Source organism: Kribbella orskensis (assembly GCF_004342085.1).
Lineage (GTDB): Bacteria > Actinomycetota > Actinomycetes > Propionibacteriales > Kribbellaceae > Kribbella > Kribbella orskensis.
The window spans coordinates 1-41,814 of sequence record NZ_SLWM01000039.1 but is presented as its reverse complement, the minus strand read 5'-3'; the positions used below and the strand labels follow the sequence as shown (position 1 = coordinate 41,814).

Here is a 41,814-nt window from a genome sequence, read left to right as displayed (position 1 = left end):
CGCCGAAGCCGAAGCTGACTACTATGCACGAACCCGTGACGACCAACCGGTCGCTCACACATAACCGAGGGGTGCATCAAACCCAGGACGGTTCAGGTGTGAGTCTCAATGGGGCGAACCTTGACGGTGCTTTGCTGACAGGGGCGAAACTCGTAGATGCCAACTTGAAGGAGGCGTCCCTCGCTGGTGCGCAACTCGAGAACGTGAACCTCAGTAGCGCACAGCTAAGCGGAGCCCAGTTCCCAGACGCCGCATTGAAGGCCGCAATCTTCACCAGGGCGGACGCCGCTAGCGCGGTGTTCACAGACGCCGACCTTGAAGACGCAGATCTGAGCTATGCGGAACTCAAAGACGCAAGTCTTGAGCGAGCCAGACTCGCGGCGGCGAAGCTCATCAGGGCGGATCTGACGGGAGCGCGTCTGAACGGTGCACACCTGAACCGCCCCAGGTTTGATGCCGCATCTTTCTGAGTTGGAAGGATGTGCACCATGCCGAAGAAGATCGATCCTGGGGTCCGTGCCCGTGCGGTGCGGTTGGTCAATGACCATCTGTCGGAGTACGCGTCGTTGACGGCTGCGGCGGAGGCGGTGGCCAGGCAGGTCGGTGTGAGCAAGGAGAGCGTGCGCCGCTGGGTGCTGCAGGACCAGGTCGACGCCGGGGCGCGGGAGGGCCTGACGAGCCAGGAGCTGGCGGAGATCAAGGCGTTGAAGGCGAGGGTTCGCCGTCTGGAGGAGGACAACGCGATCCTCAAGGCTGCAACGGTTTTCTTCGCCGGGGAACTCGACCCCCGCAACCACTGATCATGGGTTTCATCGACACCATGAGAGCTGAGGGTCGCGCGGTCGAGTCGATCTGCCGGGTTCTGCGCGAGCAGGGCTGTCAGGTCGCTGCGCGGACCTACCGGTTCTGGAGCCAGCCCGGCCGCCGGGTCGCGGCCCGGACCGTCACCGACGCGGCGGTGGTCGACGCCGTCCGCGATGCTGCCTGGCAGCCCGACGCGAAGACCTGCGCGCCGAGGCTGTCTGCGGAGGGCCTGTACGGCCGGCGCAAGATGACCGCCCTGCTGCGCCGCACGAGCATGCCTCAGGCGTCCTACGGCGCGGTGGATCGGGCGATGCGCACGCTGGGGCTGGCCGGGGTGCGGCGCGACAAGGGCGTCCGCACCACGATCCCGGCCAAGGACGGGATCAGGGCCGGTGACCTGCTCGACCGGGACTTCACCGCTCAGGCACCCGACCGCGTCTGGGTCACCGATTTCACCTACGTGAAGACGTGGGCCGGGTTCGTCTACGTCGCGTTCATCCTCGACTGCTTCGCCCAGCGGATCGTGGCCTGGCACGCCTCGACCAGCAAGCAGACCGACCTGGTGATGACGCCGCTGCGGATGGCGCTGTGGCAACGCGACCGCGAAGGCCACCCCGCCACCGCCGGTGAGCTCATCCACCACAGCGATGCCGGGAGTCAAGGCGGATTCAACTGGTCGTCGCAACACCTTGATTTCGAGGGAGTTGCTGGTGGCGAAGCAGAAGGTGCGACGGTCGGATCTGGCGGGGAGGGCACCGATGCGTTCGCCGGGACGGCCCACGGTCAACGGCCGTGAGGTCCAGCGGTGGTTCTGGACGCGGATCGCTGAGGGGTTATCGACCGAGGACGCCGCGGTGGCATGCGGCGTGTCGCCGCCGGTCGGTTCCCGATGGTTTCGTGAAGGTGGCGGGATGCCACCCATGCCTTTGGCCGCACCTTCAGGCCGGTACCTGTCCTTCGCCGAGCGGGAGGAGATCGCGCTACTGAAGGCCCAGCAGTTGGGCGTTTGCGAGATTGCGGAGCGGATAGGCCGCAGTCCCTCGACGATCTCTCGCGAACTGCGCCGCAATGCCGCCACCCGCAGCGGCGGTCTGGAGTACCGGGCCTCGGTCGCTCAGTGGCATGCCGAACGTCGCGCGCGCAGGCCCAAGGTCGCCAAGCTTGCCGTCAACGACCAGCTCAGGGACTACGTTCAGGAGAGGCTGAGCGGGGCAGTTACCGACGCTGAGGGCCGGCCGATTCCAGGTCCGAACGTTCCATGGAAAGGGCGTCGGCATGGCCGGCGCAAGGACCGGCAGTGGGGAACCGCATGGAGTCCTGAACAGACCAGCCACCGGCTGCGGATCGACTTCCCCGAGGACGAGTCGATGCGGATCTCGCACGAGGCCATCTATCAGGCGCTCTATATCCAAGGCCTGGGCGCACTGGACAGGGAGTTGACCGCGTGCCTGAGGACCGGCCGGGCGCTGCGGGTGCCACGGGCCCGTACCCGCGGGCGCGGGAAGAAGTTCGTCACCCCTGAGGTCTCGCTCAGCGCTCGGCCCGCCGAGGTCGCAGACCGGATCGTGCCCGGACACTGGGAAGGCGACTTGATCATCGGACTGGAGGCCTCAGCGATCGGCACGCTGGTCGAGCGCACCACCCGCTTCACGATGCTGTTGCACCTGCCGCGGATGGACAACCACGGCCTGACAGCGCCGGTCAAGAACGGTCCGCCCTTGGCCGGACATGGCGCCACCGCGGTCCGCGACGCGATCGCGATGCAGCTCGCCACCCTGCCGGAACAGCTACGGCGATCGCTGACCTGGGACCAGGGCTCGGAGATGTCGCAACACACCCGCCTGCGCGACGAGACCGGGCTCGCAATCTTCTTCTGCGACCCTCACAGCCCCTGGCAGCGAGGCACGAACGAGAACACCAACGGGCTGCTGCGTCAGTACTTCCCCAAGGGCACCGACCTAGCCAGACACAGCATCACCGACCTCGAGGCCATCGCAGCAACACTCAACAACAGACCCCGTAAGACCCTCGGATGGAAGACCCCCGCCGAAGCCCTCAACAATCACCTAGACTCAGCCCAACAAACCGGTGTTGCGACGACTCCTTGAACCTAAGCAATACACGTCTATCCGGCTCGCCGAGCACCTCGAACTCGAGGGCATCCGGCCCTCGATCGGGTCCGTCGGCGACGCCTACGACAACGCCCTGATGGAAACCGTCAACGGCCTCTACAAGGCCGAGTGCATCCGCACCACCGTCTTCCACGACGGGCCGTACAAGACCATCGCCGACGTCGAATACGCCACCGCCGGCTGGGTCGACTGGTACAACCTGACTCGGGCCACGATTTCGGCCTGACGGGGCGCGCGGGGCTGTGACCTGCGGGTTTGGGCTGTGGAGTCGGTGAATTTGCGCACTAATCGGGGTTTGTAGGCTGCGCGGGTGGTGTACGTGCGGACGGTGAAGACGGCGTCGGGAGCGACTGCGGTCCAGATCGTGTACTCGTCACGGCGCGGTTCGCGTGACATTGAGCATCTGGGCTCGGCTCATGATGGCGAAGAGTTGGAGGCGCTCAAGGCTGTTGCTCGTCAGCGGATCGCCGAGGGCCAGGCCGAGCTCGATCTCGGGTTGAGCGTGGCCGAGGCGGCGTCGTCTGGCGGGCCGTTGGAGATCGCCTCGTCGCGGATGCGGCATCTGTGGGACGCGCTGTGCGGTGCCTACGACGTGCTCGGGTTCGCTGCGGCGGCCGGTGGCGATGAGGTGTTCCGGCAGCTCGTGCTGGCGCGGATCATCGAGCCGACCAGCAAGGAAGACTCGATCCGGGTGCTGGCCGAGACCGGCATCAAGCCTGCCTCGTACCGGACGATCAAGAGACGGTTGCCGGTCTACGCCCAGGAGTCGTGGCGTCGTGGGTTGGCGGCCGCGTGCGCGAAGCATGCCGCGCTCGGTCCGGCATCGCTGGTGCTCTACGACGTGTCCACGCTGTACTTCGAGACCGATGCCGGCGACGGGTTCCGGGAGCCGGGGTTTTCCAAGGAGCGTCGTCTGGAACCGCAGATCACGCTGGGCTTGTTGACCGACGGATCGGGGTTTCCGCTAATGGTGGAGGCGTTCGAGGGCAACCGGGCCGAGACCAAGACGATGCTGCCGGTCATCGAGGCGTTCATGGCCGCCCACGATCTGCGTGATGTGACGGTGGTCGCGGACGCGGGGATGATCTCCGATGCCAATCAGAGCGCGATTGAGGACGCCGGGCTGTCGTTCATCCTCGGCACGAAGATCCCCGAAATGCCTTACGTGGTGAGGAAGTGGCGCGAAACCCACCCGGGTGAAGACATCCCTGACGGGTACGTGTTCACTCAGCGCTGGCCGGTCACGCAGGCGCAGAAGGCCAACGGCCGCCGCGACAAGGTCATCTACTACCAGTACAAGGCAGACCGGGCACGGCGCACGCTGCGCGGGATCGACGAACAGGTCGCCAAGGCTGCGAACGCCGTCGCCGGGAAGGCACCGGTCAAGCGGAACAGGTTCATCAAGCTCACCGGCACCCACAAGTCCGTGAACCGTGACCTGGAGACCAAGGCCCGCGGACTGGCCGGACTCAAGGGCTACACCACCAACATCGACAACCCCACAGCCGACTTCGTGATCGGCGCCTACCACCAACTGTGGCGCATCGAGAAGAGCTTCCGGATGTCCAAGCACGACCTGCGCGCGCGGCCGATCTACCACCACAAACGCGAATCCATCGACGCGCACCTGACCATCGTGTTCGCCGCGCTGGCCATCACCCGGTTCATCGAGGACCGCACCGGCTGGTCGATCAAGAAGTTCGTCAGGACCGCCCGCCGCTACCGCACCGTCCAGATCCGCGCCGGCCAGCAGTTGCTCACCGCCGAAGACCCACTGCCCACCGATCTACGCGACGCCCTCGCCCAGATCACCTGACCGAACGGTGCGCACTAACTTGGCCCGACTCAGGACTGGTACAACAACCGCAGACTCCACAGCTCCCTCGGCATGACACCACCCGTGGAGTTCGAACAAGCCCACTACGCTGCTCTCAACCACGAGCCGCAACCCGTATAAGAGCGGCAGAGAACCTGGGGCGCTTCAGTCCCCACCCCTCGGGTTGTCAGGCTTGTTCAGGCGGGTGCCTCCTTTGGTTCTAGCTTCGCGCATCCGGTAGGAGTCGCCCTCGGTGACGACGACGTTGGCGTAATGGAGCAGCCGGTCGAGGAGGCTGACGGCGGTGTTGTGTTCGGGGAGGAATCGTCCCCAGGACTCGAACGGCCAGTGGGAGGCGATGCCGAGGGCTTGGCGTTCGTAGGCGGCGGCGACGAAGCGGAACAGCAGCTGGGCGCCCGTGTCGTCCAGGGGTGCGAAGCCGACCTCGTCGACCATGATCAGGTCGTTGCGGAGCAGGGTGTCGAGGACCTTGCCGACGGAGTTGTCCGCCAGGCCGCGGTAGAGGGTCTCGACGAGTTCGGCGGCGGTGTAGTCGCGGACCCGGTGTCCGGCCTGGACGGCGGCGACACCAAGCGCGACGAGTAGGTGGCTCTTGCCGGTGCCGACCTGTCCGACCAGGCACAGGTTCTCCCGCGCATCGATCCATTCCAGCGAGCCGATGCAGTCGAGGTGGCTGTGGGGATCGAGGACACGGAGTGGTCGAACTCGTCGATCGTCTTCATTACCGGGAACGCCGCGGTCTTCATCCGGGTGCGCTCGTCCCCTCAGTTGTGATCGACGAATTCAAGCGGAACCGACCACGGATTGAGCAGTCGATGACCGCCAGCGTCTCCGAGCGATTCCGCCTCATCAAGAGGGATCTCGACGACTTCGGCGGCGCTGGCGTCGAACACGCGCTGCAGGTGCTCGACGAACTGGCGCACCAAGTTCCGCTGATAGGCGCGATGACCACTCGAAACTTCGACGAGAATCCTTGAGTTGCTCACCAAGGGGGAGCAGATCGAGCCGACGGATGATGAGCGCAGCCGCGTTGTCCAGGGCGGACTCGACAAGGCCGCCCCATTCCATCGATCCCGCAACAGCGTGGCCGACGCGCTGCTGATCGAGCTGTACGCGTCCGCTTCCGGCAGAGCTGATCTTTCGACAGATCCACACGGTTTCGTGACCTCAAATTCCGACGACTTCTCAACACCGCAGGGCGACAAGCGAGAGCCGCACCCCGACCTGGCCAACATCTTCGGTGCGGGATCCAGCTACGGCCTTGGTGTAGACGGACTGAGGCAGGTCCTCGCCGAGAACCTCGGAGAGGAACTTGAAGAGCTGTTCGCAGACACAGACTTCGTCGAGGAGCCTCGCCGCCTGAACGAGATCCAAGAAGCGGAGAACGAGCTATTCGACCGGATCTGGTACCAGCGCTCCATCAATCATCTGTCTCGACTTGAAGACACTGGTGATCAGCAGGCGATGGACAACCTGCTGGCCGTCGCCGGCCCACCGATGCAGAGAGTCGAAGGCCGCTACGGAGGCCCCGCCGAGCTCGGCCCGTACGACGACTTCGAATGGGGGATGCTCAACGGAAAGCTGTCAGCCCTCAGGTGGGTCCTGGGCTCCGAATGGGACTTCCTCGACACCTAGTGCGCGAGCGCTTCATCTGCTGACCTTCCTCGCGGCACTGGTGTCCGCCAGTTCGCGCAGCCGGGCCGCGCTCGTGGTATCGGCAGGAAGGAAGGTCTCGATCGCAAGACTCGCGGCGGTGACTTCGAGAGGAGCGCCGATCGTGGCGATCAAGGTGAACAGCCGGACGTTGCCCAGTCGAGTACGAAGGTCGAGGGTGACCATCGGCTGCTGAATTCCTGTCGCCGGCGCCTGATCGGGCAAATAGGACTCGACTTCATCGATCAATTCCGCGAGCGCTTTGTCCGCGCTTTCGCGGCTCTTGCGTTTCAATTGGTGGATCAGCGGAATACTGCAGGCGGCGGTCATGGAGGAGACACTCGGCAGGCCGTCGGGATGTGCGGACAGCCGCAGCATGTTTACTGGTGGTTTCAAGAGTTCGGGATCCACACCTGCCCACAGCAAGGAGGCCGCATCGTTGGCCTCGATCAGGTTCCACAGTCCGTCGACGATGAGGGCCGGGTTGGGCATGTGCGCGTCAAGCAATCGGTGCAGTGATTCGCGCAGCGGCCTCATCGCCTCGGCCTCGTAAGGCTGGTTGAGGTAGACCGGAGCGAAGCCACCCGCCAACAGCAGGCGGTTCCGTTCAGCCATGGGCAGATCGAGCTGGTGCGAGAGGTGGATCAGCAGTTGCCGGCTGGGCCGCGCACGACTCGTTTCCACGAAGCTGAGATGCTTCGTCGACATCTCGGCCTGCAGAGCCAGGTCGAGCTGACTCAGTCGCCTGCGCATGCGCCAGAAGCGAATCAGCTCACCGACGGTCTGTGGCTCTTCCAGAAGTTCAGCAGTCATGGTCACTCCAGCCTACGACGCGGCCCACCAACCAACCATTACCTGCCAGGTAACGCGTATTGCCGCACCTAAGAGGTAATTGAGATGGCTCCCTGCCCTCGCTGATCGTGGACCTCGTTCACGATCACGCCCTTCGGAGGGAACGCCATGAACCCCACCTACACAGCCATCGCCACGTCGTCCGGTCGCGACGCTCGAGCCGTCACCTCGGACCGACGCCTGGACCTCAAGCTCGCACTACCCAACGAGATGGGCGGAACGGGCGACGGCACCAACCCTGAGCAGTTGTTCGCCGCGGGCTGGGCGGCCTGCTTCTCCACCACGATGGACCTCATCGCACAGCGCATGGGACTGGACGCCAGGGACGTCGCTGTGACCGCCGAGGTCAGTCTCGTCCCCAACGGTCCGGGGTTCGCCCTGGCCGCCGTCCTCCGGGTCGAGCTGCCCGATCACCTCAGGGGGGAAGCCGGCAAGAAGTTGCTGGAGGCAACACACCGCTCCTGCCCGTACTCCCTGGCCACCCAGGGAAACGTGCCGGTCGAAATCGTCGTCGAGTAACTGTTCAGATCTTGCTGTGCCCGGCTCTGGTCTCCATTCCCGGTCCGCTTTGCTGGTTGAGCAAGGCCACGGAGAGCGGGGCGTAGCACCTCACCTTTCCCTCCGTCCGTGGATCCACCAGCGGACTGTGCACATGGAAGACCGTCCACACCCGTTTCCTGGCCCGTCGGCCGCCACGGCGCCGTGTCGGCCGGCCGGGCGAGCAGCCCGATGCAGACCGGCTCCGACCCCGGGTCCGGTGAGCGGACTCCGGGGGCAGCGAGTTCGGCAGGTGCCACTCGCTCCGCGACGAGAGCGCGGAGCGCAATTCCTCGACTGCCCGCCGGAGTTCGGCGCTCATTCGGTCACATCTCTACCGGACGGTCAGCCTGATCAGTACGAGCCAGGTGTCGTCGTCCGGCTCCACGTACGCGGACTCGACCCGGTAGCGCCCCGGCGCGAGATCAATGCGAAGGGACCCCGTCCTGTCGAGATCCTCGGCGGAGTACGCGGAATCGAAGAGGACGACAGGCCCCGGCACCTCCCAGTCGGTCGGCTCCTCCCACTCCGCCACTTCCAGCCCCTGCCCGACGGCCGCAAGCGCGGGCTCCTCGCTGTCGGCGGCCACGCGGCGTACGAAAAGCGAGTGCTCCGGGAGGAAGGCAGTCGGGGCGGGCGCGTCGCCGAGAACGAGGGCCGCCGTGCCGCCAACGTCGATCACTCCGGCGTAACCGTCCACCGCACACGCCCGCCCGTAGTCACCGGCCTCCTCGTCGAACTCGTCAGCCTCCTCATCCACGTTGTCGGCCCCCTTCCACGCTCCGAGTACTGACTCGGGCACGGCGATCAGCGGACCGCCGCCGGAATCAATCCACTCCACCGTTCTCATCTCCCTGCCGTGTGGAAAGCGCGGGCTGGCCGCGGCGCTGCTTGCGCCCGGGGCGCGCTCGTTGCCACTGTTCCAGGCAGCTCCGGCCTCGACCCACTCCGTCCCGTCACCGGGCCGGATCCGGGCCAGCCCGGCCAGGCCCAATCGGCTAAGCAGGCTCAGGACGCGATCCACCACCTCGTCCCTCGGCGCCCCGGGATCGATGTCGACGTCGAGATGTGCCCCGAACGCCCCGGACCCTGCGCCGCTCACCTCCCCGACGCCGGCCAGCGCCTCGTTCAACTCGTCCTCGACGTCGTCCCGGTCGACCGGAAGACCCAGGTCGAACCGGATCTCGATGAAGTCCATGGCCCTACTCCCACCTCAGCAGTTCGTCGATCGAACGCATCCATCATGTTGACCGCCGTTGGGCCCTACCCTCGCAGTCGGCCAACATGCCTCAGCAGCTCTGCCCACTGATCCTCGGGCCCGATGGCGGACAGCCGGATGTACTCCGGGCCCATTACCCGAAGCCCGTCACGGACTCGGGCGGGATGTGGTTGATCTCGGTGCCGACCACATCCCGCTCTCCAAGAGGGCCACTCGGGGTCCATGGGGTTCTCGCACGCGCCTCTTGAGGTACTCGCGGATCTTCCCGCGAACGTGCGGCCAGTGGTCGCCGAGGCATCGGCAGGCTGGGCACCAGCTTGTCGACCTCGGCGTTGTCCTTGAGCGGCTTGGTGAGTGTTAGGTCGGCGAAGCCGCGATCGTCGTCCTTGTTCCAGGTTTCGACGGGGTTGACACCGCGGATTCGGGTGACGACGCCGTCGACGACGAACACCATCGCTTTGAGCCGCGGCTGTCGGGCGGGGGCGACGTTCCACCACTTCCTGTCGGCCTCCATCTGCACTGTCTCGTCTGTCCGGTTTCGCCGAAGCGGCGGTTCGTGTCGGCATCGACCTTCGGTCTGCTGTTGCGGTGGACGACCAGCGCGCAGTCGCCGTGGGCCGGGGCTGAGGTAGCGGTACAAGGCTCTCCCGACGTTGAAGGCGGTCGCGATCTCGTCGACGGTCAGTTCGCCGGTGTCGTACAGGCGCTGGGCCTGATCGAACTGGTGCGGGGTGAGTTTGGCGGGGCGGGCCGCCGGTGCGGCCGCGGGCCCGCGTCATCGCGCTCTAGTAGCCGCATCGCACCACGGCCTGCTTAGGTGGCGAGCGCCCTCGGTTCGGCGATATTGCCGGGATGAGGGAAGGAGATCTTCAGGACGGCTGCAGTTTCACCCGCGCGACGCACCGGTATGGCGACGCCAACCGCCCCGTGCATCGTCGGACCCGATTCGCGCAGGCGAAGGTGGCCGCGGGCGACAAGTACGTCAACGTCCTCGGCGCCAACATCGCCAGACAGTGCCCGAAGCCGGCGCCCTGGACGAGATCCTGGTGTGCATCGCCTCGGTAATGCTCGGCGACGGTGTCCGCATGTTCGACCATGCCAGCGGCCGCCACATCAAACTAGAGCGCCTGACCCAAAGCGAAGCGCGACTCGCTACAAACCTCTGGTTCCGGCGTCAACTAGGTCGGATGAGGCGGTGTTCGTAGGCCCAGATGACGGCCTGGACGCGATCGCGCAGGCCGAGTTTCGTGAGGACCCGGCCGACGTGGGTCTTGACGGTGCCTTCGGACAGATAGAGTTCCGCCGCGATCTCCGCGTTCGACCGGCCCTGGGCCAGGTGCAGCAAGACCTCACGTTCCCGCTCGGTCAGCGGGGCGAGCGGGTCAGGTCCGTGCGCCGCGGGCAGGTCGGGTGCGACGTGGTCGAGCAGACGCCGGGTCGTCGACGGGGCGATCACGGCGTCCCCTCGGTGCACGGTGCGAAGAGCGGCGAGGAGCTCGTCGGTCGTGCCGTCTTTGAGCAGGAAGCCGGACGCGCCAGCCTTGAGCGCCGCGAAGGCGTATTCGTCCAGGTCGAAGGTGGTCAGCATGATGACGCGGCTGGTGGCGCCGGGCCGGGCCAGCAGCCGCCGGGTCGCCTCGACGCCGTCCATCCGCGGCATCCGTACGTCCATCAGCACGACATCGGCGGCCGTGACCGCCAACTGCTCCAGCGCCTGGCCCCCGTCCGCGGCCTCGCCGACGACCTCGAGGTCCGGCTGCGCGTCGATCACCATCTTCATGCCAATCCGGACCAGATCCTGATCGTCGACGATGAAGACCTTGATCATGCGCGCCCCTCCACCGGGATCTGCGCCTCGACCCGGAACCCACCCTTCGGGCCCTCACCTGTGGTCAGTTTCCCGCCGATCGCCGCCACCCGCTCCCGCATCCCGAACAACCCGTGCCCATCGCCCGGTTCCGCCGCCGGGCCGTTGCCGTCATCAACGACCGTGACCACCAGCGTCGCAGCCTCCCAGCTCAACGTCACCACGGCCTTCGCCTGACCTGCATGCTTGACCGTGTTGGTCAACGCCTCCTGAATGATCCGGTACGCCGTCAGCTCGGCGCCCCGGCCCAACATTCCAGGCGTGCCATGCTCGACCAGCTCGACGGGTAATCCCGCGGAACGTACCCGGGCAAGGAGCTCCGGCAGTTCCGCCAGCGTGGGTTGTGCCAGCTGCTCGGCGGGGCCGGTTCGCAGCACGCCGAGCAGGCCGCGCATATCCGTCAGCGCGCGGCGCCCGGTGTCCTCGATGACAGCCAGAGTCTCGGCGGCACGATCGGGCGCGTACTGGCCGCCTTTGGCCTGATTCACCATCACCGACAGGGAATGCGCCACCACATCGTGCATCTCGCGAGCGATCCGGGTCCGCTCGTCCAGGACTGCACGGGCCGCTGCTTGCTCGGCCCGGTCCTCCAGCAAGTGCGTGTAGGCGAGCTGTGTCCGCCGAAACAACCCCATGCTCCAGGCAGCGGCAACCACCGCCAGCAGCAGGGCGAACAACATCCAGGGGTTCGGGCCGAGCTCGGCCGTACGCACGCTGTCGTCGTACGTGAATCTGATGGTGACTATGCCCGCGCCTACAGTCCCAGTGATCAACCCGAGCCACCGCCAACCGTACGCAGTACAGGCGAACAGCGAGAGGGGGAACACCAGCACAGACGGCATCACCAGAAACAGGCCGGTCACTGCTGTCTGACAGGCGAAGGCGGCACACACTACGCCGTGCGAGATGAGCGGACGGGCACGGCGGAACGCGAGTGCTACATGCGCGACCAGAGCCGCCGCAACAAGCGCGACGGCTCGGGGTCCAGGCACCGACAGCGCGGCCACCACCGAGGACAGCACTACAAGCGGCACGCCGACCACGAAGACCAGCAGGGCATCGGTACGCACAAGAGCCAGTCTCACCGATCAACGGGCCCAGTGGCTCGCTGAAAGGCCAGCGTCGCTCCACCAAGTGTCAGACCGAAGACCAGCCAGGACAGATACACCGTGCCGACAGCAACCAGGCTCTGCGTGTCCCCGAAGTCGACAGGCCCGTCGGTGATGCCTAGGAGCTGGCTAGCAGTGCCGAAGACCATCAGCGCAGCCATGCTGACCAGTGCTGCGGTAGCGAACCAGGCAGGAGCCAGGACAAGCCTGCGAGGCAACCGCCGACCCCAGGACTGAGCCAGAGCCAGAGACAGCGCGGCACCAGCGACCAGGCAGACCAGCTCCATCACCGGGAATCCCTCGGTGTAGAAAGCAGGCCTCGCAATGGAACCACCGAGAGACCAGTACAGCTTCAGCATCGGATACGGGAAGCCGACTGCGAACGCGGCATAGCCGAGCCAACTGCTTCCCCACTGTCGCGGTGCCCGTCCGTCTGAGGTAGCCCGCTGGTAGCGCAGCGTCCCGGCACCGACAGCAGCCGCAGCGAGCAGGCTGACGAACCGGCGGAGCGCCCCAGGCCAATCCACCTGGGCAAAGTCACCCGCGGGGATTCCGGTCGCCCAGTAGAACGCCCGGAACGCGTCCAGTACCACTCCCCCTGCCGCCCAGAGGAACAGCACCGCGGCTGTCCAACCACAAACCAGAACCAAGCGCCTGGCCGTCAACAAGGCCGAGCAGACAGCCAACACAGCAGCCACCGCGGGCACCCACAGCGGGGCCATGCCCTTGTCGTAGTGCACCTCCTGCGGCAGCACAGCACTAACCGCCACCGCAGCAGCGCCCACCCCGGCCGGCAACACCAACCTCATCGCCGAAGACCGGCGAAACACCTCAGTAGTAGTCATGCCACGACAATCCCGCGTGAACACCCGCCCGCACGTCTCCCCCCGGTCACCACCAAGCACGACCTCAGAGGTATTGACACAAACTCAAATTCAGCGGCGGTTCACCGTCGCCGCGGCGATGGTCCCGGGCCACACGCGGTTTAGGAAACCGTTGCTCGAGGCCCGTTGCCCGAGGGTCAAGTCCCCGCGCGGACACCCATCACCGGCCCTCCCGAACAGGCGGGCCGCCGGGCGTCGAGCTACTGATGAACACGTTGGCTCTCCATCCCGATCGAGTGTCGAGAATCGATCGTTATCTGGACATCCTCTGCGCGTGACGGGTCGGCGTAGAGGGATGGACTGAAGTTGAACTCGTGCCGGGAGACGACCTTCTCATTACGAGTCGAGCGAAAGTCGACTGCGACGGTCGACTGAGGATCAGTCCCGCGCTTGCACTCGACCAGATCTCTGCTCCGCGATCCACAGTCGTCTACCGCAGTACGCCGCTCCTGTTAGCGCGGCCGCTCGCGGGATCATGCGCCCGGCAGTTACGGCGCCTGCTGCTGCAGTGCCTCGCAGAACGAGAACCCCTCAGCGGGCCGCAGCGATCCGTGGAACGTCAAGGTGCCGTCGGCGAACCGGAAGATGAGCAGTCCCGCCTGCTTGGCCAGCGTCCTTCCGTCGATCGTGCTGACTCGGAGCGGAGTCCCAGCAGCGCGGAACGACTCAGAAGAGTCGACCTCATTCACGTTGTTGTTCAGCACGAGAGTGCCGCCCGCACCGGTCACCGTGGCGTTGTAGTGAATGAGTGCTTGGAAGGTTCCGTCGTCGAAGAGAAGGTGTGTCTCGTGCGCGTCGACGGTCACAGTCACGGGAAACCCACAGTCGGCCGTAAGCTCGGCGCTTTGGTCGTCGTCTACTCCGACGAATCTGAACTGCTCGACGGTCGGACCCGCCGCCACTGCAGGTGTGGCCACAAACGCCAAACCGAGTGCCGCGAGGCCGAGGATTGAGACTCGGCGCATCCTCCTGCTCCTTTCGGGCGAACTGGGCGCGGCTGGAGGCGCGGGCGAGCCGCATGGGCCTTTTTCAGCGTGCGCCGACGGTGTCCAGCGGTCAAGGGTTTCGGCTTACACCTGCCTGCAGTGGAAGGGTGGAGCCGCTTATCTGAATCGCTAGCTGGCGTTTGAAAGGTGACGGTAGATGGTGGGCCGGGTGACGCCGAACTCTGCAGCGATCTGGGCGACCGTGTAACGCCGCTTCCCGTCATTCCCGGTCTCTTCGTACATCTGCCGCGCCAGCGCCACCTGCCGCGCGCCGAGTTTGGGTTTCTGGCCACCGGTACGGCCTCGAGCCCGCGCGGCCGCCAGCCCGTCGATCGTGCGTTCCGACATCAGGGCGTGTTCGAACTCGGCGATCGAGCCCAGGATTTGGAAGAACATTCGCCCGACCGCGGTGGAGGTGTCGATGCCTTGGTCCAGCACGACCAGGTCCACGCCCCGCGTTTGCAGGTCCTTGGACAACTCGATCAGGTGCTCGAGGGATCGGCCTAGCCGGTCCAACTTGGTGATGACCAACTGGTCGCCCTTGCGGTTGGCCGACAGCAAGGCCCGGTCCAGTTCTGGCCGGCGTGCCAGCTTCCCGGAAGCCTTGTCGATGAACACCTCATCGCAACCCGGCCCCGCGGAGCGCGTCGTGTTGGGCCTCGGGGTGCTGGTCGCGGGTAGAAACCCGCCCGTAACCGATTCGCATGGGGCGGACTGTATCGCGAACCCCCGAGGACATGACGTTGCCGCGTACACGGCATTCGTTACAACCGCCCCCGGCTGAACGTCGCCCAGCTCTCAGAGTGTCTCGTGAACGATCGTTACCGGACAATGCAGACCCTGACTTTGCAGCATCCCAGTCGAATCGATCGTTTTCTCGCCACCACACTTCTGGGTCGTCTCGGTAGCCGACATGCGGGATCTGAGTGTCGAGAAAACATGTTGCAAAGTCGGAGTGTCCAACAACCTGGCGCTGCCCGTTTCTCGTACAGGCGCGGTCATGGCGACCCCTGTGACCGTGCCCGACCTGCTCGCAGCCGAACCCGCGGTCCTCACCGGCGCCTCGGTCGGGTACGCCAGGGTGTCGACCCACGGCCGGCTCCTCGACCGGCAGTTGCTGACGCTGAACGAGGCCGGGTGTAGCAAGGTGTTCGCGGACAAGCAGTCCGGCCGCGACGCCGACCGACCGGAGCGCATCGCCTGCCTGGCCTACCTGCGCCCGGGTGACACGCTCGTCGTACCGAGCCTCGACCGGCTGGCCCGGTCGCTGCAGGACCTCCTCAATATCGTCGGGGACCTTCGGCGCAACGGTGTCGGGTTCCGATCCCTGCACGAGGCGATCGACACCACGACCCCCGGCGGCCGGCTCGTGTTCCACATCTTCGCCGCGCTCGCCGAATTCATCCGCGAGCTCATCGTGGAAGGCACACACGAAGGCCTGGCCGCGGCCAGAGCGCGGGGCACACGGCTCGGCCAGCCTCCAGCGATGACACCAGACCAGATGCGCTCGGCCCGAACGCTCCTCGCCGAGCCCGATCACTCGGTGACCTCGATCGCCAAACTGCTCGGCGTCAGCCGCTCGACGATCTACAAGTACCTGCCCGAGCTGGGAGGTTCCCCAGCGGCGCTGCCGGCCACTGAATCTGCCCCGGTGATCCAGGCCGCTCATACAGCTCGTGGGCTGCCGATGCCGAGTCCCCCCGAAGTCGTCGGCCTGCCCGACGTGCGGGCACCGGCCCACCGACGCACGCGAACTCCAGTTGCACCGCGAAGGCCTCGACGCCATCTGGCTGCTGCCCGATCCGGACCGGCCCGCCGAGCTGGTCGAGCGCTGGCATTGCGAACGCTGCCAACCGCACCAGGCCCAGATCGTGATGTGCAGCCTGTGCGGCGCAACGGTGATGCTCGGCGGAGAACTCGCGGCCGCGGACGAGGCGGACCAAGTGCCTGGCACCGCCGGCTGGTGGCTCGCGAGCCACGGCTGGACGTACAGCAGAGGTGTCTGGATCTGCGGCGACCACAGCGCCCGAACACCCGACCAGCCCTGACCTCTCCCCCGGCCTGGCAAAGCGACGGCAACGGCCTGGGAACGGCACTACCCATCGCGGTGCGGCGCGGGCCGGTCGGGCGCTGCGGTCGGCGGAGCCGAGCATCAGCCGAGGTGCTACTGAAGGGCACCCGCGCTACCCACCCAGCGTCCTGCAGCGGCACCAGACGACGGTGAGCAGCACCTCGACCTGCCGCCGAGCTGGCCGCGGTCAGCGAGGACCGCCGTCTCGGTCACACTCGCTGCTTTCCTCACACCGCTGTCCATCGGGGTGCTGCGGCGATGGCGCTGGTGCGGGTACGTCGGCGAGGATGGCGCAGGTCAGCGTCGTCAGCGACCGGGTCGCCCGCCAGCGGCCATCCGGGGTGGACCGTCGCTTGGCGCGAGGTCGATCCGTCGGGCTCTAGCCAAGATAGGGGCGCGGCCCCTATAGAAAGGAACGGCGCACTGCCGTACGACGGGCGCCCACCGATCATAGGGGAACAGCCATGCTGGAAGAGGAAGCCCGCGAGTACCACGCCGCCGGCCGGCCGGGGAAGATCACGGTCGCGATCACCAAGCCGTGCGCGACCCAGCACGACCTCGCCTTGGCCTATACACCGGGCGTGGCGGTCCCGGTTCGAGACATTCAGCAGGACCCGCTGGAGGCATTCCGCTACACCGCCCGCGGGAACCTGGTGGCCGTCGTCACCAACGGCACTGCCGTGCTCGGCTTGGGCAACGTTGGGCCGCTGGCCAGCAAGCCGGTGATGGAGGGCAAGGCGCTGCTGTTCAAGCGGTTCGCAGACGTGGACGTGTTCGACATCGAGATCGACGCCACCGATCCGAACGACGTGGTGCGGATCGTCAAGGCGCTCGAACCGACCTTCGGCGGTATCAACCTCGAAGACATCAGCGCACCGCAGTGCTTCGAGATCGAGGAACGGCTGTCCGCCGCGATGGACATCCCGGTCTTCCACGACGACCAGCACGGGACCGCGATCATCAGCGGGGCCGCGTTGCTCAACGCACTCGAGCTGGCCGGTAAGGACATCGGCGAAGTCCGGATGGCGGTCAACGGCGCTGGGGCGGCGGCGATCGCCTGCTGTGAGTTCTTCATAAGCCTCGGCATGCGGCGAGACAACATCGTGCTCGCCGACACCAGGGGTGTGGTCTACCGTGGACGCGCCGAAGGGATGAACCCGTACAAGGCACGGCTGGCGACCGACCGTGAGGTGCGCACGCTGGGCGAGGCGATCGACGGAGCCGACGTCTTTCTCGGGTTGTCGGTCGCCGGCACGGTGACGAAGGACATGGTCTCGTCGATGGCCGAAGCGCCGATAGTTTTCGCGCTGGCCAACCCCGATCCCGAGATCAGCTACCCCGACGCCCGGGAGGCCCGCGGCGACGTGCTGATGGCGACCGGGCGGTCGGACTACCCGAACCAGGTCAACAACGTGCTCGGCTTCCCGTTCATCTTCCGCGGTGCGCTCGATGTGCGAGCCCGGGCGATCGACGAAGGTATGAAGGTCGCCGCCGCGCGGGCACTCGCGGATCTGACCAAGGAAGACGTGCCTGACACGGTCTTGCGGGCCTACGGCGTCGACCGCCTGGAGTTCGGCCCGGAGTACCTGATCCCCAAACCGCTCGATCCGCGAGTGCCGCTTCGGGTTGCTCCGGCGGTGGCCGCAGCCGCCATGGCTTCGGGGGTCGCGCGGAACCCCCTCGCCCTCGACACCTACACCGAGCAGCTCGCGAACCGGCTGACGCGTGGGCGTGAGGTGATGAGCGTCGTGACCCGCAAGGCACAGACGGCGCCCAAGCGGGTGGTCTTTTCCGAGGGCGAGGAGCGCAAGATCATCTTGGCCGCAGCCAGGATCCAGCAAGAAAACATCGGGGCGCCGATCCTGCTCGGGCGCGAGGCCGTCATCCGGTCGGTGATGAACGAGCTGCGCGTCACCGTGCCCGTCGAGATCGTCGACCCCGCCATGTCCGAGCGGGTCGACGCCTACGCCGCCGCACTGCACGACAGACGGCATCGCAAGGGAATCACGCTGCGTGAGGCGTACGCGTTGCTGGGCCAGCCGAACTACTTCGGCGCCATGATGGTGCAGGCGGGCGACGCCGACGCCTTCGTCGCCGGACTGACCTACCACTATCCCGACGTCATCCGACCTGCGCTGGAAGTGATCGGGTCGGCGCCCGACGTCTCGCGGGTGGCCGGGCTGTACGTGATGATCACCGAGGACGGGCGTGCCGTCGTCCTCACCGACCCGACGGTGAACTTCGATCCCACGGTCGAGGAGCTGGCCGACATCGCGATCATGGCTGCCGACCGGGCAAGCGGGTTCGGGCTCAAGCCGCGGGTAGCGTTGCTGTCCTTCTCGAACTTCGGCTCCACCAGACACCCTCGTTCGGTGAAGATGGCCGAAGCCACGATGCTGGTGAAATCGCGGCGTCCCGGCCTGATGGTCGACGGTGAAATGATGGCCGACGTCGCGCTCTCGCCCGCCCTGCGCGACGACGACTACTCGTTCTCCGACCTGGTGGGCGAAGCCAACGTCCTGGTATTCCCGAGCCTCGAAGCGGCCAACGTGGCCTACAAGCTGTTGCAGTACCTTGGCGGAGCCGTAGCGATCGGACCGATCCTGGTCGGCATGGCCAAGCCGGTGCACGTGCTGAGTCGTGGTGCGGACGTGACCGATATCACCAACATCGCCGCGATAGCCGTCATCGACGCCCAAGACGCAGCGAAGCCGGCCGCCACCTGACAGCCTGCGTTCTGTCGGTCGACCCGCGTTCAGCTCGGCGGGTTCGGCTGACTGCCGCACTGCCAGCGTGAGTACGTCCCGCGGTACGAATCTCCGCGCCAGCGCTCTCGTCGAGCCGGACCTGCCGGACGAACGTCTCCGAGCGCGCGGAGCATTCGTGGGCGGGTCATTGGTCACCCGCCATCCGGACACCCGAGTCGCGCCTCGACGGGCACCCAGGCCGGCCGCCGCCGTTCGCGCTCGCTCCAGCACCCGGTACACCGTCGGTCGCGACACAGTGAACAGCTCGGCCAGGTCGGCGATCGTGTGATCGCCGGCCTCGTGCAGGGCGACCAGATGGGTCTGCTGGCGGGCGGACAGCTTGGGCTGTTTACCGCGGAGCCTGCCCTTCGCCCGCGCAACGGCATCCCTTCCCGGGTCCGCATCCGCAACAGGTCGACCTCGAACTCGGCGAAGGTGGCCAAGATGTTGAAGAACATCTTGCCCATCGGGTCAGCCGGGTCGTAGATGATCCCGCCCAGCGACAGCCGGATCCCACGCTCCGCGGTGTGTCGCCGATGTCGCGGGCATCCGGCACCGACCGCGCCAGCCGGTCCAGCTTCGGTACCACCAAGGTGTCCCCGGCGCGGACCGCGGCGAGAGACTGGTCCAGGCCGGGTCTGCGCCGGTTGGTGCCAGTCAAGCCTTTGTCGAGGTAGATCCGGTAGCCGCTACGCCGAGCTCGAGCAAGATGCCGAGTTGCGCGGTCAGGTCCTGTTCGTCGGTGGAGCAGCGGGCATAGACGATCAGAGTCGCGGTCACACTCCACAGCGTACGGATAACCGGCTTCGGACTTGAGCGTGGTTGAGGCGCTCGTCACGGACGGCGTGTTGGGGGCTGGATAGGGCTCGAGGCCTCCAGGGATCGGGAGCGACCAAGCATCCTCCGCGGCTCGTCCGACACCAGCCAGCGCGGGGCCGATCGCCGCGGGCCCGCTTCGATGTCGAAGCTGACGACATGTACGCCGAGCTTCATCCGTCCTCAGCCTCCTTCTGATGTGGACGGGTGCTGCCGAGGCCGACGAGATCAGGCTGACCTGCCACAGCCGGGCCGCGGCGGGCTCGTCGTACGACGCCTTGCTGGACTGCCTCGGTTTGCGGTTGGCGAAGTACCGGCCGGTGACGCCCTCCACCTCGAGCGACGACGCCAGATAGACGGAGGTGGCTGCACCCTGCTCCGGGGTCTTCATGAACAGCCGCGCCAGCGGCATCAGCACCCGGTAGAGCGGCGACGGGTCCTCCGCGGCGAACGACGTCCGCACCACGCCGGGATGCAGCACGGTCGCGGTAACCCCGGTGCCCTCCAGGCGACGGGCCTGCTCGTAGGTGAACATGACGTTGGCCAGCTTCGAGGCGTTGTAGGCCCGCTGGCCCGAGTACCGGCGCTCGCTCTGTAGGTCGCCGAAGTCGATCCGGCCCATCGCCTGGGCGCCGGACGAGACAGTGACACCCGCGCGGGCGCGCTGGCATGGAGCCGTTCCAGCAGCAGGTTGGTGAGCAGGAATGGCGCCAGGTGGTTGAGGGCGAAGGTGTGCTCCAGGCCGTCGGGCGTGACGTGCCGGTTCGCCCAGGTCCCGCCCACGTTGTTGACCAGGACGTCCAGTCGCGGGTACGCCGCCAGGACTTCGGCGGCCAGCCGGCGTACTTCGGACTGGGCCGGCAGGTCGGCGACGAACACGTCAACCGCCGGGTTACCGGTCTCGCGGGCGATCTGCGCCGCGGCCGCCTCGGCCCGGCCGCGGTCCCGGCCGGTGATTCCGACCCGGGCTCCCTGGGCGGCGAGCCCGGCGGCGGTGGCCTTGCCGATGCCCACCGGTGCCGCCGTTGTACGAGCACTTTCCGCGCAAGGACGACCTCGTGCTGGCCTACCTCGACAAGGTCGACCAGGCCTGGTTCGGCCAGCTCCGCGCCGCCGCGCGGGACGCGGGCGAGGCCCCACGCGCCCAGCTGGTCGGGATGTTCGACGCCCTGAGTTCGGCCTGCCGACGCGAGGGCTACCACGGCTGCGCGTTCATCAACACCGCGGCCGAGTCCGGGGCCGGCACCGACGTGCACGCACGCACCGTCGAGCACAAGAACGTCGTCCGTGCCTGGGTCACCGACCTGGCCCGCCGCGCCCGCGCCGCCGACCCCGACCTACTCGCCCGGCAGCTGACCTTGCTGATCGACGGCGGCCTGTCCGGCGGCGTCCTCGACGCCGACCCCGCCACCCCACACGCTGCGAAGGCAGCCGCCCAGGTTCTCGTCGACACTGCCTGCCCACCCGACACACCCTAGGACCGACACCTTGCGTCGCTTGGCGAACAGCCTCCACCAAAGTTGGGCGGGAATGGCTCTGCAATAACAACCGCACCAACGACAGGAGGGAGTGGGCGGGCCGAACACCAGCCGGTTGGTACGGAATACGCGTTCACGCCTCGGCGCCGGCAGCTGCTCGCGGACGCGGGTTCACCGAACATCGGTTGTTGCCGCCGCGTGGTCGTTGGCTATTGCTGGAGGACGCGGCGGCCGGTCAGACGGATCGGTGTGATCCGCACGAACTGGGTGCGCAGGCCGACCGCCCAGGGCTTGGGACCCTGCTCTCCCCACAGCTCCACGAGGGTGTCCGGGTCGTCGACGAGCTCTGCGTCGCCGACGGCCACGACGCTCCACCCGCTCTGCAGGAACTCGTCGATGTCGTCGATCTCGAAGGCGACCCGGCTGTGGCGCATCGCGTTGGCCAGTGCGCTGTCGGCGGCAGTCCGAAAGACGATGCTGCGCTGGTGGATGACGTAATTGACGGGGAGCACCTGTACACCGTCCGGGCCGTTGAAGCCCACCCGTCCCACGGATTTGGCGGCTAGGAGCTCTCGGCACTCCTCGGGCGGCAGGTGCTGGAAGAGCGCCGGCTCGAACCATCGGTTGCTGCTGTCGTCGCTGCTCATCTCTCAGATGTACCGCGGTCCCTCCTGTCGGCGGACCGGCCGTAGGTCCCGAAACGGTGGGCCGAACGCAGTCCCTTCTATGCAGCGAACGGCCACGCAGAATGGAGCGCGCGTGCATCCGCTACTGCCGCCGGGCGGCTGGCCATCCGACTTCGGCCGAGCGGGCCTGCCGGTGCCAGCGTGCCGCAGATCTTCGCCCCCGCAGGCCGCCTTCATGTGCGACGACGCCACCGCGGCGATCATCGGTTTGAGCCGCATCATGACCCTGTTCACCCACATCGCGACCCTTGCCCGCCGTGCGCCGGCGCGCCGCAGCCTGCTGGTCAGCCACGTGCTGTACCGCGACGTGTCGCGGCAGGGGAACACGGTTGAGGACTTCATCCTCGAGAGCCCTGCGGCGAAAGTCCCGTCGAGGCTGAGGAACGCGCACCTGCCTGAGCGCTGCCCCGAACGACAAGAGTGGCACCGCCTACGATTGCGCCGGCGGGTACGACGAGGAGGCAGTCATGATGCTGGTACGCGAAGTGATGACGTCACCGGCCATCACCGTGACTCCATACACCACGGCACGCGAAGCCCTGCGGCTGCTGGGCGAGTGCCAGATCACCGCCCTGCCGGTCGTAGACGACGACGGCATCGTGGTCGGGGTGGTGAGCGAGGCGGACCTGCTCGCCCTGGTCCCGGACGGCCTGCAGTCAGATCCGATGCTGGCCGGCGTCCCGGCGACCCGCCGGGTCCGCGAGCTAATGACCCACCCCGCGGTCACTGTGGGCGCCGACAGCGAGGTCACCGAGGCTGTCAAGCTGATGAGATCGACCGTGATGAAGAGCCTGCCGGTGGTGCTGAACGGCCGGATCGTCGGCGTGGTCAGCCGCAGCGTCCTGGTCCGCGTGCTAACGCATACCGACGACCGGATCCGCTACGAGGTCACCGGCCTAGTCCGCGCTGAGGGCGTCAACTGGCTGGTCGACGTCACGAACGGCGTGGTCACCATCAACGGGCCCGTCACCGACCGGCAGCGGCGAGACGCCGAGGCCATCGCCCGATCGGTCACCGGCGTCGTCGACGTCCGGATCCCCTGGTAATTTATCCACCGCGGTGGCAGCGGCAGCTCACAAAACCTGTCGGGAAGCGCCGAGCCGAGGACATCAAGCACGAAACACCGGACGCGCTTGTCGGCGGCCGCCTCGATCCAGTCGTAGAGCGGCGGGTCGTCGAGGGACGGCCGAGCGAGCACGTCTGCAAGGCAGCGCTCGACGCACCACTGGTCGTCCGCGGCCGCCACGGCCACGGCGTCGTGGTCCGCCGGTTACGCACATCGCCGGCGAGACGCCGTCCTACTTCCACCAGCGTGCCTGGGAGGTGCACGGCGAGGCCGCTTGAACGACGAGCCGGACCTGCTCGATCAACTCACTCACGCCGATGGTGCCCGGCCCGAGCCGGTCACAGATCGCCTGCAGGGCCTCGGGATCGGTGCAGGTGGCGAACCCGTTGGACAGCGGGGGAAACCCTCAGGTTGGGAATGTGACGAAGGCCCTTCGATCGACCTGACTTTGGTCCCTCGGATCAGGCCATTTCTCCCTGCCGTCGCGGCAGGCGTCCCCGCATGATTCCAGTAAGGCCACTATTCCTGTCGGCGCTCCACCTTGTCCCGGAGGCAATCCTATGCAACGAAGAACGCTTGATATCTTGTTCAGCGTGGGTGGGCTGGTGCTTGCCGCCCTGCTTCTCGTGATCGGCATCGTTTTCACCAACAACGCGAACTTCGCGAACGATTACGTGACCAACCAGCTGAGCCAGCAGAACATCACGTTCAAGAACGCCGACACCCTGACCGACGAGGAGAAGCAGTCCGAATGCGTCGTCGAGAACGCCGGGCAGAAGTTGACCAAGGGCAAGCAGGCTGAGTGCTATGCCAACGACTTCATCGGCCTGCACCTGAAGTCGACCGCCAACGGCGCGACCTACGCCGAGCTCGGCGGGCCGCAGGCCGAGCTCCGCACGAAGGTCGCCGACGCCGAGAAGGCCAACGATCCGAATCTCGGCAACCTGCAGAAGCAACTCGAAGAAATCACCGCCCAGCGTGACACCGTCTTCAAAGGCGAGACGCTGCGTGGCCTGCTGCTCACCTCCTACGGATTCAGCGAATTCGGCACCAAGGCGGGCCAGGCCGCCGTGGTCGCCTTCATCGGCGCCGGAGTGCTGGCGCTGCTGGCGATCGCCGGGTTCGTCCACGCCTTCGTGACCCCCAGAAGCAAGACCTTCGCAGCACCGCAGTCCGACTGAACCCCGCCACGACCGGCCACCCGGCAGGCATCGCGGTACTCCGGTACTTCGTGTCTGCCGGCACCGGGCCGTCCGCGGCCTGGGCCTGCAGTCCGGAACGCGCCGTGGCCCGCGCGAACAGGTAGCGCGACGGGCCTTCGTGCCCGGCCTGACTTGACAGCGGTGGTGGATCGAAGGCTCGGCCGCACTCGAGTACAGCACCCGGCGTCCGCACCAGGCCCTGGCATGGCCACCCCTGCCTCGCGGTTCCATCCGGTGCCCGAGGCCGAGCATGCGCTGCTGCCGCTGTGGCTGCCACCGGACCTGCGGCCCCTCGACGAGGCCGTGGCCGACGCTATGGCCGCCGATCCAGTGTGCGAGGGTCGGCCGGCTGCGGCCCCAAGCGTGGATGGGGTTGATGCGGTCGAGGTGGATCGGATGGTGCCGGTGAGCGGGAACCTGGCGGTGCGCCCGCAGCAGTTCTGGCTCGGCCCGGCCCGGCCCGGTCAGACCGTGACGCTGTGGAATCGATACAACCCCGTGCACCTGAGCATCGACGGGGTGCGGATCAAGACGCTGCCGTCGCGATTCTCGGTGGTGGACCTGGCCCGGCTGCGCCGCGGCGACGCCCGCCCGGCCGGCCCACCGCCGGCGCCACTGGCACCACCCGGTCCTGGTGTCCTGGCAGGTGGGGCGGTGGTCGAGCTGGACCGCACAGTCAACGCCTGCGGCTGGTCTCACTGGCCGGCAACTGCCCGGTCGGGTTTCTGCTGGACTGGCAGAGGGTCACCCTGCGGGTGGAGGAACACCTCGTGCACGTGGTCGCCGACGGCCGGCTGTGGCGCACCCTGGCCTCACCCATCGGACCCGAGACCCGCGGCCGCCTGCGCGGTGCGCAGGTCGCCTGGCCACCACCTGAGCTCCCCGACGGACCGATCCGGGGTGCATGCAGCCGGTGTCGTCGCGCGGCGCGCTCCAGGTCTGCGCCAACGCTTGCACGACGGTCTGCCGCACGCCGGCCAGACCGTCACCCCCGAGGTCGACGACACCCGCTTCCGCATCCTCGACCAGCACCAGAGCATGCTGGCCGCGGTGCCCCGCACCAACACCGAGGAGGTGACCCGCTACAAGGCCACACGGCCACACGGCCTAGGAAGTGTCAAGGATCATCTGAAGCCAAACCGTCAAACCCTCATCTAAACCTCACGCACGGGACGACCTACGCACGGATGCCCAACCACCACTGTCCGACACAGGTCGGTCCGTCGGGTGATGCGCGACCGCTGTCCGCACTCCGAACTCGGCGTTCAGACCGATCGGTGGTAGGAGCGGATGTTCCACACGAGCCCGGACCAGGCAGAGCATCAGGGACGGCTATGCCCAGCCCGACCACGGTTGTCGGGCTGGCCATATCGACGGCCCCGCTGCTTGACCGCCCCGCTGCTTGTCTACTCACTTCCGTTGGCGCCGGCGGCTACTGCGCGACCAGACCACCGTCGACTGGCAAGGCGTCGCCGGTCACGAAGGACGCGGCGTCGGAGCAAAGCCAGACCACGGCCTCGGCGATCTCTTCAGGCGTGCCCATCCGCCCGACCGGCTCCATCGCCACGAACTGCGCTTCGGCCTCGGCGGACCCGCCGATGAACCGCTCGATCATCGGGGTCCGGATGACTCCAGGGCAGACCGCGTTCACTCGGATGCCGTCCTCGGCGTACTCGAGCGCGGCCGTCTTGGTCAGCTGGATCACGCCGCCCTTGGACGCGTTGTAGGCGGGGATGTTCGGGAACCCCACCAGACCAGCTACCGAGGCGGTGTTGACGATCGATCCCTTGTGCTGCTTCAGCATCAGGGGGATCTCATACTTCATGCACAGCCAAACGCCCTTGAGGTTGACGGTCAGGACCCGATCCCAGTTCTCCTCGGTGCACTCGGCCGTCGGCGCCTGAGCACCCTCGATACCGGCGTTGTTGAAGGCGCAGTCGAGCCGACCGTAGTGCGCTTCGACCTCCCCGATGATCCTCTGTACGTCCGCCGCGGCGGCGACGTCGCCTCGGACGAACAAGCCTTTCCCACCGGCCTCCTCGATCAGACGCAGCGTTTCGTTGCCGCCCTCGTCGACCACGTCGGTCACGACGACGTCCGCGCCTTCCCGCGCAAGCGCCAGTGCACTGGCGCGGCCGATCCCGGATCCACCACCTGTGACCAGGACCACCTTTCCTTCCAGCGTTCCACTCATGGCTCGCCTCCTCTCCTCGCCGGCGCTCCCACGAGCGACCTTGCAGTTCCAGGTAACCACCGGAAGAACCGACGAATAGAGCCATTGTCCCCGATGCTCCCGGGACCTTCGGTCCCGACGCCCCGCCCACTCGGCGGCATCCGGGAGAAGTACAACACCCGGAGAAGTGGCCGCATCGGGAGCTAGGCAAGGCCACCCCTGTCGCCGGAGGTCCGGCCGCCCTCGCCGCGTCAGCCTGCGACGATCCTTGCCGGGGTACGGCCCATGAGGACCAACGCGCGGGAATGTCCCGCTAAGCAGGGTCCCCCACCAGGAGAGGAGCACCGCTGACACCCCCTCCTTCCACGGCGCACCCGGTCCTCGGCCAGCCAGTACCGAGACCACGACTTCGTCGGGGTTTGAGTAATACCGGGGAAATTTCCAACGGATTTGCCTGACCTGCGCTAACGCGGGCGTCCCGCCCGGAGATCACCGTCGGTCGAGATGTTCAGGGGGTATCGAGGGCGGCGCGGGCGGCTTTGCGGTCGTCGACGACGTAGATGTCCTGGCTCCATTGGCCGGGCCAGGCGACCAGGACGAGGTCCCTGCCGGTGGCCCTGTCGAGCAGGTCCCGTTTCTCCGAGACGGTCTTGGCCTGCGATACAACGCCGTCGGCGCCGACACAGATCAGGGTGACCGTGCGGGCGTGCCACGGCAGCCGGGTGGCGTGGCTCGCGCTGCGTAACCCGGCGGTGATGAAGGCGGCGAACCTCGGCATGCCGCAGCACCCTACGCCCCGCAGACCATCGCGTCACGAGCGTGTCAGTGTCGAAGGTGGCTGGGTTTCAGGTAGTACCGAGTGCCTGACCAGCGACGCGGCCCAAGGCCCAGACCGACGCAGCCCAGCGGATCCGTACGGCCGGTCCGCGGCTTGCTCGCAGCCGTCGGATCTGTCGGCAACCCTGAACTGCCCCGGAGGCCGCACGGCGGTCGTGCCAGCGGCCAGCGGGCATACGACGACAGCTCGCTCACCGCGCGCACCATCCGCTCCCTACTGCGGAGGGACCTTGTTTCGCCGCGCCTGATCGCAACTTCGCGCGGCATAGCCGATGCTGAGTGCAGCACCCCACCACCAGGAGAACCAGCAATGGTCCAGCGCACCGAGATCCGGCTCATCGACGACCTGGACGGCAAGGAGATCCCCACAGGCAAAGGTGAAACCGTCCCCTTCGGGCTCGACGGCACGTCGTACGAGATTGACCTGGGAGCAAAGAACGCGGCCGCACTCCGCAGGACGCTCGTGGCGTACGTCGCCGCGGCGCGGCCGGTGAAGCCACCGCGTGGTGCCCGCCGGCGACGGGCTACAGATCCGGATGCTCGCCAGATCAAAGCCTGGGCACGCGAGAACGGATACGAGGTCGCCGACCGTGGCCGTGTTCCCGGCCACATCCGGGACGCATACCACACCGCACACTGACCCAGGCGAAGCAGAAGCAGCAGCGGACGCTGCTGCACAACGCGTACGGCCTCTCCCTGGTTACTGGCACCCCTTGTTGGTCGAGCAGCGGGCGTACCCGATCAGGATCGCGGCCATGCCACGGATCGTAACGGATAGCCCCCGCTCACCGGACAAATCAGCGGACACCCTATGTGAGACATCCTGTGGCGCTCGTCAACCGCGTTCTTGCGCCAAGCCGAACGGTGTCCGTTGAGGGATCCCCTTACGGACGTCCACGAGGTGGGGTCGACGTCCATCTCGATCGAGAGAACGCGCACGCTCCGCGGCTGATCCGGGCAAGGCTCAGCGACGACCGGATTCCAAGGGATCCGGCGGAGTAGAGCCTGACTGAGGAGGCGGATCGTCGGCTTGTGGTGGTCACCGGGGCCTCTGCTGGGATCGACCCTGAGCTGGCTTCGTTGGTCGCACGAGACGGCTTCGAGGTGCTGCTGGTCGCTCTACGCGCGCAGCTTCTCGGGTCGTTACGCAGGGTGCACCGACCTCGAAGTGGCTGCCCGTACCGTGCCGGCAGACTGTCCACCGACGCCGGCGTCGACAAGGTCTTGATCGCGTTGTCGGGCCTGCGTGTGGACGGGCTGATCAACAACGCGGCGATCGGCGGGTTTGCATGCTTCGCTGTGGGCCGTCCGTTGGAGCAGGGCTTCGCGGTGATCCGGCTCAACGTCGCGGCCCTTACGCGGCAGGATCGCCCGCCCCTCTTTTGAGACGATCCTAGGCCCGCGCCCTCGGCTCGGGCGGGACCGAAAGCCACCTCGGCGACGCGACCCCGCACGGTGCGTCAGGGGACCTTTGGCCCTACCTGCCTGCTCGGGGCGCGCATAACTCTGGCTGTGTGGGGTGGCGTATCCGGTCGCTGCGCTCCCGCGGTGCCCGGCCGCCCTAATCGAGTCGCCTCCGAGGAGGTGAACAGAGTTGTTCACGCGGACTACTCAGAGCCAGGTTCCTCGTGCCCCGGCGACAAGTGCGCGGCACGCCACCCGCACTGTGGTCGCGGCACTCGGCCTGGTGACCGCGTTCGCGGGGCTGGAGCACGGGGTGGGGGAACTGACACAGCCCAGCACCGATCCTGGGTCGCTGTTCATCGAGTCGTGGCCACACGTGGCGGCGTTCGAGCCGCTAGGCGGTGAGCCGGCGATGACCCTGATCCCGGATCTGCGAGTCTCCGGGGTGGTCACCATCCTCTTCTCCCTGGCGTTGGGATGGTGGGCGGTGCGGGCGCGGGCGCGCCGACGAGACGGGTGGCTGCTGCTCGGCCTGTCAGTGGTTCTGCTGCTCGTCGGTGGCGGGTTCGGCCCGCCGCTGCTCGGTCTGTTGCTCGGGTACGCCATGCTGCGCGCCGTCCCCTCCCGGCCGCTGGCGCGTCCGCCAGGCACGGCGCGGAGGGCGCTCGGACGCAGATGGCGACAGTTGCTGGTGCTCACCGTGAGCAGCTTCCTTGCGCTGTTCCCCGGCATGGTCCTGCTCCGTTGGTGGACTGGGATCGACGGCTCGTGGCTCCCTGCGCTGCTCACCCCGGCCGCCTTCACCGCGCTTGTTCTCACCCTGGTGGCCGCCCTGGCCCACGACCGGACTGCGGGTACCAGCCCAGAAGTCGAAAGGTAGGACCTCATGCGCCTGCTCGTTGCTCACGCCAGCAAGCACGGTGCCACTGCCGGCATCGCCGCACGCATCGCTGAGAAGCTCACCGCCTCCGGACACGACGTCACCGTCCGCCCGGTCACCGATGCCGGGGACCCCGCCGGGTTCGGCGCGGTCATTGTCGGCAGCGCCACCTATATGGGCCACTGGCTCAAGGACGCCAAGGCCTACATACGAGAGCACCAGGAATCCCTGGCCACCCGTCCGGTGTGGCTCTTCAGCAGCGGTCCTATCGGGGAGGCGAAAGTAGACAAGGAGGGCAAGGACCTGCGAGAGGCAACCGCCCCGCAGGAACTTCCTAAGCTACTGGCGTCGGTGCATCCACGGGAGCACCGGGTCTTCTTCGGTGCCCTCGACCCAAAGCACCTCACCCTTCCCGAACGGGCTCTGCGCAAGCTGCCAGCCAGCCGGGAGCTGTTCCCCGAAGGCGACTTCCGCGACTGGGAGGACATCGACGCATGGGCCGCTCATGTCGCGGCCGAGTTGGAACAACACAACCCGCTATGAGGCCAACGCCGAGACGGGGCTTAACCAGCAACCGAACGGTGAACGGCGTTAGTGGGTCCGGTCGGGCGGAGTTATCGCCGTCCACCCGTTCCGATGTGGGCTCTTGGTCGGGTTACTCGAAGACGCGGTTGACGACGGCGGCCCGTTCGGCACTGCCTGCGCGGAAGTACCGTGCGGCGGTCTCGACGGAGGTCTGGCCGAGGAGTGCTTGGACCTGGGCGGGGTCGGCGCCGCCTTGGCGGAGACGGTGGCGTAGGTGTGGCGGAGCCGGTGTGGCCGTAGCCCGGGTATTCCGGCGTCGTCGCCGACGGCCAGGACGACCTGGGTGATGCCGGAGATGGTGAGCCGGCCGCGCTGCCCAGTCCACATCGGCCCGTCGTGGGTGCCGCGCTCGCCCAGCCAGGCGGCCAGGTGCTCGCGGGCGACTGGCGGCAGCGGGACCGTCCGCACCTCGTCGCCCTTGCCGAGCAGCCGGATATGACCGGTCCGGGCGGTCAGAGTGACGTCCTGTGCGTCCAGCCGCTCGCACTCCTCGACCCGGGCTCCGGCGTACAGCAGCACGGCGACGATCGCCCGGTCACGGACGCCACGGCGGGCGGCGGCACGCTCCAACCGGGCCCTGCTCGGCCTTGGTGAACGCGTCCGGCTCGCCGGGCTTGGGCACCCGGGCCCGCTTCACCGCGATGCGCAGCCCGGCCTGGGTGTACATCAGGGTGAACAGCAGGGTGACGGCGGCCAACGCCTGGTTGATCGAGGCGGGCGCGGCCTTGCCGATCATCAGGTCCTTGCGCCAGGCGGTCACCGCGGCCTCGGCCCCGACCACGTCCCCGAAGGCGTCGCCGTGGTCAGGGTGCCCAGCCAGGTGACGTACGCGGTGGTCTGCCGCTTGTAGGGGTGTTGGTAACGGTGCTGTCACCAGCCGCAATCGGCATTGGCGGTAAGGGCTCCGCACTCCTGGAAGTCGCGGAATGATCGGCTGTCATGGAGATGCCGGAGGACGAGCTGACGAGCTGGTCGAGTTCTGGACCCTGCTGGATGAGGACCGCGTCCTGCTGGCCGGCAAGCGCGGAGCGACGGCGCTCGGGTGCGCGCTGCTTCTGAAGTACTACAGCCGGCACAGCCGCTTCCCTCGCAGCGGGGCGGATCTGCCGGAGCAGGTGATCGGATTCGTTGCCCGGCAGGTCGGTGTCGAGGCCGCTGCGCTGGCCTCGTACGAGTGGTCGGGTCGCACAGTGGAGTATCACCGCGCCGAGATCCGGGAGCATCTCGGTTTCCGCCTGGCCTGGGTTGCCGATCAGGAACGGCTGACGTCGTGGCTGGCCACGAGTGTTGCGCGTGCTGAGCGGCGGGCGGATAGCGTCCGCGAGGAGCTGCTGACCCAATTTCGTCGGGAGCGGGTCGAGGCGCCGACGCCCGGGCGGGTGCTGCGGATGGCGCGGTCGGCGTTGCGGACCGCGGAGCAGACCTGGACCGCCCGGATCACCGAGCGGCTGCACGAGCCCACCCGCAGCCGCTTGCTTGCCCTGATCGCGGTCGCCCCCGACGAGAGCGATGACGCATCGGAGGACGGCGAGAGTGCGGCGTCTTCGACGGTGCTGGGGATGATCAAGTCCGAGCCGGGCAACATCAGCCTGGAGTCGATGATGGCCGAGATCGGCAAGCTAGAAGCGGTCCGTGCGATCGCCCTCCCGCCGGACCTGTTCGCCGACGTGGCTCCCCGGGTGATGCAGGGGTGGCGGGCCAGGGCCGCCGTGGAAGCGCCCTCGCACCTGCGACGACATCCGGAACCGTTGACAGTGACGTTGCTGGCCGCGCTGCTGCATCGGCGTGAACTGGAGATCACCGACACGTTGGTGGAGCTGCTGATCGCGACGGTGCACCGGATCGGCGCTCGTGCCGAACGACGGGTCACCAACGAGCTGATCAACGCGTTCAAAAAGGTGACGGGCAAGGAGAACATCCTCTTCCAGGTTGCCGACGCCGCCCTGCAACGACCTGATGATGCGGTCCGGGACGTGGTCTTTCCCGCTGTCGCCGGCGGTGAGGCGACGCTGCGCGAGCTGGTGCAGGAGTTCAAGACGAAGGGACCGGTGTACCGGCGCACCCTGCAGACCACGCTGCGAGCCTCCTACACCGGCCACTACCGGCGCGGGCTGGTCGCGCTGCTGGAGGTGTTGGAGTTCCGCAGCAACAACACCGCGCACCGCCCGGTGATCGAGGCGTTGGCGCTGATCCGCCGATACGCCACGGCAGGGAACCTGACCTACTACCCGCTCGGCGAGCACGTCCCAACTCACCGCGCCACCACTGGCGACTGGTCGAGCCTGATCTACCGTACGGACACCCGGGGCCGGGACCGGGTCCACTCGGATGGTGTACGAGGTCGCGACCTTCCAGGCGCTGCGCGAGCAGTGCGCTGCAAGGAGATCTGGATCGTCGGCGCCGACTCCTGGCGCAACCCCGAGCAGGACCTGCCGGCCGACTTCGACCAGCACCGGGCGGAGAACTACCGAGAGCTGCGCAAACCGTTGGACCCGACCGTGTTCATCGACGAGTTGCGCACCGAGATGGCCGCCGCATTGGAGCAGCTGGATTCGTCGTTACCGACTATGGACTGGTTGGAGGTCACCGGCCGGGCCGCCGGACCGATCACCTTGTCCAAGCACGAGGCGGCACCCGAGCCGGTGAGCCTGCGCCGCGTCAAGGCCGAGGTCGGCCGGCGCTGGGGGACCGTCGCGCTGATCGACGTGCTGAAGGAGACGGTGCTGCGCACCGGCTGCCTGAACCAGGTCAGCGCCGTCGCCGGCGGCGGCGCGCTGCCGGTCGAGGTGCTCGCCGAGCGGCTGATGCTGGCGATCTACGCCTACGGCACCAACACCGGCATCCGCGCGGTCGCGGCCGGCCGCGGGCACCAGCACAGTGAGGAGCAGCTGCGCTACGCCCGGCGCCGCTACCTGACCCGGGAGGCCGCCCAGCAGGTCGCCGTCGAGATCGCGAACGCCACCTTCGCTGCCCGCCAGCAGTCGCTGTGGGGTGCCGGGTCGACGGCGGTCGCCTCCGACTCCACCCACTTCCGCTCCTGGGACCAGAACATCTTCACCGACTGGCACTCCCGCTACGGCGGCTGCGGGATCTTGATCTACTGGCACGTCGAGCGCGGGTCGATGGTGGTGCACTCCCAACGCCTCCGGGCGTCGGCCTCCGAGGTGCACGCGATGGTCGAGGGCGCCATCCGGCACGGCACCAGCATGAGCGTGGAAGGCAACTACGTCGGCTCCCACGGCCACGAGATCGGCTTCGGCATCACCCGGCTGCTCGGGTTCGACCTGCTGCCCCGGATCAAGCAGATCAACAAGGTCCGCCTCTACCGGCCCGCGGCCGGGCAACCCGCGGCTGGGTCCGGCATTGACCCGGCCCATCCGGTGGGACCTGATCGCCCAGCAGTACGACCAGATGATCAAGTACGCCACCGCGATCCGCACCGGCACCGCCTCCACCGAAGCGATCCTGCGCCGCTTCACCCGCTCCGCGTCCCACCCGACCTACCAGGCGATGCTCGAGGTCGGCCACGCGCAACGGACCCTGTTCGTGGCCCGATACCTGCGCGACCGCGAGCTGCAACGAGAGATCACCGAGGGCCTGAACGTGGTCGAGGCGTTCAACCGGGCCAACGCGGTCCTGTACTACGGCAAGGGCGCCGAGATCGCTTCCACCGTGCCGATGATCAGGAGATGAGCGTGGCGTGCCTGCGGATCCTGCAAGCCGCGCTGGTCTACATCAACACCCTGCTGCTGCAAGACGTTCTCGGCGGAGAGCAGTGGGCCAACCTGCTGACCGACCACGATCGGCGCGGCCTGACTCCCCTGTTCTGGCAGCACATCCTGCCCTACGGCGAAGTCAAGCTCGACATGACCACCCGCCTGGACATTCGCGCCGACCCTCCGATCGGCCGCCCGTAAGGGGATCCCCCAACGGAACACCAGCCGGACGTGAAGGCGGACACTGGTCGGAGTGTTCCGTAAGAGAGTTCCGGGTTCTGTTCCGGTGATAGCCCCCCACCTTCGACGCGATGGGCGGCCCTTCGTACAACGACGGCGACAACGAGATCACTGGCATCCACGTATCCGACGGGGACCCCACGACCGCCGGGATCCTCGGAGCCAAGATCCCCCACCCCACGAGCTCGACATGGCGGACCTTCTGGACCCAGCAGCACGGTGACAACATCACCTGGGAGGTCAACTGGACCGGCGCCTCGCAGCACTGACCGGACTGGTCAGCGGTTGATACGTGTGGTGCTTACCGCGAGGCAAGCACCACACGTGTTTCCCGTCCGGTGGGAATCGCCGCTTGGCAGGCGGCATCCAAGGCGATCGGTCGATCTGTCGCCCGGAGGCATGGCGACGACGGTATGACGCTGGATCAGTTCACCTGTCCGTGGGCTCGAGGCCGAGCGCCCGAGGTCAGGGTGCGCTTGGTCGAGCGGAGTACGAAGTGCCCAGCCACCGCGATGACTACGCCGGAAGCCACGACCAGCCAGACCTGCCCGCCGACATCCAACACGACGATCACCGTGAAGGCGTCGAACAGCGCCACCAGCGTGAAACCGACGCGGTCGAGGTAGGTGCTCCCCGGCCGCGCCGAGCCCTCCGGCCGCAGCCGCCGGGCACCTACCGCTAGCCCGACCATCACCCAAGCCAGGACCACGAACGCCGCGAACAGCAGCCGCTCCTCGGCGCCGAGCTCGGCCCAGGTAACGGCGACGGCGAGCAGAAGGAAAGCCGCCATGCCGGCGAGCGAGGACAAATAGAGGTAGAACCACCGGCCTTGCCGCAGCGCAACCACGCCCGATCCGAATGCGATCAAGCCCGCCAGAGCGTGCAGGGTGATGAAAACGGCGTGTGCCATGACAACGCTCCCCTGAGCCGCGATCCTCCACTGTGGAAGGTCCGCTTCCAGCGTTGACCTGTCACAGTGGAATGTCAACGCCGAGCAGGAATGGCAGCTCGTCGAACCAGGCCAGCACGGCCTGCTCGTGACCGATCCCGTACCGCAGCGTGGCGAGCCGACGAGCTGCGCCCGGCATCTCCGCAAGAACCTTCTCGTTCGCCCGGTATTGAGCCAGCCGCTCGGCATGCCGGCCACGCTGCTCGGCGATGATCTCGCGCAGTCGCTCCGCGGGAATGTGGTCGGCGAACTGGATGAGCAGCAGCAACGGCACGCGGACCTGCTCAGGTGCCGGGTCGGCGGTCACCCACGTCGCGAACGCCGCCCGGCCCGCGTCGGTGATCGCGTACGGCTTGCGGTCGCGCGCACCCGTCACGCCAACGTCCACCAGGCCGTCCTCGGCCATCCGCGCCAACTCCCGGTAAACCTGACTCTGCGTCAACGTCCAGAACTGACCGATTCGCTGCTGTGCGGCGGCAACCAGGTCCCAGCCGCTCATCGGGCCGTCATGCAGCAAACCGAGCAGCGCCGCCTGCGTCGCATTGCGCACCACGGACATGCCCTGTCCTCTCACCGACTCCTGCCGACGCCCATCGTGTCAGGTCATTCAGCCGGCCAGCGGTTGCCGCTCTCGCCCACCAGCCATGATTTCGCTGGCGAGTCACTGCTCGAGTTCGGCGCGCTCGCGCTACAGATCTGGCACAGACCGCCTGGTCGAACAAGGCGACCACCTCATCGAGCAGGTCGACCGCGGACTGCGCCACCAGGGTCAGCAGGATCGGATGACGCCGCTCGGGCTCGGGGCGTTCCAGCGCCTGGTTGGTGGAGCGCCGCCCCACCCGGGCCAAGAACCGGCGCCGCTCGGCCGCCAGCACCGACAGGTCCAGTAGGTGCGCGTCCATCCCGCGCAGGTACAGCAGCTTCTCGATTGCCGTCTTCACCGCGTTCGCCGACGCCTCCACCGCCCGCCGCAGTAGCCACGCCACCCGGGTCATTCCCAAGTCGGCGTCGTACACCAGCAGCCGATCCAGCTCCGCGATCAACTCGGCAGTGAACGGATGCTCCAGCTTCTCAAAGGTCAGCGCGTCGGCAGCGGTCCTCGCCGAGGCGACCATCTTGGCCAGGATCGTCACGCCCGGGCGGATCGTCTTGGCCGAGATCAGATACTCCTGCGCCAGGGTGAACAACAGCGTCGGCGAATCATGCTCCATCGCCCGGTCGGTCAGGAACTGCTCCAGCTCCTTCATCGCCTCGCTACCGGCCGGGGCCGGCTTCCACCGCAGGTACTCGGCCACTAGCCGCAGATGATCCGACCGGGTCTGCACGCGGCCCACCGACAAACCCGCCGTCTTCGCCGAAGCCTTCCGGGTGCTCCGCCCTGGCGGCCGGCTCGGCATCTCCGACGTCGTCGCCGAAGACCACCTCACGCCCGCCGCCCGGGCCGCCCGCGGCAGCCACGTCGGCTGTGTCGCGGGGTGCCTGGCCATCACCGAGTACCGCGACCACCTCACCACGGCCGGCTTCACCGACATCGAACTCACACCCACCCACCAGGTCACCGACGGTGTCCATTCAGCGATCGTGCGCGCAAGCCGGCCCGCGCGGTGAGCTACCCGCGCCACACGATCAGCGTCCGCGCCGTCAACGCCATCCGAGTCAGGCTGGCGGCGACCGCGACCACCATCAGCCACACCAGAGCCGGTGCAGCCAGCACAACAACGGCCACCACGGCCGTGTCGAGCAGCAAGAGCCAGATCGCGCCGACCCTGGCCAATCCGGCCCGCCCGTAGCTGTCGCGGCTGGTCGCCGCCAGGGCGAGAACCGCGACCACGGCGAGCAGGCCGAGTCCGAGTGCGACGGCCGCGAGCGTTGGCATCGGCCAGGTCCAGGCCCGCGCGAGGATCAGCGACGGCCCCCAGCACGCCGCGAGCACCGGCCCGGTCATCAGCAGGCCGAGCGCGGCGCGGCGGCCGGGTGAGTGCCGGACGAACGCGGCGACGATCTCACCCGGGCGGCCGAACTCCTCGATGGCGGCTGCCGCGGCGGCTGACGGATCAAGGCCGTCGGCGAGGTGATGCTCAAACGTCGCGGCCAGGCCGTCGGCGAGTTCGTCGACCGCGTCGCTGGGCAACTGCCGGGCGAGCTCGGCCAGGTGCTGCTCGATCAGTGCGTGGCTGGCCATGGGTCCGGCTCCAGCAGCGAGGTGACGGCGGCGGCGAACTCGCGCCAGTTCGTGCGCTCGTCGGCCAACCTCTGGCGACCCATCGGGGTCACCTGATAGGTCCGCCGCTTGCGGCCTTCGACGACCGACCACTCACCGGCGATCAGCCCGGCGCGCTCGAGGCGGTGCAGTGCGGGATACACCGTGCCGGTCGGCAGGTCGAAGCGGCCATCGCTGCCGGCCTTCAACGCCTCCTTCACCGCATAGCCGTGCAGCGGACCGCCTGCATCGTCGCGAGCAGCAGCACATCCAGGTGGCCCTTCAGCGTCTGTGCGTCCCTCATAGGTAGTTATGCTACCTTCAATCCATAGGTAGTAATGCTAGCTATGGAGGCTGGGTTATGAACGGACCGCCGGCGGTCCTCGCGGAGGGCCTGGTCAAGCGGTTCGGTGCCGTGCAGGCACTGGCCGGTGTCGATCTGGAGGTTCCGGCCGGGGCTGTGGTCGGGTTACTCGGCCCGAACGGGGCGGGCAAGACGACCGTGGTGCGGATCCTGGCGACGCTGCTGAGGCCGGACGCCGGCACAGCGCGGGTCGCGGGCTTGGACGTGGTCCGGAAGGGCGCCGCGGTGCGGCGGGTGGTGGGCCTGTCCGGGCAGTACGCCGCGGTGGATGGCTACCTGACCGGGCGGGAGAACCTGCGCATGATCGGCCGGCTCGCCGGCCTTCGAGTTACGCCGGCCCGGCGCCGGGCCGACGAACTGCTGGAGTCGTTCGAACTGGCCGTGGCGGCCGATCGCACGGTGCGCACCTACTCGGCGGGATGCGGCGCCGACTCGATGTCGCCGCCAGCCTGGTCACCGCGCCCGCCGTGTTGTTCCTCGACGAGCCGACCACCGGACTCGATCCACGCGGCCGGATCGGGCTCTGGCGCCTGCTCGGCGAACTCAAAGACCAGGGCACCAGCCTGCTGCTCACCACCCAGTACCTCGAGGAAGCCGACCGGCTGGCCGACCGGATCGTCGTCATGGACACCGGTCGGGTCATCGCGGCCGGCACCGCGACCGAAGAGCCGCCTGGGCGGCGACCGACTCGAGCTGCAAGCCAACCCCGGTGACGATCCCACGGCCCTGGCCGCTGCCTTGCGCGGCCTCGGCTCCGGGCCACCGATCGTCGACACCGAACTCGGCCGGGTCGTGCTGACCGTCAACGACGGCTCCTCGGTGCTGCCCGAGGTCGCGGCCAGGCCCGCCACCAACAACCTGCGGATCGCCGACCTGGCGCTGCGCCGCCCGACCCTCGACGACGTGTTTTTGTCCCTCACCGGCCAGCCACCCCAGGCACCGACACTGGCGCTGGCCGGCTCCAACGCAGCCGGGAGGACGACATGACCACGGTTGACTACATGAGCCCGCGCGTGCGGCTGATCGCCAACGTGGCCACGATCAGCGGACGGAACCTGCACCGCCTCGTCCGGGTCCCCACGCTGATCGCGTTCGCCACCGTGCAGCCGATCCTGTTCGTCGTGCTGTTCAACTACACCTGGGGCGGCGCGGTCCACCCACCTGGCGTTGACCGCTACATCGACTACGTGCTGCCCGGCATCTTCGTGCTCTCGATCGCTTTCGGCGCCTCACAAACCGGCGTCGCCGTCGCCGACGACCTGGCCACCGGCATGATCGGCCGATTCCGCGCCCTGCCCATGGCCCGCTCCGCCGTCCTGGCCGGCCGTTGCGCCGCGGACGCGATCCGCAATCTGTTCGTCGTCGGCCTCATGATCGGCGTCGGCACACTCATCGGGTTCCGGTTCCACGCCGGACCCGGCGCCGCGATCGCCGCCGTCGGACTGGCCGTCGCGATCGGGCTCGCATTCTCCTGGATCTTCGCGCTACTCGGCCTGTTCGTCCGCGACCCCGAAGCAGCCGGGATCGGTGGTCTGCTCGCCGTGATCCCACTGATCTTCGTCAGCTCCACTTTCGTGCCCGTGGCAACAATGCCCGGCTGGCTCCAGACCTTCGCCGACATCAACCCCATCACCATCACCGTCGACGCACTCCGAGCCCTCTGCCTAGGCGGCCCCACCGCCACCCACGTCTGGCAAGCCCTCGCATGGATCGGTGTCCTCCTAGTCGTCACCATCCCAGCCGCAACACTTCGCTACCGCCAGACCACAGCTACCTGACAGCCGGTCCGCCCAGACCCGCCCGCAACCGTGGGCGAGTTCGGTAAAAGCCCCACCGGAAGCTCCGAAGCTGCCGGACCGGATCCTCATCGTCCGAGAACTGGCCCGGCGCGACGGGTTCCTGGAAGACGGCGGCGGCTGGTGAGGGATGGAATCTGCCACCAGAGTGCGGATCGGCCTGGTTGACGGTGTGTCGTACCGGTACTGCCACGCGTCCTTGACAACATGTGAGTTGACTCGAAAGCTGAGCGCGCCCACCGCGCGTCGTGTTCACCTGCCACCCCGGGTCGTGTCACGGTTAATCCGGTACCAGACGTGTCTCCAAAGTCGAATAGCGCTTCGAACCGCTCGCACGGGCGTGAAGTTCACCCCGCACACTCACGAAACAGGAGCGGCCCGGTAATGGCGCCGGTGACAATGGCACAACAGCTGAGCAGGGTCGTCCGCGGCGGCGCCGATGCACTGTCCGCGATGCGGCTCGCCTTGGACCCACGCTTCGCCGGTGATGTGATCACGTTCGACGCCGAACTGGCCGCAGGTACGTTCCGGCTCTGCGCGGTGACTGAGTGCCTGCGGCATGGAAGCTCGAACTCGTTGTGTCGGACCCACCTGGACCGGTGGCGTCGCAGAGGGCAGCAACAGCTCGAGCAGTTCCTCGCCGAGCCAGGGCCACCGACCAATCCCGAGCAGATCCTTCTCGACGGACTGCCTGACCAGCTGCGAATCGAGATCGCACTGGCCCTGCAACTGTCCGGCCGCTGCCGGGGCACGGCAGTTGGATCCGTACTGGGTTCGGCGACTCGTGGCCTGCTTGCGCCAGCATCAACCCGTCTCGCTGCTTGGCGCGCTGCCGAACAGCCTGCGGACCGAGCTCGAAACCTTCGCAAAACCGGCCAGAAGGTCCGCGGGACGCTGCGCTCGATCAGCACCACCCTGGAACAGTTCCTGCACCCGCCGAGCGCAGCCGACGAGTTCGAGCGCCTGCCGGTGATGGGCCTGGCCGCAGGCCCGAACGGCGTCGTGCGCTTCGACACGATCCCGCAACCGTGGCTGCGCAACCAGATCAAACGGTTCCTCCGCTGGCGGATCAGCACCGGCAAGAGCTACCACCAGATCAACCGCGACAGCGCCGCATTGCAACGCCTGGTCGACGCGTTCACCGCCCAAGCCGGGCCGGACGCCGGACCGGAACAGTTCAGCCGGGCCACGATCGAGTCCTACCTGGCCCTGCTCGTCGAGGAGGGCCTTGGACCGGCCAGCCGCGGCTACGACCTCAGCTCGGTCAAGACCTTCCTGCAGACAGTCCGGCAACAGGAGTGGCCACCGGCACTGCCACGCTCGGCCGATGTCTTCCCCGGCGACCGACCACGCCGGCCCGAGGCCGCGCCGCGGTCGCTGCCGGAGTTCGTGATGGCCCAGATCGAGGACCCTGCCGCGCAGGCCAAACTGGCCCAGCCCTACCGGCTGATCCTGCAGCTCCTGATCCGCACGGGACTGCGCATCAACGACGCTCTGAGGGTCGAGGTGGACTGCGTCGTTCGTGACGCCCAGCAGGCGCCCTACCTGCGCTACTACAACCACAAGATGCGCCGCGAGGCGTTCGTCCCGATCGACGACGAACTCGCCGCCGCGATCCGTGCACAACAAGACGCCGTCCTGGCCCAATGGCCGGACGCCACCTATCTCACGCCCGCGCCGAACTCACGCGACGGTCGCAAGGCCCGCAACACCACCGGCGGCTCTTTCGGGGCCATCACCGCCTGGCAGGAGGCCTGCGGGCTGCACGACGAACTCGGCCGGCCGTTCCGGTTCACCGCCCACCAACTGCGCCACACCTACGGCACCCGCCTCATCAACGCCGACGTCCCCCAAGAAGTCGTCCGTCGCCTCCTCGACCACGAATCACCCGAAATGACGGCCCGCTACGCACGCCTCAAAGACGACACCATCCGCTGGCACTGGGAACGCGCCCGCAAGATCAACATCCAAGGCGAAACGATCATCCTGGACGCCAACACCCCACTCAGCGACGCCGCCTGGATGAAAGAGAACCTCGGCCGAGCCACCATGGCGCTGCCCAACGGCTACCGCGGTCTCCCACTGCAACAGACCTGCCCCCACGCCAACGCCTGCCTCACCTGCCCGATGTTCATCACCACACCGGACTTCCTGGCCGAGCACCTCGCACAACTGCGCACCACCAAGGACCTGATCATCACCGCCCAAACCAAGGGCAACACCCGGCTCGCGGAGATGAACCAGCGCGTCGCCACGAACCTCGAAAACATCATCGACACCATCCAAGCCCCCGACAGCGCGGAGGCCGACGATGCGAGCTGACAACACCAGCCACCTCGCCGCGGCCACCCAGCAACGCAGCGAGCAAGCCCGCACACGAGCCGAGGCCGCCCTCACCCAGCTCATCGCCGCCCGACAGCTTCTCACCGTCGCCGGGCTGGCCCGCGCCGCCGGCGTCTCCCGCTTCCTGGCTCTACACCCAACCCGACCTACTCGAGCAACTCCAGCAACGATCCGCCGACAGAACCACCCACAGCACCACCATCACGCGGGCCTCCGACGCCTCCCTGCAACGCCGCCTCGAACTCGCCCATCAACGCATCAACCAGCAGCCGGCGAGATCACCAAACTGAACCACCCCGGGTTTGATGCGCACCTTCTTCGTTGGGAAGGTGGCATCTATGCCGAGCAAGTACGACGAGCAGACCAGGGCCAAGGCGGTCC

43 protein-coding genes and 6 pseudogenes are annotated in these 41,814 nt (G+C 67.5%); 26 read left to right on the top strand and 23 right to left on the bottom strand.

Annotation, left to right across the window (positions count from 1 at the left end; genetic code table 11):
* From EV644_RS42250 to EV644_RS42225, 5 genes and pseudogenes are all read left to right on the top strand, one after another.
* A partial coding sequence (locus tag EV644_RS42250; RefSeq protein ID WP_206751517.1) for a pentapeptide repeat-containing protein occupies nt 1-470 on the top strand: 470 nt, incomplete at its 5' end.
* Between the two features lie 18 nt (nt 471-488).
* Nucleotides 489-1,564, top strand: a pseudogene (locus EV644_RS46990) (IS3 family transposase); the annotation flags it as partial.
* Nucleotides 1,563-2,912 (top strand): IS30 family transposase, encoded by a 1,350-nt coding sequence (locus EV644_RS42235; protein WP_206751516.1) that lies wholly within the window; start codon nt 1,563-1,565, stop codon nt 2,910-2,912. The pseudogene EV644_RS46990 and the gene EV644_RS42235, both read left to right, overlap by 2 nt.
* A 7-nt stretch (nt 2,913-2,919) precedes the next feature.
* A pseudogene (locus EV644_RS42230) lies at nt 2,920-3,144 on the top strand (integrase core domain-containing protein); the annotation flags it as partial.
* A 102-nt stretch (nt 3,145-3,246) separates the two neighbouring features.
* Nucleotides 3,247-4,752 (top strand): IS1634 family transposase, encoded by a 1,506-nt coding sequence (locus EV644_RS42225; protein ID WP_132197076.1) that lies wholly within the window; start codon nt 3,247-3,249, stop codon nt 4,750-4,752.
* A 165-nt stretch (nt 4,753-4,917) separates the two neighbouring features.
* Here EV644_RS42225 and EV644_RS42220 read toward each other — a convergent pair whose 3' ends face one another.
* Complete coding sequence (locus EV644_RS42220; RefSeq protein ID WP_500789618.1) at nt 4,918-5,433, bottom strand: ATP-binding protein; 516 nt, start codon at nt 5,431-5,433, stop codon at nt 4,918-4,920.
* 35 nt (nt 5,434-5,468) lie between these two features.
* On the opposite strand from EV644_RS42220, the gene EV644_RS45000 reads away from it, so the two are divergent.
* Nucleotides 5,469-5,750 (top strand): PIN domain-containing protein, encoded by a 282-nt coding sequence (locus EV644_RS45000; protein ID WP_199240354.1) that lies wholly within the window; start codon nt 5,469-5,471, stop codon nt 5,748-5,750.
* Between the two features lies 1 nt (nt 5,751).
* Nucleotides 5,752-6,408: a PIN domain-containing protein gene (locus EV644_RS42215; RefSeq protein WP_132197078.1), complete on the top strand. Its 657-nt coding sequence runs from the start codon at nt 5,752-5,754 to the stop codon at nt 6,406-6,408.
* A gap of 12 nt (nt 6,409-6,420) precedes the next feature.
* Here EV644_RS42215 and EV644_RS42210 read toward each other — a convergent pair whose 3' ends face one another.
* Nucleotides 6,421-7,239 carry a helix-turn-helix domain-containing protein gene (locus EV644_RS42210; RefSeq protein WP_132197080.1) on the bottom strand — a complete coding sequence of 273 codons (819 nt, stop codon included), beginning with the start codon at nt 7,237-7,239 and terminating at the stop codon, nt 6,421-6,423.
* 147 nt (nt 7,240-7,386) lie between these two features.
* On the opposite strand from EV644_RS42210, the gene EV644_RS42205 reads away from it, so the two are divergent.
* Complete coding sequence (locus EV644_RS42205; RefSeq protein WP_132197082.1) at nt 7,387-7,797, top strand: Ohr family peroxiredoxin; 411 nt, start codon at nt 7,387-7,389, stop codon at nt 7,795-7,797.
* Between the two features lie 352 nt (nt 7,798-8,149).
* Here EV644_RS42205 and EV644_RS46985 read toward each other — a convergent pair whose 3' ends face one another.
* The 8 genes and pseudogenes from EV644_RS46985 to EV644_RS42165 all read right to left on the bottom strand — a co-directional run bounded on the left by EV644_RS46985 (nt 8,150) and on the right by EV644_RS42165 (nt 14,498).
* Nucleotides 8,150-9,013, bottom strand: coding sequence for an Imm21 family immunity protein (locus EV644_RS46985; protein ID WP_241999417.1), 864 nt, complete (start codon nt 9,011-9,013; stop codon nt 8,150-8,152).
* Between the two features lie 154 nt (nt 9,014-9,167).
* Complete coding sequence (locus EV644_RS46980; RefSeq protein ID WP_241999418.1) at nt 9,168-9,548, bottom strand: hypothetical protein; 381 nt, start codon at nt 9,546-9,548, stop codon at nt 9,168-9,170.
* A gap of 120 nt (nt 9,549-9,668) precedes the next feature.
* Nucleotides 9,669-9,770: pseudogene (locus EV644_RS48045) on the bottom strand (hypothetical protein); the annotation flags it as partial.
* A gap of 438 nt (nt 9,771-10,208) precedes the next feature.
* The gene (locus EV644_RS42185; RefSeq protein WP_132197084.1) at nt 10,209-10,862 is read right to left on the bottom strand and encodes a response regulator; all 654 of its coding nucleotides are present in this window, start codon (nt 10,860-10,862) and stop codon (nt 10,209-10,211) included.
* The gene (locus EV644_RS42180) at nt 10,859-11,971 is read right to left on the bottom strand and encodes a sensor histidine kinase (RefSeq protein WP_132197086.1); all 1,113 of its coding nucleotides are present in this window, start codon (nt 11,969-11,971) and stop codon (nt 10,859-10,861) included. Before EV644_RS42180 ends, EV644_RS42185 begins: the two co-directional genes overlap by 4 nt.
* Before the next feature lie 11 nt (nt 11,972-11,982).
* The gene (locus tag EV644_RS42175; protein WP_132197088.1) at nt 11,983-12,855 is read right to left on the bottom strand and encodes a hypothetical protein; all 873 of its coding nucleotides are present in this window, start codon (nt 12,853-12,855) and stop codon (nt 11,983-11,985) included.
* 527 nt (nt 12,856-13,382) lie between these two features.
* Complete coding sequence (locus EV644_RS42170) at nt 13,383-13,706, bottom strand: hypothetical protein (RefSeq protein ID WP_132197090.1); 324 nt, start codon at nt 13,704-13,706, stop codon at nt 13,383-13,385.
* Nucleotides 13,707-14,009: 303 nt separating this feature from the next.
* Nucleotides 14,010-14,498: a recombinase family protein gene (locus tag EV644_RS42165; RefSeq protein WP_241999419.1), complete on the bottom strand. Its 489-nt coding sequence runs from the start codon at nt 14,496-14,498 to the stop codon at nt 14,010-14,012.
* A 382-nt stretch (nt 14,499-14,880) separates the two neighbouring features.
* Here EV644_RS42165 and EV644_RS42160 point away from each other — a divergent pair, with 382 nt between their 5' ends.
* A complete protein-coding gene (locus EV644_RS42160; protein WP_132197092.1) occupies nt 14,881-16,104 on the top strand; it encodes a recombinase family protein in 1,224 nt (407 codons plus the stop codon).
* A 311-nt stretch (nt 16,105-16,415) separates the two neighbouring features.
* Complete coding sequence (locus EV644_RS42155; protein WP_132197093.1) at nt 16,416-18,677, top strand: NADP-dependent malic enzyme; 2,262 nt, start codon at nt 16,416-16,418, stop codon at nt 18,675-18,677.
* Nucleotides 18,678-19,287: 610 nt separating this feature from the next.
* Here EV644_RS42155 and EV644_RS47410 read toward each other — a convergent pair.
* A pseudogene (locus EV644_RS47410) lies at nt 19,288-19,359 on the bottom strand (hypothetical protein); the annotation flags it as partial.
* Nucleotides 19,356-19,478: a hypothetical protein gene (locus tag EV644_RS47405; protein WP_255511476.1), complete on the bottom strand. Its 123-nt coding sequence runs from the start codon at nt 19,476-19,478 to the stop codon at nt 19,356-19,358. The pseudogene EV644_RS47410 and the gene EV644_RS47405, both read right to left, overlap by 4 nt.
* 233 nt (nt 19,479-19,711) lie before the next feature.
* Between EV644_RS47405 and EV644_RS45830 the strand changes: the two genes are divergently transcribed.
* Nucleotides 19,712-19,870, top strand: a complete 159-nt coding sequence (locus tag EV644_RS45830; protein ID WP_199240351.1) for a hypothetical protein — start codon at nt 19,712-19,714, stop codon at nt 19,868-19,870.
* A gap of 55 nt (nt 19,871-19,925) precedes the next feature.
* On the opposite strand, the gene EV644_RS42145 is transcribed toward EV644_RS45830, so the two are convergent.
* Complete coding sequence (locus EV644_RS42145; RefSeq protein ID WP_199240350.1) at nt 19,926-20,528, bottom strand: SDR family NAD(P)-dependent oxidoreductase; 603 nt, start codon at nt 20,526-20,528, stop codon at nt 19,926-19,928.
* 11 nt (nt 20,529-20,539) lie between these two features.
* On the opposite strand from EV644_RS42145, the gene EV644_RS42140 reads away from it, so the two are divergent.
* Nucleotides 20,540-20,992, top strand: a complete 453-nt coding sequence (locus EV644_RS42140; RefSeq protein ID WP_199240349.1) for a TetR/AcrR family transcriptional regulator — start codon at nt 20,540-20,542, stop codon at nt 20,990-20,992.
* A 209-nt stretch (nt 20,993-21,201) separates the two neighbouring features.
* Here the strand turns inward: EV644_RS42140 and EV644_RS42135 are convergent, their stop codons facing one another.
* Complete coding sequence (locus EV644_RS42135) at nt 21,202-21,639, bottom strand: pyridoxamine 5'-phosphate oxidase family protein (RefSeq protein ID WP_132197095.1); 438 nt, start codon at nt 21,637-21,639, stop codon at nt 21,202-21,204.
* 506 nt (nt 21,640-22,145) lie between these two features.
* Between EV644_RS42135 and EV644_RS42130 the strand changes: the two genes are divergently transcribed.
* From EV644_RS42130 to EV644_RS42120, 3 genes are all read left to right on the top strand, one after another.
* A complete protein-coding gene (locus EV644_RS42130; protein ID WP_132197097.1) occupies nt 22,146-22,724 on the top strand; it encodes a CBS domain-containing protein in 579 nt (192 codons plus the stop codon).
* 613 nt (nt 22,725-23,337) lie between these two features.
* On the top strand, nt 23,338-23,925 hold the full coding sequence (locus tag EV644_RS42125; RefSeq protein ID WP_199240348.1) for a hypothetical protein: 588 nt from the start codon (nt 23,338-23,340) through the stop codon (nt 23,923-23,925).
* A 225-nt stretch (nt 23,926-24,150) separates the two neighbouring features.
* Nucleotides 24,151-25,104 carry a hypothetical protein gene (locus EV644_RS42120; protein WP_132197101.1) on the top strand — a complete coding sequence of 318 codons (954 nt, stop codon included), beginning with the start codon at nt 24,151-24,153 and terminating at the stop codon, nt 25,102-25,104.
* Between the two features lie 274 nt (nt 25,105-25,378).
* Here EV644_RS42120 and EV644_RS42115 read toward each other — a convergent pair whose 3' ends face one another.
* Both EV644_RS42115 and EV644_RS42110 read right to left on the bottom strand, forming a co-directional pair.
* Nucleotides 25,379-26,140, bottom strand: coding sequence for an SDR family oxidoreductase (locus EV644_RS42115; protein ID WP_132197103.1), 762 nt, complete (start codon nt 26,138-26,140; stop codon nt 25,379-25,381).
* Nucleotides 26,141-26,627: 487 nt separating this feature from the next.
* Complete coding sequence (locus tag EV644_RS42110; RefSeq protein ID WP_132197105.1) at nt 26,628-26,897, bottom strand: hypothetical protein; 270 nt, start codon at nt 26,895-26,897, stop codon at nt 26,628-26,630.
* Nucleotides 26,898-27,266: 369 nt separating this feature from the next.
* Here EV644_RS42110 and EV644_RS42105 point away from each other — a divergent pair, with 369 nt between their 5' ends.
* From EV644_RS42105 to EV644_RS42090, 4 genes are all read left to right on the top strand, one after another.
* A complete protein-coding gene (locus EV644_RS42105) occupies nt 27,267-27,596 on the top strand; it encodes a histone-like nucleoid-structuring protein Lsr2 (protein WP_132197107.1) in 330 nt (109 codons plus the stop codon).
* 392 nt (nt 27,597-27,988) lie between these two features.
* Complete coding sequence (locus EV644_RS42100; protein ID WP_158293097.1) at nt 27,989-28,342, top strand: SDR family NAD(P)-dependent oxidoreductase; 354 nt, start codon at nt 27,989-27,991, stop codon at nt 28,340-28,342.
* Between the two features lie 208 nt (nt 28,343-28,550).
* Nucleotides 28,551-29,240, top strand: coding sequence for a hypothetical protein (locus tag EV644_RS42095; RefSeq protein ID WP_132197111.1), 690 nt, complete (start codon nt 28,551-28,553; stop codon nt 29,238-29,240).
* Nucleotides 29,241-29,246: 6 nt separating this feature from the next.
* On the top strand, nt 29,247-29,783 hold the full coding sequence (locus EV644_RS42090; protein WP_132197113.1) for a flavodoxin domain-containing protein: 537 nt from the start codon (nt 29,247-29,249) through the stop codon (nt 29,781-29,783).
* Between the two features lie 48 nt (nt 29,784-29,831).
* On the opposite strand, the gene EV644_RS42085 is transcribed toward EV644_RS42090, so the two are convergent.
* Nucleotides 29,832-30,395: a tyrosine-type recombinase/integrase gene (locus EV644_RS42085; protein ID WP_132197115.1), complete on the bottom strand. Its 564-nt coding sequence runs from the start codon at nt 30,393-30,395 to the stop codon at nt 29,832-29,834.
* Nucleotides 30,361-30,699 (bottom strand): hypothetical protein, encoded by a 339-nt coding sequence (locus tag EV644_RS42080; RefSeq protein ID WP_132197117.1) that lies wholly within the window; start codon nt 30,697-30,699, stop codon nt 30,361-30,363. Before EV644_RS42080 ends, EV644_RS42085 begins: the two co-directional genes overlap by 35 nt.
* A 52-nt stretch (nt 30,700-30,751) precedes the next feature.
* On the opposite strand from EV644_RS42080, the pseudogene EV644_RS42075 reads away from it, so the two are divergent.
* The 3 genes and pseudogenes from EV644_RS42075 to EV644_RS42070 all read left to right on the top strand — a co-directional run.
* Nucleotides 30,752-33,157, top strand: a pseudogene (locus EV644_RS42075) (Tn3 family transposase); the annotation flags it as partial.
* Between the two features lie 31 nt (nt 33,158-33,188).
* A pseudogene (locus EV644_RS48040) lies at nt 33,189-33,742 on the top strand (Tn3 family transposase).
* Nucleotides 33,743-33,852: 110 nt separating this feature from the next.
* The gene (locus tag EV644_RS42070) at nt 33,853-34,050 is read left to right on the top strand and encodes a hypothetical protein (RefSeq protein WP_132197118.1); all 198 of its coding nucleotides are present in this window, start codon (nt 33,853-33,855) and stop codon (nt 34,048-34,050) included.
* A 155-nt stretch (nt 34,051-34,205) separates the two neighbouring features.
* Here the strand turns inward: EV644_RS42070 and EV644_RS42065 are convergent, their stop codons facing one another.
* From EV644_RS42065 to EV644_RS42055, 3 genes are all read right to left on the bottom strand, one after another.
* A complete protein-coding gene (locus EV644_RS42065) occupies nt 34,206-34,691 on the bottom strand; it encodes a hypothetical protein (protein WP_132197120.1) in 486 nt (161 codons plus the stop codon).
* Nucleotides 34,692-34,752: 61 nt separating this feature from the next.
* On the bottom strand, nt 34,753-35,289 hold the full coding sequence (locus EV644_RS42060) for a PadR family transcriptional regulator (protein ID WP_132197122.1): 537 nt from the start codon (nt 35,287-35,289) through the stop codon (nt 34,753-34,755).
* Complete coding sequence (locus tag EV644_RS42055; protein WP_241999420.1) at nt 35,237-36,127, bottom strand: DUF4158 domain-containing protein; 891 nt, start codon at nt 36,125-36,127, stop codon at nt 35,237-35,239. Before EV644_RS42055 ends, EV644_RS42060 begins: the two co-directional genes overlap by 53 nt.
* On the opposite strand from EV644_RS42055, the gene EV644_RS44995 reads away from it, so the two are divergent.
* Complete coding sequence (locus EV644_RS44995) at nt 36,099-36,338, top strand: class I SAM-dependent methyltransferase (protein WP_158293095.1); 240 nt, start codon at nt 36,099-36,101, stop codon at nt 36,336-36,338. The genes EV644_RS42055 and EV644_RS44995 overlap by 29 nt on opposite strands.
* 1 nt (nt 36,339) lies before the next feature.
* Here the strand turns inward: EV644_RS44995 and EV644_RS42050 are convergent, their stop codons facing one another.
* Both EV644_RS42050 and EV644_RS42045 read right to left on the bottom strand, forming a co-directional pair.
* Nucleotides 36,340-36,912, bottom strand: coding sequence for a hypothetical protein (locus EV644_RS42050; protein WP_132197126.1), 573 nt, complete (start codon nt 36,910-36,912; stop codon nt 36,340-36,342).
* Entirely contained in the window at nt 36,894-37,151 is a 258-nt protein-coding gene (locus EV644_RS42045; RefSeq protein WP_241999421.1) for a helix-turn-helix transcriptional regulator, read from the bottom strand. The genes EV644_RS42050 and EV644_RS42045 overlap by 19 nt, the downstream gene beginning before the upstream one ends.
* A 140-nt stretch (nt 37,152-37,291) precedes the next feature.
* Between EV644_RS42045 and EV644_RS42040 the strand changes: the two genes are divergently transcribed.
* From EV644_RS42040 to EV644_RS42030, 3 genes are all read left to right on the top strand, one after another.
* Complete coding sequence (locus EV644_RS42040) at nt 37,292-38,281, top strand: ATP-binding cassette domain-containing protein (RefSeq protein ID WP_369410621.1); 990 nt, start codon at nt 37,292-37,294, stop codon at nt 38,279-38,281.
* Nucleotides 38,278-39,072: an ABC transporter permease gene (locus tag EV644_RS42035; RefSeq protein WP_132197128.1), complete on the top strand. Its 795-nt coding sequence runs from the start codon at nt 38,278-38,280 to the stop codon at nt 39,070-39,072. Before EV644_RS42040 ends, EV644_RS42035 begins: the two co-directional genes overlap by 4 nt.
* A gap of 402 nt (nt 39,073-39,474) precedes the next feature.
* Nucleotides 39,475-41,412, top strand: coding sequence for a tyrosine-type recombinase/integrase (locus EV644_RS42030; protein ID WP_132197130.1), 1,938 nt, complete (start codon nt 39,475-39,477; stop codon nt 41,410-41,412).
* Nucleotides 41,413-41,814: the final 402 nt, after the last annotated feature.

What these genes read in the sequence shown, in the direction of transcription:
- EV644_RS42235 (WP_206751516.1), top strand. Translation starts at nt 1,563, where the DNA reads ATGCGTTCGCCGGGACGGCCCACGGTCAACGGCCGTGAGGTCCAGCGG.
- EV644_RS42210 (WP_132197080.1), bottom strand. Translation starts at nt 7,239, where the DNA reads ATGACTGCTGAACTTCTGGAAGAGCCACAGACCGTCGGTGAGCTGATT.
- EV644_RS42205 (WP_132197082.1), top strand. Translation starts at nt 7,387, where the DNA reads ATGAACCCCACCTACACAGCCATCGCCACGTCGTCCGGTCGCGACGCT.
- EV644_RS46985 (WP_241999417.1), bottom strand. Translation starts at nt 9,013, where the DNA reads ATGGACTTCATCGAGATCCGGTTCGACCTGGGTCTTCCGGTCGACCGG.
- EV644_RS46980 (WP_241999418.1), bottom strand. Translation starts at nt 9,548, where the DNA reads ATGGAGGCCGACAGGAAGTGGTGGAACGTCGCCCCCGCCCGACAGCCG.
- EV644_RS42185 (WP_132197084.1), bottom strand. Translation starts at nt 10,862, where the DNA reads ATGATCAAGGTCTTCATCGTCGACGATCAGGATCTGGTCCGGATTGGC.
- EV644_RS42175 (WP_132197088.1), bottom strand. Translation starts at nt 12,855, where the DNA reads ATGACTACTACTGAGGTGTTTCGCCGGTCTTCGGCGATGAGGTTGGTG.
- EV644_RS42160 (WP_132197092.1), top strand. Translation starts at nt 14,881, where the DNA reads ATGGCGACCCCTGTGACCGTGCCCGACCTGCTCGCAGCCGAACCCGCG.
- EV644_RS42155 (WP_132197093.1), top strand. Translation starts at nt 16,416, where the DNA reads ATGCTGGAAGAGGAAGCCCGCGAGTACCACGCCGCCGGCCGGCCGGGG.
- EV644_RS45830 (WP_199240351.1), top strand. Translation starts at nt 19,712, where the DNA reads ATGTGGACGGGTGCTGCCGAGGCCGACGAGATCAGGCTGACCTGCCAC.
- EV644_RS42135 (WP_132197095.1), bottom strand. Translation starts at nt 21,639, where the DNA reads ATGAGCAGCGACGACAGCAGCAACCGATGGTTCGAGCCGGCGCTCTTC.
- EV644_RS42130 (WP_132197097.1), top strand. Translation starts at nt 22,146, where the DNA reads ATGATGCTGGTACGCGAAGTGATGACGTCACCGGCCATCACCGTGACT.
- EV644_RS42120 (WP_132197101.1), top strand. Translation starts at nt 24,151, where the DNA reads ATGGCCACCCCTGCCTCGCGGTTCCATCCGGTGCCCGAGGCCGAGCAT.
- EV644_RS42115 (WP_132197103.1), bottom strand. Translation starts at nt 26,140, where the DNA reads ATGAGTGGAACGCTGGAAGGAAAGGTGGTCCTGGTCACAGGTGGTGGA.
- EV644_RS42110 (WP_132197105.1), bottom strand. Translation starts at nt 26,897, where the DNA reads ATGCCGAGGTTCGCCGCCTTCATCACCGCCGGGTTACGCAGCGCGAGC.
- EV644_RS42105 (WP_132197107.1), top strand. Translation starts at nt 27,267, where the DNA reads ATGGTCCAGCGCACCGAGATCCGGCTCATCGACGACCTGGACGGCAAG.
- EV644_RS42090 (WP_132197113.1), top strand. Translation starts at nt 29,247, where the DNA reads ATGCGCCTGCTCGTTGCTCACGCCAGCAAGCACGGTGCCACTGCCGGC.
- EV644_RS42070 (WP_132197118.1), top strand. Translation starts at nt 33,853, where the DNA reads ATGGGCGGCCCTTCGTACAACGACGGCGACAACGAGATCACTGGCATC.
- EV644_RS42065 (WP_132197120.1), bottom strand. Translation starts at nt 34,691, where the DNA reads ATGGCACACGCCGTTTTCATCACCCTGCACGCTCTGGCGGGCTTGATC.
- EV644_RS42060 (WP_132197122.1), bottom strand. Translation starts at nt 35,289, where the DNA reads ATGTCCGTGGTGCGCAATGCGACGCAGGCGGCGCTGCTCGGTTTGCTG.
- EV644_RS42055 (WP_241999420.1), bottom strand. Translation starts at nt 36,127, where the DNA reads ATGCCGAGCCGGCCGCCAGGGCGGAGCACCCGGAAGGCTTCGGCGAAG.
- EV644_RS42050 (WP_132197126.1), bottom strand. Translation starts at nt 36,912, where the DNA reads ATGGCCAGCCACGCACTGATCGAGCAGCACCTGGCCGAGCTCGCCCGG.
- EV644_RS42040 (WP_369410621.1), top strand. Translation starts at nt 37,292, where the DNA reads ATGAACGGACCGCCGGCGGTCCTCGCGGAGGGCCTGGTCAAGCGGTTC.
- EV644_RS42035 (WP_132197128.1), top strand. Translation starts at nt 38,278, where the DNA reads ATGACCACGGTTGACTACATGAGCCCGCGCGTGCGGCTGATCGCCAAC.
- EV644_RS42030 (WP_132197130.1), top strand. Translation starts at nt 39,475, where the DNA reads ATGGCGCCGGTGACAATGGCACAACAGCTGAGCAGGGTCGTCCGCGGC.